General features: G+C 73.9%; 55 protein-coding genes, 1 pseudogene and 3 riboswitches (2 of these 59 cut by a window edge). Of the genes and pseudogenes, 20 read left to right on the forward strand and 36 right to left on the reverse strand.

Annotated features, from left to right (window positions below):
- Together TOK_RS04695 and TOK_RS04700 are read left to right on the forward strand one after the other, a co-directional pair.
- A protein-coding gene (locus TOK_RS04695) for an LLM class flavin-dependent oxidoreductase (protein ID WP_098956546.1) crosses the window boundary here: on the forward strand, positions 1-10 show its 3' end. The gene continues 1124 nt to the left of window position 1, outside the view; 10 of the gene's 1134 nt are visible here — the last part of the coding sequence; the start codon falls outside the window, past its left edge; the stop codon is at positions 8-10.
- Positions 7-1095 carry an LLM class flavin-dependent oxidoreductase gene (locus tag TOK_RS04700; protein ID WP_098956547.1) on the forward strand — a complete coding sequence of 363 codons (1089 nt, stop codon included), beginning with the start codon at positions 7-9 and terminating at the stop codon, positions 1093-1095. The genes TOK_RS04695 and TOK_RS04700 overlap by 4 nt, the downstream gene beginning before the upstream one ends.
- 40 nt (positions 1096-1135) lie before the next feature.
- On the opposite strand, the gene TOK_RS04705 is transcribed toward TOK_RS04700, so the two are convergent.
- The 6 genes from TOK_RS04705 to TOK_RS04730 are packed head-to-tail and all read right to left on the reverse strand — an operon-like array spanning position 1136 to position 8243.
- Positions 1136-1933 (reverse strand): DUF1684 domain-containing protein, encoded by a 798-nt coding sequence (locus TOK_RS04705; RefSeq protein WP_098956548.1) that lies wholly within the window; start codon positions 1931-1933, stop codon positions 1136-1138.
- The gene (locus TOK_RS04710) at positions 1930-3093 is read right to left on the reverse strand and encodes an LLM class flavin-dependent oxidoreductase (RefSeq protein ID WP_098956549.1); all 1164 of its coding nucleotides are present in this window, start codon (positions 3091-3093) and stop codon (positions 1930-1932) included. The genes TOK_RS04705 and TOK_RS04710 overlap by 4 nt, the downstream gene beginning before the upstream one ends.
- On the reverse strand, positions 3090-4751 hold the full coding sequence (locus tag TOK_RS04715; protein ID WP_098956620.1) for an ABC transporter ATP-binding protein: 1662 nt from the start codon (positions 4749-4751) through the stop codon (positions 3090-3092). The genes TOK_RS04710 and TOK_RS04715 overlap by 4 nt, the downstream gene beginning before the upstream one ends.
- The gene (locus TOK_RS04720) at positions 4748-5650 is read right to left on the reverse strand and encodes an ABC transporter permease (RefSeq protein ID WP_098956550.1); all 903 of its coding nucleotides are present in this window, start codon (positions 5648-5650) and stop codon (positions 4748-4750) included. Before TOK_RS04720 ends, TOK_RS04715 begins: the two co-directional genes overlap by 4 nt.
- Positions 5647-6606: an ABC transporter permease gene (locus TOK_RS04725; RefSeq protein ID WP_306305126.1), complete on the reverse strand. Its 960-nt coding sequence runs from the start codon at positions 6604-6606 to the stop codon at positions 5647-5649. The genes TOK_RS04720 and TOK_RS04725 overlap by 4 nt, the downstream gene beginning before the upstream one ends.
- A complete protein-coding gene (locus TOK_RS04730) occupies positions 6603-8243 on the reverse strand; it encodes an ABC transporter substrate-binding protein (RefSeq protein WP_098956551.1) in 1641 nt (546 codons plus the stop codon). Before TOK_RS04730 ends, TOK_RS04725 begins: the two co-directional genes overlap by 4 nt.
- Positions 8244-8423: 180 nt before the next feature.
- Positions 8424-8518, reverse strand: a riboswitch (SAM riboswitch).
- 351 nt (positions 8519-8869) lie between these two features.
- Between TOK_RS04730 and TOK_RS35225 the strand changes: the two are divergent.
- The 3 genes and pseudogenes from TOK_RS35225 to TOK_RS04745 all read left to right on the forward strand — a co-directional run.
- A pseudogene (locus tag TOK_RS35225) lies at positions 8870-9292 on the forward strand (4-hydroxyphenylacetate 3-hydroxylase N-terminal domain-containing protein); the annotation flags it as partial.
- 191 nt (positions 9293-9483) lie between these two features.
- Positions 9484-9696, forward strand: a riboswitch (cobalamin riboswitch).
- A gap of 130 nt (positions 9697-9826) precedes the next feature.
- Positions 9827-12715, forward strand: coding sequence for a ribonucleoside-diphosphate reductase subunit alpha (locus TOK_RS04740; RefSeq protein WP_098956622.1), 2889 nt, complete (start codon positions 9827-9829; stop codon positions 12713-12715).
- A complete protein-coding gene (locus tag TOK_RS04745; protein ID WP_098956552.1) occupies positions 12697-13785 on the forward strand; it encodes a ribonucleotide-diphosphate reductase subunit beta in 1089 nt (362 codons plus the stop codon). Before TOK_RS04740 ends, TOK_RS04745 begins: the two co-directional genes overlap by 19 nt.
- A 50-nt stretch (positions 13786-13835) precedes the next feature.
- On the opposite strand, the gene metE is transcribed toward TOK_RS04745, so the two are convergent.
- The 8 genes from metE to TOK_RS04785 all read right to left on the reverse strand — a co-directional run bounded on the left by metE (position 13836) and on the right by TOK_RS04785 (position 23654).
- Entirely contained in the window at positions 13836-16124 is a 2289-nt protein-coding gene (metE, locus tag TOK_RS04750; RefSeq protein ID WP_216361854.1) for a 5-methyltetrahydropteroyltriglutamate--homocysteine S-methyltransferase, read from the reverse strand.
- Between the two features lie 119 nt (positions 16125-16243).
- A riboswitch (cobalamin riboswitch) is annotated at positions 16244-16460 on the reverse strand.
- A gap of 466 nt (positions 16461-16926) precedes the next feature.
- Positions 16927-18069 (reverse strand): NAD(P)/FAD-dependent oxidoreductase, encoded by a 1143-nt coding sequence (locus tag TOK_RS04755; RefSeq protein ID WP_098956553.1) that lies wholly within the window; start codon positions 18067-18069, stop codon positions 16927-16929.
- 97 nt (positions 18070-18166) lie between these two features.
- Positions 18167-18424 carry a hypothetical protein gene (locus TOK_RS04760; RefSeq protein WP_141566264.1) on the reverse strand — a complete coding sequence of 86 codons (258 nt, stop codon included), beginning with the start codon at positions 18422-18424 and terminating at the stop codon, positions 18167-18169.
- Between the two features lie 82 nt (positions 18425-18506).
- Positions 18507-20114 (reverse strand): NAD(P)/FAD-dependent oxidoreductase, encoded by a 1608-nt coding sequence (locus TOK_RS04765; RefSeq protein ID WP_098956555.1) that lies wholly within the window; start codon positions 20112-20114, stop codon positions 18507-18509.
- Positions 20111-20548, reverse strand: a complete 438-nt coding sequence (locus tag TOK_RS04770) for an SRPBCC family protein (protein ID WP_098956556.1) — start codon at positions 20546-20548, stop codon at positions 20111-20113. The genes TOK_RS04765 and TOK_RS04770 overlap by 4 nt, the downstream gene beginning before the upstream one ends.
- Positions 20549-20918: 370 nt before the next feature.
- Positions 20919-21236 carry an STAS domain-containing protein gene (locus TOK_RS04775; RefSeq protein WP_098956557.1) on the reverse strand — a complete coding sequence of 106 codons (318 nt, stop codon included), beginning with the start codon at positions 21234-21236 and terminating at the stop codon, positions 20919-20921.
- Positions 21233-22837, reverse strand: a complete 1605-nt coding sequence (locus TOK_RS04780) for a SpoIIE family protein phosphatase (protein ID WP_098956558.1) — start codon at positions 22835-22837, stop codon at positions 21233-21235. Before TOK_RS04780 ends, TOK_RS04775 begins: the two co-directional genes overlap by 4 nt.
- Positions 22838-23081: 244 nt before the next feature.
- The gene (locus tag TOK_RS04785; protein WP_098956559.1) at positions 23082-23654 is read right to left on the reverse strand and encodes a hypothetical protein; all 573 of its coding nucleotides are present in this window, start codon (positions 23652-23654) and stop codon (positions 23082-23084) included.
- Positions 23655-23844: 190 nt separating this feature from the next.
- Here TOK_RS04785 and TOK_RS04790 point away from each other — a divergent pair, with 190 nt between their 5' ends.
- On the forward strand, positions 23845-24396 hold the full coding sequence (locus TOK_RS04790; RefSeq protein ID WP_098956560.1) for a Dps family protein: 552 nt from the start codon (positions 23845-23847) through the stop codon (positions 24394-24396).
- Between the two features lie 64 nt (positions 24397-24460).
- Here TOK_RS04790 and TOK_RS04795 read toward each other — a convergent pair whose 3' ends face one another.
- The 13 genes from TOK_RS04795 to TOK_RS04860 form a co-directional block, all read right to left on the reverse strand.
- Positions 24461-25243: a glycosyltransferase family 2 protein gene (locus TOK_RS04795; RefSeq protein ID WP_098956561.1), complete on the reverse strand. Its 783-nt coding sequence runs from the start codon at positions 25241-25243 to the stop codon at positions 24461-24463.
- Entirely contained in the window at positions 25240-26535 is a 1296-nt protein-coding gene (locus tag TOK_RS04800) for a bifunctional PIG-L family deacetylase/class I SAM-dependent methyltransferase (protein ID WP_253258179.1), read from the reverse strand. The genes TOK_RS04795 and TOK_RS04800 overlap by 4 nt, the downstream gene beginning before the upstream one ends.
- On the reverse strand, positions 26532-27563 hold the full coding sequence (locus TOK_RS04805) for an acyl-CoA dehydrogenase family protein (protein ID WP_098956562.1): 1032 nt from the start codon (positions 27561-27563) through the stop codon (positions 26532-26534). The genes TOK_RS04800 and TOK_RS04805 overlap by 4 nt, the downstream gene beginning before the upstream one ends.
- A 155-nt stretch (positions 27564-27718) precedes the next feature.
- A complete protein-coding gene (locus TOK_RS04810) occupies positions 27719-27988 on the reverse strand; it encodes a hypothetical protein (RefSeq protein WP_098956563.1) in 270 nt (89 codons plus the stop codon).
- A 6-nt stretch (positions 27989-27994) separates the two neighbouring features.
- Positions 27995-28405 carry a hypothetical protein gene (locus TOK_RS04815; protein WP_098956564.1) on the reverse strand — a complete coding sequence of 137 codons (411 nt, stop codon included), beginning with the start codon at positions 28403-28405 and terminating at the stop codon, positions 27995-27997.
- 112 nt (positions 28406-28517) lie between these two features.
- Positions 28518-28868 carry a nuclear transport factor 2 family protein gene (locus TOK_RS34855; protein ID WP_098956565.1) on the reverse strand — a complete coding sequence of 117 codons (351 nt, stop codon included), beginning with the start codon at positions 28866-28868 and terminating at the stop codon, positions 28518-28520.
- A 98-nt stretch (positions 28869-28966) separates the two neighbouring features.
- Entirely contained in the window at positions 28967-29665 is a 699-nt protein-coding gene (locus TOK_RS34860; protein ID WP_098956566.1) for a Crp/Fnr family transcriptional regulator, read from the reverse strand.
- A gap of 113 nt (positions 29666-29778) precedes the next feature.
- A complete protein-coding gene (locus TOK_RS04830; protein WP_098956567.1) occupies positions 29779-30933 on the reverse strand; it encodes an LLM class flavin-dependent oxidoreductase in 1155 nt (384 codons plus the stop codon).
- Between the two features lie 11 nt (positions 30934-30944).
- The gene (locus TOK_RS04835; RefSeq protein WP_098956568.1) at positions 30945-31766 is read right to left on the reverse strand and encodes an alpha/beta fold hydrolase; all 822 of its coding nucleotides are present in this window, start codon (positions 31764-31766) and stop codon (positions 30945-30947) included.
- A gap of 49 nt (positions 31767-31815) precedes the next feature.
- Entirely contained in the window at positions 31816-32808 is a 993-nt protein-coding gene (locus TOK_RS04840) for an NAD(P)-dependent oxidoreductase (RefSeq protein ID WP_098956569.1), read from the reverse strand.
- 401 nt (positions 32809-33209) lie between these two features.
- Complete coding sequence (locus TOK_RS04850) at positions 33210-34196, reverse strand: sigma-70 family RNA polymerase sigma factor (protein ID WP_253258180.1); 987 nt, start codon at positions 34194-34196, stop codon at positions 33210-33212.
- 181 nt (positions 34197-34377) lie between these two features.
- Positions 34378-34794 carry an ATP-binding protein gene (locus TOK_RS04855; protein ID WP_098956572.1) on the reverse strand — a complete coding sequence of 139 codons (417 nt, stop codon included), beginning with the start codon at positions 34792-34794 and terminating at the stop codon, positions 34378-34380.
- A 103-nt stretch (positions 34795-34897) separates the two neighbouring features.
- Positions 34898-35398, reverse strand: a complete 501-nt coding sequence (locus TOK_RS04860; RefSeq protein ID WP_098956573.1) for a hemerythrin domain-containing protein — start codon at positions 35396-35398, stop codon at positions 34898-34900.
- A gap of 236 nt (positions 35399-35634) precedes the next feature.
- Here TOK_RS04860 and TOK_RS04865 point away from each other — a divergent pair, with 236 nt between their 5' ends.
- From TOK_RS04865 to TOK_RS04880, 4 genes are read left to right on the forward strand one after another with little or no spacing between them, the layout of a single operon-like run.
- On the forward strand, positions 35635-36747 hold the full coding sequence (locus tag TOK_RS04865; RefSeq protein ID WP_098956574.1) for a hypothetical protein: 1113 nt from the start codon (positions 35635-35637) through the stop codon (positions 36745-36747).
- Positions 36744-37805: a glycosyltransferase gene (locus tag TOK_RS04870; RefSeq protein ID WP_098956575.1), complete on the forward strand. Its 1062-nt coding sequence runs from the start codon at positions 36744-36746 to the stop codon at positions 37803-37805. Before TOK_RS04865 ends, TOK_RS04870 begins: the two co-directional genes overlap by 4 nt.
- The gene (locus TOK_RS04875; protein ID WP_098956576.1) at positions 37802-38845 is read left to right on the forward strand and encodes a glycosyltransferase; all 1044 of its coding nucleotides are present in this window, start codon (positions 37802-37804) and stop codon (positions 38843-38845) included. The genes TOK_RS04870 and TOK_RS04875 overlap by 4 nt, the downstream gene beginning before the upstream one ends.
- Positions 38830-39681, forward strand: coding sequence for a glycosyltransferase family 2 protein (locus tag TOK_RS04880; RefSeq protein WP_098956577.1), 852 nt, complete (start codon positions 38830-38832; stop codon positions 39679-39681). Before TOK_RS04875 ends, TOK_RS04880 begins: the two co-directional genes overlap by 16 nt.
- 50 nt (positions 39682-39731) lie before the next feature.
- Here TOK_RS04880 and TOK_RS04885 read toward each other — a convergent pair whose 3' ends face one another.
- Complete coding sequence (locus tag TOK_RS04885) at positions 39732-40439, reverse strand: GAF and ANTAR domain-containing protein (RefSeq protein WP_098956578.1); 708 nt, start codon at positions 40437-40439, stop codon at positions 39732-39734.
- A gap of 254 nt (positions 40440-40693) precedes the next feature.
- On the opposite strand from TOK_RS04885, the gene TOK_RS04890 reads away from it, so the two are divergent.
- Positions 40694-41395 carry an ANTAR domain-containing protein gene (locus TOK_RS04890; RefSeq protein WP_098956579.1) on the forward strand — a complete coding sequence of 234 codons (702 nt, stop codon included), beginning with the start codon at positions 40694-40696 and terminating at the stop codon, positions 41393-41395.
- Positions 41396-41410: 15 nt separating this feature from the next.
- On the opposite strand, the gene TOK_RS04895 is transcribed toward TOK_RS04890, so the two are convergent.
- Positions 41411-42172: an SDR family NAD(P)-dependent oxidoreductase gene (locus TOK_RS04895; protein ID WP_253258181.1), complete on the reverse strand. Its 762-nt coding sequence runs from the start codon at positions 42170-42172 to the stop codon at positions 41411-41413.
- Positions 42173-42477: 305 nt separating this feature from the next.
- Between TOK_RS04895 and TOK_RS04900 the strand changes: the two genes are divergently transcribed.
- Positions 42478-43263 (forward strand): SDR family NAD(P)-dependent oxidoreductase, encoded by a 786-nt coding sequence (locus TOK_RS04900; protein WP_098956581.1) that lies wholly within the window; start codon positions 42478-42480, stop codon positions 43261-43263.
- A gap of 55 nt (positions 43264-43318) precedes the next feature.
- Here TOK_RS04900 and TOK_RS04905 read toward each other — a convergent pair whose 3' ends face one another.
- From TOK_RS04905 to TOK_RS04915, 4 genes are all read right to left on the reverse strand, one after another.
- Positions 43319-45736, reverse strand: coding sequence for an MMPL family transporter (locus tag TOK_RS04905; protein WP_098956582.1), 2418 nt, complete (start codon positions 45734-45736; stop codon positions 43319-43321).
- A gap of 27 nt (positions 45737-45763) precedes the next feature.
- Positions 45764-46399 (reverse strand): TetR/AcrR family transcriptional regulator, encoded by a 636-nt coding sequence (locus TOK_RS04910; protein ID WP_098956583.1) that lies wholly within the window; start codon positions 46397-46399, stop codon positions 45764-45766.
- 186 nt (positions 46400-46585) lie between these two features.
- Complete coding sequence (locus tag TOK_RS32355; protein WP_172457413.1) at positions 46586-46747, reverse strand: hypothetical protein; 162 nt, start codon at positions 46745-46747, stop codon at positions 46586-46588.
- Positions 46744-48108, reverse strand: coding sequence for a ferric reductase-like transmembrane domain-containing protein (locus tag TOK_RS04915; RefSeq protein WP_098956584.1), 1365 nt, complete (start codon positions 48106-48108; stop codon positions 46744-46746). The genes TOK_RS32355 and TOK_RS04915 overlap by 4 nt, the downstream gene beginning before the upstream one ends.
- Before the next feature lie 237 nt (positions 48109-48345).
- Between TOK_RS04915 and TOK_RS32360 the strand changes: the two genes are divergently transcribed.
- The 6 genes from TOK_RS32360 (at position 48346) to TOK_RS04950 (ending at position 52515) form a co-directional block, all read left to right on the forward strand.
- Positions 48346-48828 carry a CoxG family protein gene (locus TOK_RS32360; RefSeq protein ID WP_172457414.1) on the forward strand — a complete coding sequence of 161 codons (483 nt, stop codon included), beginning with the start codon at positions 48346-48348 and terminating at the stop codon, positions 48826-48828.
- A gap of 190 nt (positions 48829-49018) precedes the next feature.
- Positions 49019-49210 carry a hypothetical protein gene (locus tag TOK_RS04925; protein ID WP_098956585.1) on the forward strand — a complete coding sequence of 64 codons (192 nt, stop codon included), beginning with the start codon at positions 49019-49021 and terminating at the stop codon, positions 49208-49210.
- 196 nt (positions 49211-49406) lie between these two features.
- Positions 49407-50456, forward strand: a complete 1050-nt coding sequence (locus tag TOK_RS04935) for an NAD(P)-dependent oxidoreductase (RefSeq protein ID WP_098956626.1) — start codon at positions 49407-49409, stop codon at positions 50454-50456.
- 73 nt (positions 50457-50529) lie between these two features.
- Positions 50530-51177, forward strand: a complete 648-nt coding sequence (locus TOK_RS04940; RefSeq protein ID WP_098956587.1) for a glycosyltransferase family 2 protein — start codon at positions 50530-50532, stop codon at positions 51175-51177.
- A 37-nt stretch (positions 51178-51214) separates the two neighbouring features.
- Entirely contained in the window at positions 51215-51889 is a 675-nt protein-coding gene (locus tag TOK_RS04945; protein WP_374754854.1) for a DUF2064 domain-containing protein, read from the forward strand.
- Positions 51886-52515 (forward strand): bifunctional 2-polyprenyl-6-hydroxyphenol methylase/3-demethylubiquinol 3-O-methyltransferase UbiG, encoded by a 630-nt coding sequence (locus TOK_RS04950; RefSeq protein WP_253258182.1) that lies wholly within the window; start codon positions 51886-51888, stop codon positions 52513-52515. Before TOK_RS04945 ends, TOK_RS04950 begins: the two co-directional genes overlap by 4 nt.
- Before the next feature lie 5 nt (positions 52516-52520).
- On the opposite strand, the gene TOK_RS04955 is transcribed toward TOK_RS04950, so the two are convergent.
- Both TOK_RS04955 and TOK_RS04960 read right to left on the reverse strand, forming a co-directional pair.
- The gene (locus TOK_RS04955) at positions 52521-53570 is read right to left on the reverse strand and encodes a sensor histidine kinase KdpD (RefSeq protein ID WP_098956589.1); all 1050 of its coding nucleotides are present in this window, start codon (positions 53568-53570) and stop codon (positions 52521-52523) included.
- Between the two features lie 3 nt (positions 53571-53573).
- Positions 53574-54284 (reverse strand): response regulator transcription factor, encoded by a 711-nt coding sequence (locus tag TOK_RS04960; protein ID WP_216361855.1) that lies wholly within the window; start codon positions 54282-54284, stop codon positions 53574-53576.
- A gap of 131 nt (positions 54285-54415) precedes the next feature.
- Between TOK_RS04960 and TOK_RS04965 the strand changes: the two genes are divergently transcribed.
- Complete coding sequence (locus TOK_RS04965; protein WP_098956628.1) at positions 54416-55612, forward strand: molybdopterin-dependent oxidoreductase; 1197 nt, start codon at positions 54416-54418, stop codon at positions 55610-55612.
- Positions 55609-56046 (forward strand): hypothetical protein, encoded by a 438-nt coding sequence (locus TOK_RS04970; protein ID WP_098956591.1) that lies wholly within the window; start codon positions 55609-55611, stop codon positions 56044-56046. Before TOK_RS04965 ends, TOK_RS04970 begins: the two co-directional genes overlap by 4 nt.
- Here the strand turns inward: TOK_RS04970 and TOK_RS04975 are convergent.
- Positions 56018-56258 carry the final stretch of a hypothetical protein gene (locus TOK_RS04975; RefSeq protein ID WP_253258183.1) on the reverse strand. Its footprint extends 1094 nt past the window's final position, so 241 of the gene's 1335 nt are visible here — the last part of the coding sequence; the start codon falls outside the window, past its right edge; its stop codon occupies positions 56018-56020. The genes TOK_RS04970 and TOK_RS04975 overlap by 29 nt on opposite strands.

Raw genomic sequence — 56258 nt, forward strand, 5'->3', positions numbered from 1 at the left:
AGTCCCGTGAGGTTCCAGGTCCTCGACATCGTCCCCCACACCCCGCACCCCGTGACCGGGGAGATCATCTCCGTCCACGAGCGGCTGGCCCGCGTCGTCGACACCGCGGTGCTCGCCGAGAAGGTCGGGTTCGACTCCTACGCGGTCGGGGAGCGGCACGCGGGCGAGTTCGTGTCGTCGGCACCGACGGTGCTGCTCGGTGCGCTGGCCCAGGCCACCGACCGCATCCTGCTGTCGACGGGGGTGACGGTGCTGTCGCTGCTCGACCCCGTCCGCGTCGCCGAGGACTACGCGACGATCGACCAGCTCTCCGGCGGCCGGCTCGAGATCGTGATCGGCAAGGGCAACGAGGACAAGCACTTCCCGCTGTTCGGCCTCGAGCTCGCGAAGCAGTACGAGTACCTCACCGAGAACTACGAGCTGCTGCGCCGGCTGCTGCGTGAGGAGGGGGTGTCCTGGCAGGGCACCCACCACGCCGACCTCGACTCCGTCACGACGTTCCCGCGCCCCTTCGACGGCCCGTTCCGCATCTGGCACGGTTCGGCGACCTCCACCGCCGCGGTCGACCTGGCGGCGGAGTGGGGTGATCCGATCTTCTCGGCGAACGCGTTCCAGCCCCGGGAGAACTACCTGGTCCTGATCGACCGCTACCGCGAGCAGCTGGAGGCCAACGGCCACGACCCGGCGGTCGGCTACGTCGGCTCCGGATCGGGCGGGCTGTTCCTCGCCGACACCGACGAGGAGGCCGTCGCCCAGTACCGGCCGATCTACGAAGGCTTCGTCGCCAAGCTGACGGCGCTGCACGCGGGGGACGACCGGCCCGGCAAGACCACGTCGTTCGCGACGATCGAGGAGGCCGTCGCACATGGTCCCGCGCTGGTCGGGACCCCGCAGCGGGTCGCGGAGAAGATCGTCGAGTACCACAAGTCCTACCGCCACGACGTGCAGTCGGTGTCGGTGAACCCGGTGCTGCCCTACGCCCAGCAGCACGAGGTGCTGACGCGGTTCGCCGAGGAGGTCGTCCCGCTCGTGCGCCGCGAGGTGTCGACGACGCTGTGGACCGAGGCGGACCCGGGCCGCGCACGAGGCCTGTGAGTGGCGATGGTCGCTGCAGCGACCATCGCCACTCCCGAGCTCAGGCCAGGTCGGGGCGCGGCGGGGTCTTCTCGCCCGCCTCGACCGGGGCGGTCACGACGTTCCCGGCGGGTGGGAGCGGGCACGTCGCGTGGGAGGTGAACGCGCACGGCAGGTTCGACGCGCGGTTGAGGTCGACCGTCACCGAGCCGTCCGCGGCGGGATCGGCGTTCAGCACCGCCCGGCCGCCGCCGTAGGTCGAGTCCCCGGACGAACCGTCGCGGAAGTGCACCGACAGCCCGGCGAGCGCGACGAGCCGCTGCTCAGCACCGTCGAGGTCGAACACGACCTCGCCCATGGCCTCGAACCGGTGCATGAGTCCCTCGACGACGGCACCGACCGTGATGGGCCGCGGCGCGGGGTAGGGCTCGAAGCGGCCGGGCCGCACCCAGCGCTGCTCCACCGGGAAGGCGGGGACTCCCGCGAACGCGGTGCGCGTCACGGCCCGCGGGTCGCGCACCCGCAGCGCGTAGGAGTCGGTGCGGCGGATGACCTCCACCCGCCGCTCCCGCACCGCGACGAGCACACCGGGCTTGCCGTCGACGGGATCGACCCGGACCGTGCCGGCCACGGGTGTGCCGTCGACGGACACGGCGGCGTCCGCGTCGACGACGAGCTCGACGCCGCCGTCACCGGTCGCCCGCCACGTCCCCGGCAGGTCCGGGTAGGCGGCCGGCGCCTCGTCGAGCCAGTGCAGGCCGGTCAGCGACAGCCAGCCGTGCGGGGTCGCCAGCAGGTCCTCCCGGTCGCGGTGCCAGGTCTCCCAGTCGGCGACGAGAGCGCTCTCGGTGGTGGTCATGCGGAGGTCCTCCGTAGTGCGCCGGCGCCGCGGTGTGCCCACTCCGCGGCCAGCAGCTCGTGGCTCGCGACGCGGTCGGCGTGGTCGGTGGTGATGGTCGTGACCAGCAGCTCGTCGGCGCCCGTGACCCGCACGAGCGTCTCCAGCCCGGCGGCGACCGTGCCCGGGGAGCCGACGAACTGGGTGTCGACGCGGTCGGTGACCGCGGCCCGTTCGGCGTCGGTCCAGGCCCTGGCCCTGGCCTGCGCGGGCGTCGGGTAGGGCTGGGCGCCGCGGCCCGCGCGGATGTCGAGAACCCATCCGCCGTAGGGGGCGGCGAGGTCGCGGGCACGCTCGTCGGTCTCGGCGACGACCACGTCGGCGGACACCATGACGTGCGGCCGGGCCAGCCGCGCCGACGGGCGGAACGCCGCCCGGTACGCGGCGACCGTCTCCAGGACGGTGTGCGGCACCGTGTGGTAGCTCGCCGCGAAGGGCAGTCCGAGCGCCCCGGCCACGTCCGCGCTGGTACCGGCGCTGGAGCCGAGAACCCAGACGTCGAGGTCGGCGCCCTCGGCGGGCAGCACCGTCAGCGGCCGGCCGTCGGCGTCGGTTGCCGTCCCCTCCACATAGGACAGGACGTCGGCGACCTGGCGGTGGTAGTCCTGCGGCGGGGAGTCCGGGGAGATGCCCAGCAGCCCCGCGAGCGCCACGAACTGCGACAGGTCACCGATGAACCCGGCCTGCCGCGGGATCAGCAGCCCGCCGACGACCCGCGCCGGGGCAGGCTCGCCGCCGGGTCCGGCCGGGCCCGCGCCCCGCGCGGCGATGGCGAGGATCTTCTGGAGGTCGAAGCGGCCGAGCCCGAGGTCGACGCGGCCCGGGTACAGGGCGGCCGTGGTGCCGAACTGCTCGGCTATCTGGATCGGCGCGGTGTGCGGGAGCTGGACCGCCCCGGACCCGACGCGGATCGTGGTCGTCGCGGCGGCGAGGTGGGCCACCAGCACCGACGTCGACGACGACGCGACGCCCGGCACGAGGTGGTGCTCGGCGACCCAGTAGCGCAGGTAGCCGGCGCGCTCGGCGGCGCGCGCGAGGTCGAGGGTGTGGTGCAGGGCGTCGGCGGGCGTGCCACCGGCCGGGACCGGGGACAGATCGAGTACCGACAACGGAACGGTCATGACGCGGCCTCCACCTTCCGGGTCCTGCTGCCGGCGACGGCGGCCAGCAGCTCACGGGTGTAGTCCTCGCGCGGCGCCGCGAACAGCTCCTCGGTGGGCGCGAGCTCCAGCAGCTTCCCGTCGCGCATCACGCCGACGCGGTGGGCGATGCGACGCACGACGGCGAGGTCGTGGGAGATGAACAGGTAGGCCAGCCGCTGCTCGGCCTGCAGCTCGGCGAGCAGGTCGAGGACCTGGGCCTGCACCGACACGTCGAGCGCGGACACGGGTTCGTCGCACACCACGAGATCGGGTTCCAGCGCGAGGGCCCGGGCGATCGCGACGCGCTGGCGCTGGCCGCCGGAGAGCTCCGCCGGCCGGCGGTCGAGTACCGACACCGGCAGCGCCACCCGGTCGACGAGGTCGGCCGCCCGGGACCGTTGCTGGGCCGCCGTGCCGACCGTGAAGGCGCGTAGCGGTTCCGCGATCACCTCGGTGACGGTGAAGCGTGGGTCGAGCGAGGCGTAGGGATTCTGGTAGACGAGCTGGGCCCGGCGCCGCAGCGCCCGCCACGCCTCGCCCCGCAGCCTCGTGACGTCGGTCCCGTCGAACGTGACCGTGCCCGCGGTGGGGTCGGCGAGGCGCAGCACGAGCCGCGCGGTCGTCGACTTCCCGGAGCCGGACTCGCCGACGAGGGCGAGCGTCTCACCGCGCCAGATGTCGAAGGAGACGTCGTCGACGGCGCGCTGGGTCGCGTCGCGCCCGGCCGAGCGCGGCAACGGGAAGTCCTTGACCAGGCCCTGCACCGACACCAACGGAGGGGCCGTCGGGTCGACGTCCTCGGTGGGCGCGCGGCGCGCCGGCACCACGACCCGCGCGGGTGCTCCGGTCAGGCCGGGCGCGGCCGCGAGCAGCTTGCGCGTGTACGGGTCGGTGGGCGCGGCGAGGATCCGGGCCGTCGGTCCCTGCTCGACGAGCAGCCCGCCGGACATGACCGCGATCCGGTCGGCCCGGTCCGCGGCCACGCCCAGGTCGTGGGTGACGAGCAGGACCGCGGTCCCGGTCTCGCGGGTCAGCTCTTCGAGGTGGTCGAGGATGCGCTTCTGGACGGTCGCGTCCAGCGCGCTCGTGGGCTCGTCGGCGATCAGCAGCGCGGGCCCGGCGGCGATCGCGATCGCGATGAGGACACGCTGGCGCATCCCGCCGGACAGCTCGTGCGGGTACTGCCCCGCCCGCACGTGCGGCTCGGGCAGCCCGGCACGTCCGAGCAGGTCGATCGCGGCGAGCCGGGCACCGCGCCGGGAGGCGAGGCCGTGCACGCGCAGCGCCTCGGCGACCTGGCGGCCGACGCGCTGCACCGGGTTGAGCGACACCGTCGGGTCCTGCGGGACCAGCCCGATGCGGCGGCCGCGGATCGGGCGCAGCGCCCGCTCGGAGCGCCCGAGCAGCTCGTCCCTGCCGAGCACGACGCTGCCGGCCCCCACGGAGGCGTTGGGCGCCAACAGCCCGACGACCGCGTGCGCGAGCGTGGACTTGCCGGACCCCGACTCGCCGACGACGGCGACGACCTCGCCGGGTGCGATGTCGAGCGACACCCCGCGCAGCGCGGGCACCTCGGTCCCACCGGTGCGGTAGGTGACCTCCAGGTCCCGGACCTGCAACAACGGCTGGTCCGTCATCGCGCCGCCGCCCACTCGCCGTCGAGCGCCCGGGAGATGCGGTTGACCGACAGCACGGTCGCGGCGATCGTCAGGCCGGGCATGGCGCACAGCCACCACGACGTCGCGAGGTAGTTGCGGCCCTCGGCGATCAGCGAGCCCCACTCGGGCGCGGGTGGTGGAGCCCCGAAGCCGAGGAAGCTCAGCGACGAGATCGCGAGGATCGCCAGCCCGAACTCCAGCACGGCCAGCACGGCGATCGGTCCGGCCGCGTTCGGCAGCACGTGCCGGCGCAGCGTCACGTACCAGCGGGTCCCGACGGCGCGCGCCGCCTCCACGTACACCGACTGCCGGATGCGCAGCGTCTCCGACCGCATGACGCGGGCGAAGTTCGCGACGCTCGCCACGCCGACGGCGATCGCGACGTTGAGCGTGCCGTAGCCGAGTGCGGTGATCAGGGCGAGCGAGAGCAGGATCGCCGGGATCGCCATCAGGACGTCGACGATGCGCATCAGGGCCTCGTCGACCCAGCCGCGGACGAACCCGGCCAGCAGCCCCACCAGCCCGCCCGCGACGAGCGCGACCGCGACGGCGACCACCGTGGCCTGCAACGACAGTGCCGCGCCGTGCACGACCCGGGTCCAGATGTCGCGGCCGAGGTAGTCGGTGCCGAACCAGTGTCCGGGAGCCGGTGGGCGCAGCTTCTGCGCGGGCAGGCCGGCCGACGGGTCCCCCGGCGCGAGCACGTGCGGCGCGAACGCTGCGACCAGCACGGTGAGGACGACCAGCACGGCGACGACGAGCCCGGGCCGGTGCAGCAGGAACCGGCCGAGCCGGCGCCACCGCCCACCCGGGTGCGGCACCGGGACCGGTGGCGCCCCGGTCCCGGTGGCGATCTCCCGCACGAGCAGTTCGGTCACGCGTACACCCCCGTCGCGATCCTCGGGTCGAGCAGCGGGTGGACCAGGTCGACCACCAGGTTGACCACGACGAACACCAGCGCCGCGAACACGACGATCCCCTGCACCAGCGGGATGTCCTGGGCCCCGACCGCGGTCACGGTGAGCCGGCCCAGCCCGGGCCGGGTGAACACCGTCTCGACGACGACCGTGCCCGCCAGCAGGTTGCCGGTGACGTAGCCGAGCACCGTCAGCGCGGGCACCGCCGCGTTGGGCAGCGCGTGGCGCAGGTGCACCGCGACCGGGTCGGCACCCTTCGCGCGTGCGGTCGTCGTGTACGGCTGGTCGAGCGCCTGGCTCAGGCTCTTGGCCAGCACCTGCGCGACGAGCGCCCCAGTGGTCAGCCCCAGCGTGACCGCGGGAAGGATCGCCGACGCCGGGCCCGCGACCCCGCCCGACGGCAGCAGCCGCCAGCCGAACGCCACGATCTGCACGAGCATCAGCCCGACCCAGAACACCGGCAGCGACACCGCGAGCGACGGCAGCGCCAGCAGGGACTGCCGCAGCCAGCGCGCCCGCGTGTACGTCGCCAGCAGCGCGAGCGCGCCGCCGAAGACGATCGCGAACCCGAGGCCGAGCACCGCGATCTCCAGCGTCGGCGGCAACGTCTGTGCCACCGCGACGCCGACGTCCTGCCCGTTCTGGATCGAGGCCCCGAAGTCGCCGGTCAGGGCGGCACCGAGGCGGTGCAGGTACTGCACGGCGAACGGCTCGTCGAGCCCGTAGCGGGCGCGCAGCTCCGCGAGCTGCGCCGGGCTCACCGGCTCGCCGTCGAGCCCGCCGCTCGCCATCGTCGCGACCGGGTCGCCCGGCAGCAGGTAGAGCACGACGAACGACACCGTGAACGCCGCCCACAGCACCCCGGCCGCCAGCACGACTCGCCGGAGGAGGTAGCGGGCCAGCGGCGGAACCGTCACTGCGACTTCCAGGCGTCGTGGAGCTGGATGCGCGACGACGCGTCGAACGTGACACCGTGCGTGGTGGACGCCAGCGCCAGGACCGTCGTCAGCTCGACGACGGGGACGACGTAGTACTGGGCCAGCAGGTTGCGCTGGGCGTCGGCGACCAGCGTGCTGCGCGTCGCCGGGTCGGCCGCCGAGGCCTGCGCGGTCAGCGGCTGGTCGAGCGGGCTCGGCGGGAACCGCAGGATGTTGACCCCGCCGCTCCAGTACTGGCTGCGCAGGATGTCGGGGTCGGCCCGGGTGAGGTTGAACCACAGGCCGGAGAAGTCGCCGCTCTGCTGGATCGCCGCGACGTCGGAGATCTGTTTCTCGTCGAGCTGAAGGTCGATACCCGCCGCTGCGGCCTGCTGCTGCAGCAGCTCCAGGGTCGGCTTCACGCTGCCCAGGTTGTTCGCGTAGACCACCGGGATCGTCAGGCGCTGCCCGTCCTTGGCGCGGATGCCGTCCGGTCCGCGGGCCCAGCCTGCGCTGTCGAGGGTCTGCTGCGCCTTCGCGAGGTCGAACCCGAGCTGCGCCGACTGGTCGGTGTAGTCCGGGGTGCTCGACGCGAGCGCGCTCGTCGCCGGCTTGGTCTGCGAGGTGTAGATCGCCGAGACGACCTCGGGCCGGTTGATCGACAGCGACAACGCGGTCCGCACCGCCGGGTCGGACACGACCGGCTTGGACAGGTTGAACGCGATCTGGAACGGCAGGCCGGGGTTGGCCCGCGCCAGCAGCTGGACGCCCGCGGCCGTCAAGGGCGCCTCGTCCTGCTGGCCGATGCTGGTGATCGCGTCGACCTCGTTCGACTGCAGCGAACCGGTGCGCACCCCGGACTCGGGGACGACGCGGAACTCCAGCTTGTCGAGATAGGCCTCGCCGGGGTGGGCGAACAGCGCCGAGCCCCACGCGTACCCCGCCCGCTTGGCGAGGACGGTCGACTGGTTCTTCGTGTAGCTCTCGACGACGAACGGGCCCGATCCGACGACCGCGGCGCACCGTTCGTCATCGCTCTCCGCGACCGTCGCCGCCGACAGGATGCCCAGGCTGTGGGTCGACGTCGCCTGCAGGAACTGGACGTTCGGGACCGAGAACGAGACGGTGAAGGTGTCCGGCCCGGTCACGGTCGTGCCGGTGTAGCCCGCGAGGTAGCCCTTGGGCAGCGACGCCCGCACACCCAGCTTCGGTACCGCGTCGAAGTTCGCCTTCACGACGTTCGCGTCGAGCGGGGTGCCGTCGCTGAAGGTGACGCCCGGGCGCAGCGTGAACGTGTAGGACGTCGCGTCGGGCGCCACCGTCCATGTCGTCGCCAGCCAGGGCTTGATGTCGCCCGTCGCCGGGTCCTGGTCGGTGAGCGAGTCGACCAGCTGGCGCACCGAGTAGACCGAGTCGTTGCTGGTGACCTGCTGGGGGTCGAGGCATCCCTGGTCGCTGGACACGGCGAAGCGCAGCGTGCCGCCCGCAGTGGGCGGGCCGGCGTCGGCGGCCGGGCCGGTCGCGGCGCCGGAGCCGCACGCGGCCAGCAGCAGTACGGCGGATGTCGTGAGGGCCGCGGCGGCGGCGCGCAGCCTGCCGGGGCCGCGCCGGGAGCCGGCGAGGTGGATCGTGCGCATCGGGGGTGTGCGTCCTTCGGGGTGCCCTGCCCGGTCCGCGCCACGCAGGTGCGGCGCCGACGGGGTCGGGTGGGGTGAGCGGGAGGGGTCGACGACCTGCTCAGGCCGGACAGGCCGCGCTGGTCACTCGCAGGAGATCGACGTGCAGCCGGTATGCACCCCGGTATGTCCCCATGACCGCCTCCATCGTTCCCGGCATGAGCACCCTCGCCCGCGGTCGCGGGGGGTTGCTGCGGCGTCGTCGAGCCAGGTCTCTCGGCCGCTCTGGATGGTCCCGGCGGTCACCCGCCGTGAGCCGACAGTACGGAGCGGGCGGCGGTTCCTGTCAATCCGGACATCTGATCCCGTGATGTGGAACGGCTCCGCAACCGGTCCGGTCCTCTCCGACCCCGAGCGGGTCGTCGCAGGTCGGCGAGGGTGCGGCCGATCATCTCCTGTCCCCCGGACAGGGCGGAACCACGACCGGAGTGGCGACGGCCACGTGCGGACTCGCGCAGCGAGATACACGTGAGCGCCCTCCGTCGGCCCGCGGACCGCGGTGGTGCGCCTCGCGTGTGGCCGGCGGCGCGACGTGCTCGAGGAGGTCGGCTCCGACGCGCTGTTCGCCCTGTTGCGGGCCACCGAGGGTGGAGGGGCTGGCCAACGCCCGCGCCTGCGTCGACCGCTGCCGCCGCGACGACCTCGCGCCCGCCGTCGCCCAGACCGACGTCAAGGGCGACCGGTCGCTCGGCCCGTCGCAGCAGGCGGCTCCCGACCTCTACCTGCGCATCGTCGACAGCGACGCGGACTCCATCACCGTGCGCGAGACCAAGACCCACACCTCGTTCTCGGCCGATGCCGACGAGATCGTCGTGCCGCCCACCCGCGCGACGGGCCCAGGCGACGCCGACTGGGCCGTGTCGTTCGCGGTGCCCGTCGACACCCCGGAACTGAGCCGCCACGTCTCCGCCTACCTCCCGGGCGAGCTCGACGGGTTCGGCTTACCGATCCCGTCGCGGCACAAGCTGCTCGGGTCGCTGACCGTGTTCGACGACGTCCCCATCCCCCGCGACCGCGTCTTCCGCGACCGCCGCCCCGAGCTCGCCGGCTCGTCGCGGACGTCCCCGACGGGCATGTCGAGCGCCGCCGCGATCAGGCCGATCACACCGGATGTCGATCACGCGCGACTGCGGCGGACAGTACGCCGCGTCCAGACAAACACGACACCTGGGGGTGACGACGGATCGACTACCCAACATGTAGTGTCTGGATCACTGGTGGTTCGCCTCGCATCCCGCGGGGCGGAGCAAGAGGGAACCCGGTGCGAGTCCGGGACTGCCCCGCAGCGGTGAGTGGGAACGACCGCCGTCATGACGCACTGGGCGAGAGCCCGGGAAGCGACGGTCAGTAGGTCCGGCAGGTGTCCCTGCCACGCCCGCGAGTCCGAAGACCTGCCATCAGTGCGCGCACCTCCGGTGCGCGCGTCCGGAGCCTCGAGGGAAGGCGCCACGGACGGGCGCCGGTCCCCGGCCCTCTCCGCGCGTGCCCCCACGGCTCCGGCTCCGGTCGAGCTCGCGAGGAGAGAGCCCGTGGCAGCACCGACGATGCCCGATACACCCGTCCGTACCGACACACCCCCCGAACAGCTGCGCGTCGTGCGCCGCGACGCGAGCGTCTCCGACTTCGACGCCTCGAAGATCTCCGTCGCGCTGACGAAGGCGTTCGTCAACACCGAGGGCGCGGCCGGCGGGGCGTCGCGGGTGCGCGAGCTGGTCGAGGACCTCACCGGCCAGGTCATCGCCGCCCTGCGCCGGTTCCCGGTGCCCGCGGTGCACGTCGAGCAGATCCAGGACCAGGTCGAGCTCTCGCTGATGCGCGGCGGGCATCACAAGGTCGCCCGCTCCTACGTGCTCTACCGGGAGGAGCACGCCCGGGCCCGCGAGGCCGCGGCTCCGGCCGCCGCCGAGGCGACGCTGCACGTCACCGACCGCGGCGGCAGCCGCGTCCCGCTCGACTGGGACCGGGTGGAGACGGTCGTCGGGGAGGCCGTGACCGGCGTCGACGACGTGAGCGCAGGGCCCGTGCTCGCCGAGGTCCGTCGCACCCTCTACGACGGCATCGCCGCCACCGAGCTCGCACAGGCCCAGGAGATGGCCGCGCGCACGCTCGTCGAGCGGGAGCCGAACTACTCCCTCGTCGCCGCCCGGCTGCTGCTCGACCGGCTACGCGGGGAGACCCTGACGTACCTGGCCGACACGCCGCGCGCGCTCGGCCACGCCGGGATGCGGGAAGAGTACCCCGCGTACTTCCGCGCCTACCTGCGCCGCGCGGTCGAGCTGGAGCTGGTCGACCCGGAGCTGGAACGGTTCGACCTCGACCGCATGAGCGCCGCGATCCGCGCCGACCGGGATCTCGACTTCGGTTTCCTCGGCCTGCAGACCCTCTACGACCGCTACTTCCTGCACCACCACACCACCCGGTTCGAGCTGCCGCAGGCGTTCTTCATGCGGGTCGCGATGGGGCTGGCGGTGCGCGAGATCGACCGCGAGGCCCGCGCGATCGAGTTCTACGAGCTGCTGTCCTCGTTCGACTTCATGGCGTCCACCCCGACGCTGTTCAACTCCGGGACCACGCGGCCCCAGCTCTCGTCGTGCTTCCTCACCACCGTCGACGACGACCTCGACTCGATCTTCCAGGCCTACAAGAACAACGCGCTGCTCGCCAAGTACTCGGGCGGCCTCGGCAACGACTGGACACCGGTCCGCGGCCTCGGCGCGCACATCAAGGGCACCAACGGCGAGTCCCAGGGCGTCGTCCCGTTCCTCAAGATCGCCTCGGACACCGCGGTCGCGGTCAACCAGGGCGGCAAGCGCAAGGGTGCGGCGGCCGCGTACCTGGAGACGTGGCACGTCGACATCGAGGAGTTCCTCGACCTGCGCAAGAACACCGGTGACGACCGGCGTCGCACCCACGACATGAACACCGCGAACTGGGTGCCAGACGAGTTCCTGCGCCGTGTCGAGGCCGACGCGCACTGGACGCTGTTCTCCCCCGACGAGGTCCCCGACCTGCACGATCTCTACGGCACCGCCTTCGCCCGCCGCTACCGCGAGTACGAGGCCGCCGCGGAGCGCGGCGGGATCCGGGTGTCGAAGCGGGTGCGCGCCGTCGAGCTGTGGCGCCGGATGCTCACGATGCTGTTCGAGACCGGGCACCCGTGGATCACGTTCAAGGACCCGTGCAACGTGCGCTCCCCGCAGCAGCACGTGGGCGTCGTGCACTCGTCCAACCTGTGCACCGAGATCACGCTCAACACCTCGGCAGGCGACGAGGTGGCCGTCTGCAACCTGGGCTCGGTCAACATGCTCCGCCACGTCACCGCCGACGGGCTGGACACCGAGAAGCTGCGCCGCACCGTGACCACGGCCGTGCGGATGCTCGACAACGTGATCGACATCAACTTCTACACGATCCCCGACGCCCGCCGGTCGAACCTGCGCCACCGGCCGATCGGGCTGGGGCTGATGGGCTTCCAGGACGCGCTGTTCGCCCAGGGCATCCCGCTGGCCTCGGACGCGGCCGTCGAGTTCGCCGACCGGAGCATGGAGCACCTGAGCTACCACGCCATCGCGGCGTCCAACGGCCTCGCGGTCGAGCGCGGCCGCTACGCGAGCTTCGACGGCTCGCTGTGGAGCCAGGGCGTGCTGCCGATCGACTCGCTCGCGCTGCTCGACGCCGCGCGTGCGGGCGACGGGCTCGACGTCGACCGGTCGACGACCCTGGACTGGGACGGGCTGCGCTCGCGCGTACGGGAGACCGGCATGCGCAACTCCAACGTCATGGCCATCGCGCCGACGGCGACGATCTCCAACATCTGCGGCGTCGGCCAGTCGATCGAGCCGCAGTTCCGCAACCTGTTCGTGAAGTCCAACATGTCCGGCGACTTCACGGTCGTCAACCCGCACCTGGTCGCCTCGCTCAAGGACCGGGGCCTGTGGGACGAGGTGATGGTCGCCGACCTCAAGTACTTCGACGGCAGCCTCGCCGAGATCGACCGGGTGCCCGCGGACCTCAAGGCGCTCTACGCCACGGCCTTCGAGATCGAGCCGCACTGGCTGGTCGACGCGGCGTCGCGGCGGCAGAAGTGGATCGACCAGGCGCAGTCGCTGAACCTGTACCTGGCCGCCCCCAGCGGCCGCAAGCTCGACGAGCTGTACCGGCTGGCCTGGCACAAGGGCCTCAAGACCACCTACTACCTGCGTGCGCAGTCGGCGACCCACGTCGAGAAGAGCACGCTGCGCGGCACCGACGGCAAGCTGCGCGGCGTGACGGCCGCGCCGGGGACGGCCACCGCGACGACGTCCGCCGATGCCCCGTCGACCGTGACCGCGGTACCCGTCCCGCCCACTCCCCCGTCGGCGCTCGGGGACACCCCGTTCGCCGCGCCCCTCACCTGCCGCATCGAGGACCCCGAATGCGAGGCCTGCCAGTGACCGCGACCGAGCCCCTCTCCCTCACCGGGCTGGAGAGCATCGACCGCGGCGGCGAACGCGTCGCCGCCGACGCCAAGCGGATGATCAACGGCCGCGCCGACGTCAACCAGCTGCTGCCACTGAAGTACCGCTGGGCGTGGGACAAGTACCTGGCCGGATGTGCCAACCACTGGATGCCGACCGAGGTCTCGATGCAGGCCGACATCGCGCTGTGGAAGTCCCCCACGGGGCTCACCGCCGACGAGCGCTTGATGCTGAAGCGGAACCTGGGCTTCTTCGCGACGGCGGAGTCGTTGGTGGCCAACAACATCGTGCTGGCCGTCTACCGCAACCTCACCAACCCGGAGTGCCGGCAGTACCTGCTGCGCCAGGCGTTCGAGGAGGCCGTGCACACCCACACGTTCGAGTACGTGTGCGAGAGCCTGGGGCTCGACGAGGGCGAGCTGTTCAACATGTACCGGGAGGTCCCGTCGATCACCGACAAGGACGCCTGGGCGCTCGAGCACACCCGCGCGCTGTCGGACCCGGACTTCCGCACCGGCACGCCCGAGGCCGACCGCGCGTTCCTGCGTGACCTCGTCGCGTTCTACGTGATCTTCGAGGGCATGTGGTTCTACACGGGCTTCGTGCAGATCCTCTCGCTCGGGCGGCGCACCAAGATGGTGGGCATCGCCGAGCAGTACCAGTACATCCTGCGCGACGAGTCGATCCACCTGAACTTCGGCATCGACGTCATCAACATGATCAAGATCGAGAACCCGCACCTGTGGACGGCGGAGTTCGCCGAGGAGATCCGCGGCATGCTGCGGGAGGCGTGCGCGCTCGAGGTCGCGTACGCCCACGACACGATGCCGCGCGGCATCCTCGGACTCTCGGCCGACCTGTGCGAGCAGTACCTGCACTTCATCACCGACCGCCGGGCCGAGCAGATCGGCCTCGCCCCGCTGTTCGGTCAGACCGAGAACCCGTTCCCGTGGATGAGCGAGGCCATGGACCTCAAGAAGGAGAAGAACTTCTTCGAGACCCGCGTCATCGAGTACCAGACGGGCGGCGGCCTGGACTGGGACTGAGGCCCTGTGAGTGGCGATGGTCGCTGCGGCGACCATCGCCACTCACGAGATCAGCCCGCGGCGCGGACCTGCGCCGCGGCAGCCACCAGGTTGCGCAGGGTCGCGACGACCTCGGTCTCGCGGCGGGTCTTGAGCCCGCAGTCCGGGTTGGCCCACAGCCGCTGCGCACCGATCCGGTCGAGCGCGGCTCGGAGCAGGACCGTCATCGTCGCGGCCGACGGCACCTCCGGCGAGTGGACGTCGTACACACCCGGGCCGAGACCCCGCGGCACACCGCTGCCCAGCGCGTCGAGCACCTCCATGCGCGAGCGGGCGGCCTCGACGGTCGTGACGTCGGCGTCGAGGGCGTCGATCGCCGCCACGACCTCACCGAACTCCGAGTAGCAGAGGTGGGTGTGGATCTGGGTCGAGTCGGCGACCCCGCCGGTGACGAGCCGGAACGCGTCGACCGCCCAGTCGACGTACGCGGGCTGGTCGGCGCGGCGCAGCGGCAGGGTCTCCCGCAGCGCCGGCTCGTCGACCTGCACGATCCGCAGCCCCGCAGCCTCCAGGTCGCGCACCTCGTCGCGGAGCGCGAGGCCGACCTGCCGGGCCGTCTCGCCCAGCGGCTGGTCGTCGCGGACGAACGACCACGCGAGGATCGTGACCGGTCCGGTCAGCATGCCCTTCATCGGACGGTCGGTCAGCGACTGCGCGTACGTGCTCCAGCCGACGGTGATCGGGGCCGCGCGGGAGACGTCGGAGTGCAGGATCGGCGGACGGACGCACCGGGACCCGTAGGACTGCACCCAGCCGTGCTCCGTCGCGGCGAACCCGGCGAGGTGCTCGGCGAAGTACTGCACCATGTCGTTGCGCTCCGGCTCACCGTGCACCAGCACGTCGAGCCCGATCCCCTCCTGCAGGCGCACGACCCGCTCGATCTCGGCGCGCATGCGGCGCACGTACTCGGCGTCGTCGATGCGGCCGGCCTTCAGTGCGGCGCGGTCCTTGCGGATCTCCCCGGTCTGCGGGAACGAGCCGATCGTGGTCGTCGGCACCGTCGGGAGGTCCAGCGCGGAGGCCTGGGCCTTCGCACGCACCTCGCCGTCGGCCCGCCGGTAGTGGTCGGCGCCGAGCGCGTCGAGGCGGGCCCGGACGCGGTCGTCGCGACCTGCCGGACGCGCGGCCCGGGCCCGCGCCGCGTCGAGCTCGGCGGTGACGTCCTCTCCGTCGAGGGCGCGTCCGAGCAGCACGACCTCGGTGACCTTCTCGCGGGCGAACGCGAGCCGTTCGACGAGGTCGGCGGGCAGCGTGGTCTCCCGCGACGCGTCGTAGGGCACGTGCAGCAGCGAGCAGGACGTCGAGATCTCGACGCGGCCCGCCGACCCCAGCAGCCGCGCCGCCCGCGACAGCGCGACGTCGGGGTCGGTGCGCCAGACGTTGCGGCCCTCGACCACCCCGGCGAGCACGGTCTTGTCGCGCAGCCCGGTGAGGGCGCCGGCGGCGTCGACGTCCGCCGTGCCCGCGACCAGGTCGAGCGCGATCGCGTCGACGGGCGAGTCGGCCAGGATCGGCAGCGCCTCCCCCAGCGAACCGAAGTACCCGGCGACGAGCAGTCCCGGCCGCTCGGCGACATCGCCGAGGCGGGCGTAGGCGCGGCGCAGCGCGCCGAGCTCCGCCGGAGTGCGGTCCGCGGCGAATGCGGGCTCGTCGAGCTGCACCCACTCCGCGCCCGCCCACGACAGCTCCGTCAGCAGCTGCGCGTAGACCTCCAGCAGCGGGTCGAGCAGGTCCAGGGGCGCGAAGCCGTCGGGCGCGCCGTCGGCCGCCTTGGACAGCAGCAGGAACGTCACCGGACCCACGAGCACCGGGCGGGTCGGGATGCCCTGCTCACGGCCTTCGACGACGTCGTCGACCGGGGTGCGGCCCGCGAGCCGGAACCGGGTGCCGGGCCCGATCTCGGGGACCAGGTAGTGGTAGTTGGTGTCGAACCACTTGGTCATCTCCAGCGCAGGCACACCCTCGGCGCCGCGGGCCATCGCGAACAGCAGGTCGAGCGGGTCTCCCGCGGCGTGCCCGGCGAACCGGGCCGGGACGGCGCCCACGGTCAGCGCCGCATCGAGCATCTGGTCGTAGAACGAGAACGTGTTGCCCGGCACCGAGCCGAGACCCGCGTCGCGCAGCTCGGCGCGGGTGGCCGCACGCAGCTCGGCGGCGGTGGCGCGCAGCTCGTAGGCGGTGGTCTCACGTCGCCAGTAGCGTTCGACGGCGCGCTTGAGCTCCCGGTCGGGCCCGATGCGGGGATACCCCAGCACGGTCGTACCCAGGCGGGGACGGTTCGTCCCCTGTGTGTCGGTCACGGCTCTCTCCTCGCGAGCGGTGGGGAGATCGGTGACACCGCAGCGAGGGGACGTACCGGGCACACGTGTGCCCGGGGTCCGTCCGGCCCACCCGCGAGGCCACGGATCCGCGCACGCCGGACGGCGCACGCACCGGCGGCAGGTGTTCGGACTCGTGGGCGTGACAGGTCGTCCTGCCGGACCTACTGGCCGTCGCTTCCCGGGCTCGTTCCCAGTGCTGATGACGGCGGTCGTTCCCACTCACCGCTGCGGGGCAGTCCCGGACTCACACCGGGTTCCCTCTTGCCTCGCGACGCTCCCTGGGGAACGGCGCGAACCGTCGGCGTGATCACGATAGCCGAGCGGGCCGGGTTCAACCATGCGCTGCCCGAGCTGTTGCAGGCGCAGCGCCAGCGCGACGTTCGGACCGTCGTCGTCGCCCATCCGCACGACGACGGTGCCGCACGACCGGCTGACGACCATGACCTGGCCCTGGTCGCCCATCCCTACCAGGCCTCGGCAGGACCCACCAGCCGTTGCGGTGGCCGACGTCGCACCGTCCTGGGTGAACGCCGGTTCGCCCGGCATCCCGCTGCGGGCCAGGAACTCCGGCGGCACCCGGCCGTCCAGGACCGCCTGCCCCACCCGGGCGAGGTCGCGGGCGGGCACCACGAGGCCGCTCTCGTGATACGGGAAACCGTTGTCGTCGACGGTCCACAGGGCCGGGTCCTGCGCGCCGGGGGCGGCTCGGAGCCGCTGCAGGGCCGCGCCCGTGAGCAGCTCACCGGTGAGGCGCTCGTGCGGGCCGGTCCCGCTGGACGGGTCAGCGGTGCGAACCGGACGGCGCGCCGGTGCGGACGAGGTCGCCGCCGCGTTCGTAGTCGTCGTCGGCACCGTGCGCGGCAACGCCGACGACAACGCCGTTGCGTCCGTACCAGGCGGTGAACGCGCCGTCGCCGTGGTCGACGACGTCGATCTCGTCGTGGCCGTCGCCCCAGGCCGCGTACTTCAGCGTGTGCCTCCCGACGACGGTCCAGAACCCGGGCGGTCCGTCCCAGACGGCGTCGCCGCCCGCGGCGGTGATGCCCGCGACAGTCCCCATCGACTCGGCGTCACCCCAGTGCTCGACGGCGAGGTGCCGCCCGGCGGAGGCGTTGAGGGCGTATGCGACGTCACCGGCGGCGAGGATGCCCTCGGCGCCGGTCCGCATGTGGTCGTCGACGACGATGCGCCCGTCGTGGGTGTCGAGCCATCCGGCGGGTCCGGTGCGCGGCCGGGCACCACCGGCGACGAGGACGAGATCGGCGTCGAGGGTCCGGCCCGGGATCCGGACGCGGCGGCCGCCGTCGATCGACTCGACCTGCGCACCGGTGACCAGCTCGATGCCGAGCTCGCGCAGCCAGCCGGCGATCCGCCCCGCGACCTCCGCACCGAGCCGGTCCTGCTGGGGCGCCTCCTCGGCGCTGACGACCGTCACCGACACGCCCGTCGACACGAGTGACGCCGCGACCTCGCAGCCGATGAACCCTGAGCCCACGACGACGGCGGTCCCGGCCTTGCCGGCTCGTTCGCGCAGTGTGCGGGCGGTGGCGAGAGTGCGCAGGTACGCGACGTCGGGATGGTCGGCGCCGGGGACGGGCAGCGTCACGGGTTCGGCGCCGGTGGCGAGGACGCAGGAGCCGAACGTCAGCCGCTCGTGACCGTCGAGGGTGACCGATGCGGTGTCGAGACCGGTGACGGTGCGGCCGGTACGCAGGTCGACGCCCGCGGAAAGCTCGAGCGGGAACTCACCCTCGGCGGTCTCGCCGCGCAGGTACTCCTTCGACAGCGGCGGACGCTCGTAGGGCGCGGCGTCGTCGTCGGTGACCATCACGACCGCGCCGGCACCATCGTTCTCGCGGTAGGCGCGGGCCGCGGCGACGGCGGCGGGGCCGGTTCCGATGACGAGCAGATCGGCGTCGGGCACGGGAGTCCTCTCGGGTCGGTCGGTCACGGCCGGGGCCACGGAAGCACGCTGCTGTACCCCCGTGACCGCGGACGGCGTACCCGGTGGCGGGCGCGAATCACCCGTTGCCGGGCAGGAACTCCCGCAGTTTCGTGCGCACCCCCTGCGCCACGAGGTGCCGCGCGTCGGGGTCGCCCTTGAGGACGGCCTGCAGCACCGAGATCGCCTGTTCGGGGGTCGCGTGCGGCGGGATCGGCGGCACGTCGGGCCGGACGTCGCCGCGCACACCCCGACGCCGCCGGAGAACTTGGCGTACCCGACGGCGGCCGACGTCGCGCAGCCGCGCGAGCATCACGTCGCCGACGGTGTCCGTCACGTCCCACCTCGCCATCCGCCTCGATCGGTGCGGCGACCCGGTCGGGCCGCCGACCAGCGTCGGCTACCCGTGTGGCGGGCGTTCACAGACTGCGCGACGGTGCGTACAGGCGGCGGTGGATCGCCCGCGTCGCAGCCCGGTAGAGCGGGCCGGCCGCGCCCGCCGCGGCGAGCGCCGCACGGGCGGCGTTGGCTCCCGGCGCGCCGTGGACGGCACCGCCGGGATGGGCGGAGGCGCCCGCGAGGAAGAGCCTGTCGACCGGGGTGTCGGCGCGGCCCGTGCCGGGGACGGGCCGGAAGACGAGCTGCTGATGGATCGAGGCGGTCCCGGCGTTGATGGCGCCGTCGACGAGGCTCGCGTTGCGGCCCTGCAGGTCGGCGGGCCCGGCGACGCTCCGGGCGCGGATCATGGCGCGGAACCCGGGGGCATTGCGTTCGACGGCGTTCTCGACGAGGTCGGCGTGGCGGCGTACGTCGTCACCCGCCCAGCCGAGGTCGCGCGGCACGTGGGTGTAGGCCCAGGCCGACTCGGTGCCGGCGGGCGAGCGGGTCGGGTCGGCCGTCGTCATCTGGCCGAACAGCACGAACGGCTCGCGCGGCACCCGGCCCGCGGCGAGGTCGGCGGCGTAGCCGCGCATCCCGTCTGTGCCGACGCCGAGGTGCACGGTGCCGGCGCCCCGGGCGCCGGGCGCCGTCCACGGGACAGGGCCGTCGAGAGCCCAGTCGAGCTTGACGGTCGCGAAGTCCCACTCGAACCGGCGCAGGTCGTCGACGAACCGGCCCGGCAGGTGCTCCTCCCCCACCAGGTCGCGGTAGAGGACCGGGGCGGCGACGTCGGCGAGGACCGCGCGCCGGGCGCGCACGGCGACGCCGCCGGCGTCGCGCACCCCGAGCGCGCGCCCGCCCGCGACGAGCACCCGCCGCACGGGGCGCCCGACGTCGAGCCGGCCACCGCGGGAGCCGAGACGGGCGACGAGGGCGTCGGTGAGCCGGCCCGCACCGCCCTGCGGCACCGGGAAGCCGACATCCTGGCCGAGCATCGCGAGCAGCCAGCCGAACACGGCGCTGCCCGCGGCGTCGGGCCCGAGGTCGGTGTGCAGGGCGTTGCCCGCCAGCAGCAGCGCGGCGCCGTCTCCGGTGAAGTGCTCGCGGGTGAACCGGGCGACGGGCTCCACGAGCATCCGCGCGAACCGCAGCGCGTCGGCGGTGCCCAGGGCGCGCAGCAGCCGCGGCGCGGAACGCACCGGGGGGAAGGGCCGCAGCACGGTTTCCAGCAACGGATCCCTGATGCGCTGCCACTGTGCGGCGAGCTCGCGCCACGCGTCACCGTCGCCCGGTGCCCAGGCGTCGAGCCCGGCGGCGGTGACGTCGAGGTCGCGCGACAGCACGGCGCAGCGATCGTCGGGGGTGACGTGCGCCAGCACTGCCGGGGCGTGGCGCCAGCGCAGGCCGTGGGCCGCCAGGTCGAGCTCGCGCAGCACCGGCGACGCCGCGCCCAGCGGGTAGAAGGCGCTGAACAGGTCGCTGGTGAACCCAGGTGCGGTGATCTCGGCGCTGCGCACCGCACCGCCGGGCGCGTCGGCCGCCTCGCACACCAGCACCTCCCACCCGGCGTCGGCGAGCAGGTTCGCGGCGACGAGACCGTTGTGCCCGCCACCGACGACGACCGCGTCGACCTCGGAGTCGCTCACCGCCCGCCCCGCCGGGTCGCGATGGCCGCCAGGCGGGCCAGCGACTCCCGGTTGCGCGGCGCGATCACCATGTCCTGCACCACCCGCGGCACCAGGGTGGCGGGCCCGGAGTCGGCGAACTCGTCCATCTCGACGCGCGTCCCGGCGCTGTCCGCGTGCAGGGCCAGCACGATCCGGGCCGAACCCGTCGGCCACAGCCGGGCCCGCAGCTCCAGCATCTCCCCCGGGCGCACGTCGACGACCTCCGTCGTGTCGTGGGCCTGCAACGGCCACACCCCGACGCTGTGGTGCAGCCGGGTCCCGACGGCGGGCCAGCCGTCGTCGACGTCACGCATGTGCGTCGCACCCACCACCCACAACGGGTAGCTCCAGCCGTCGGCAAGAACGGCGAAGACCTGGCCGGGCGTCGTCGGCACGGTCAGCTCGACCACCATCACGCACCACCTCCGCCGGTCGCCTACCCCGTGGCGTCCCCCGGAACCGCCCTGTGCGGCGGACGGTACGTCGCCTCGCCGCGTGCCGCACGAGCGTGTCCCCCGGGAGCGGCGTCCAGCACGCCTCGCCTCGATCGGGCGGGTGACGGTCGACCACCCGGCTCGGTGTCTTCGGCCACCTGTCCCTCCCGGCCTGGAGGGCGCGGGCGACTTCGGGCTAACCGACCAGATGCTCGCCACCCGCTGGGCCCGCGACGGGGCCCGGCGGGTGCGACGCTGCAGCGCGCGCCCGCCGACATCGCCGCCGAGCACCGGTGCGGGTTCTGGCAGTCGGTCGGGCGGTGAGCGCCGGCGCCGTCGGGAGCAGCCGTCAGCCGATCGTGACGACCTCGGCGAGCCCCGACAGGTCGACCGCCCGGCGCACCACCGACCCCGGCGGTACCCGCAGGTCGAGCCGCACCTGCAGCAGCTCCAGCCGTGAGGCCAGTGCGAACAGCAGCCGCAGGCCGGCGCTGTCGAGGTAGTCCAGACCGGAGAGGTCGACGGTCACGGACTCCGTCGTGTTGGCGACGAGGTCGTTGACCCGGCGTTCCGTCGTGTCGGCGTTCTGCAGGTCGATCTCGCCCGACAGTGTGATCTCGACGTGCCCGCCGCCCGTCTCGCGTGAGGTCACGAGTGCCTCGGTCATCGGTCCCTCTCCCGTTCGCCGCCGATCGTCGTCGTCAGCACGACGCGAGTGCCCGTCGGGTGCCGGTGGACCTGCACCTCGTCGACCAGCTCCCGGATCATCGCCGTCCCCCGGCCGCGGTTGACGCCACGGGCGTCGCGCCACGAGCCGGTGTCGGCGACGGTGATCGTGAGCCGGTTCCCGTCGCGGTCCAGTTCCACCTCCAGCATGCCACCCGCGGGCCCGTAGGCATGCTCGACCACGTTGGCCGCGGCCTCCCCCACCGCCAGGACGATGTCCGCGACGTTCTCCGGACTCGCACCCGCGGCGCCCAGGTAGGTGCGGACGGCGTGGCGCACCACCCGCAGCGACCGCGGCACGGCCGGCTCGACCAGCCGCAACGACCCGTCGGGCGGCCCCGGCGTGCGCATCACGACGAGCAGCGCGACGTCGTCGACGGCCAGCTCGCCGCCGATCATCCGGCCCATCACCGCGGCGCAGACCACCTCGGCCGGCCCCGGGGACACGGCGTCGGCCAACCGGTCGAGGCCGGCATCCAGCGGCTCGTGGCGGCGTTCGACGAGGCCGTCGGTGTAGAGGACCAGCCCGCCGCCGACGGGCAGGTCGACGGTGACCGAGCGCCGGGTGCGCGGGCGCGGCAGCCCGACGGGTGGGTCGGTCGGCACGTCGACGAGCTCGCTGCGCCGCCCCGGGGCCGCGTACACCGGCGGGGGGTGCCCGGCCGAGGAGATGCGCACGGTGTGCTGGGTGGGCTCGACGACCGCACACAGGACCGTCGCCAGGACGTCGCGCTCGAAGTGACGGACCTGCTCGTCGAGCCGCCGCAGGATCTCGGCGGGGTCGTCGCTGACCAGCGCGTACGCGCGGACGGCGCTGCGCAGCCTGCCCATGGCGACCGACGCGGGAAGGCCGCGGCCGACGACGTCACCGACCACCACGCACAGGCGACCGGACGGCAGGTCGAACACGTCGTACCAGTCGCCGCCGACGTCGCCCCCGCCACCGGGCACGTAGCGCGCCGCGAACTCCAGCCCCGGGATGTCGGGGAGCAGCCCCGGCAGCAGGCTGCGTTGCAGCGCGGACGCCGCCGTCTTCTCGGCCACGGTCATCCGTGCTCGCGTGGCCGGCGCGATCCGGTCGGCGGCCAGCTGCAGCAGCTCGGCGTCGTCGTCGGTGAACACCCGCGGCGCGAGCGTCCCGACGTGCAGGACGCCGATGAGGTCCTCCCCCACGCACAGGGGCACGCCGAGCAGGGAACGGATCCCCTTCTCGCGCAGGATCGGGTTGAGGACGTTGCCGTGGTCGACCTCGTCGATCGTCACCGGCGACCGTTCCTGCGCGATGCGCCCGGCGAACCCCCGCCCGACGGGGATACGGACGCCCTGGCGGGTCTCCTCCTCGAGGCCGAGTGTCGCCGTCGCGACCAGGTACGCACCCGACGGGTCGAGCAGCAGGACCGCGCCGGTGTCGACCGACAGCAGGTCGCGGACCCGTTCGAGCACGACGTCGAGCAGTTCGTCGACGCCGAGCCGTGCCAGGTCCGCGTCGGTCAGCGCCTGCAACCGGCGCAGCCGCTTTCCGTACGTGTCGGCCGGGTGCACCGGGTGATCCTGCACCTCGTGCGCGTGCCCGTCACGCTCGGCGGGCGCCGGACCGGCCGTGGATGCGCGGCCCGGGATCGTCGGCGTACCACGTCGCCACGCCGCCGGCGGGTCTGCGGGTGTCCGGCACCGCCGGGCGGCCGGTCGACGACCCGATGGCCTGACGACCGGGCAACGCAGCACCCGGATCTTCCGCGACGCCGATCGCGACTCCGCGGCGCCGCGCTCTGACGGCATGCCCGGCTCAGGTGCCGGGCGTCGCGCGTGGGCCGGGCGCCCGCCTGCTGCCCACCCACGCCAGCGTGCACGCCAGCGCGTCCTCGGCGAGCGCTCCGGGCACGTCGGATCCCAGCCGTCGCGCGAGCACGGCCCGCATCCGCACGCCCCCGAGCGCGGCCGCCGCCGCAGCGGCCCCGGCGACCAGCGCGTACACCGCCGTCCAGGCGTCGGGCCCGGCATCGTCGCGGTGGTCGGCGGCGACGGCGACGGCGGGGGCCAGCAGCAGACGCGGGATCAGCCCCGTCGGCCGGGTACGAGGTGGGGCGATCGGCAGCTTGTCGGCCGTGAGCTCACCGAGCACGGCCGCCGACGCCGCGAGCCTGGCGGGAGTCGTCGCGAGCCGGTGCAGCGGTGAGCGGTCCGTCGGCATCGAGGACAGCACGAGTGCGGCGGCCGCCGTCGTGCTGCGCGCACCGGTGGCGAGGCCCAGCGCCGCCGCCCGGGCCGCCACCGCCAGGGCCGACGTGCGCATCGCGTCGGGGTCGGCGCCGTTCGGTGTGACGACGTCGGCGGCGGGGTCTCCTCGCAGTGGTCCCATTCCCCCCGCCTACCCGGCCCGGCCCCGTCGGAACCCGAGCGTCGTCGGCGCCGGCACGTTTGACCCCCGGTGCAGCGGGCACGCCGCCTCCGTGCCGGACCGCTGAGGCGGCCACGGCGGCGGTACCCCGCTGAACCTTCCATCCGTACCGGTGGCACGACGAGCCGGATCACATCGAGAGAGAGGACCCATGACCCACACCGACCGCGTCCACTACACCGTTCCCGGCCTGGGCCAGGACGCCGCCGGCGAGGTGATCACGCTCCTGCAGGGCAGGCTCGACGCACTGAACGACCTGGCGCTGACCCTCAAGCACGTGCACTGGAACGTGACCGGACCGAACTTCATCGCCGTGCACACCATGCTCGACCCGCAGGTCGACGGTGTCCGGGTGATGGTCGACGATCTCGCCGAACGCATCGCCACCCTCGGCGGCTCGCCCGTCGGAACGCCTGGCGCGCTCGTCGAGCAGCGGACCTGGGACGACTACTCCATCGGCCGCGCCGACGCGATCGCGCACCTGGGTGCACTCGATCTCGTCTACACCGGGGTGGTCGGCGACCACCGGTCCGCCATCGACGCGACCGAGAAGCTCGACCCGGTCACCCAGGACATGCTGATCTCGCAGTCCGGGGACCTCGAGCAGTACCAGTGGTTCGTCCGCGCGCACCTGGAGACCTCCGACGGTCGGCTGAGCACCGCCTCCGCCGGCACCGAGCGGGAAGCGGCCCAGCAGGCCTGACTCCCGAACGACCCGGGCGGGCGGGCACCGACACGGTGCCCGCCCGTTCGCGTGCGCTCCCGGATCAGCCGGCGGTACGAGCGCCGAGATCGCGCAGCAGGTCCGCGAGACCGCCTGCCGCCCGACCGTGTGTGCGGGCGCTGGTGCGGACACGCAGGCCCACCGGCGTCACGATCCGCCGGCCCGCCCCGCGCAGCGCCGCGAGGAGCGCGTGCTCCTCCCCCGCCGCGACCACGGGGAACCCGCCGACGGCCTGGAACGCGTCGGCCCGTACCCCCAGGTTCGCGGCATAGGCGTGCGTGTGCGCGTCGGGCGTGATCCCGGCGTCGACGAGGTCTGTGTAGCGGCACTGCACGTCGTCGGGCAGCAACGTCAGCCCGTCGAGGTCGACCATGCCCACCACCGCGTCCGCGCCTGCGCCGGCGTGCCTCAGGTGGTCCCGGACCCAGGTGGGTGGGACGCGGGTGTCGGCGTCGGTCGAGAGCAGCCACACCCGGCCGGGCGGGACGTCGCCGAGACGGCGCACCGCGTCGTCGAGCCCGAGGGTGCGCAGCTCGCCGACCGTACGGTCACCGGTGGTCACGACCGTCCGCACTACCGCGGGCCGGTGCCACCGCCCGACGGCGTCGCGCACGACCCGCGGGGTCGCGTCGCTGCACCGGTCCAGGACCACACACACCGCGATCCGCAGGTCGGCGACCTCCCGTACCGCTGCGTCCAGCGCCTCGTCCAGTGCCTCGAGACATCCCCCGACCAGCGCCTCCTCGTCGTGGGCCGGGACCACCACGGCCACCGCGTCGATGCCCACGGCGGAGTGGCGACGCGGTGGGACGTGTTCGGCGGTCACCGGCGGCGGCGGACGTGCAGGGCGAACTCGCCGTCGAGGTGCTCGACGAGCGGGACGAACCGGTCGTCGGCGTCGAACCGCGCCCGGACCGCGCGCGTGTCGTGCGGGGCGTCGGCGGGCCAGCCGCGCCAGTGCACGACGACGACGTCCCCGCCGGGGTCGACGGCGTCGGCGAGCCGGTCGATCGTGGCGTCCAGGTCGGGTGCCGAGAGGTAGTAGAGGACCTCCGACAGGACGGCCAGGTCGAGCCCGTCGGGCAGGGCCGCAGCAGTGGGCAGCGCGGCCTGCGACACGGTGACGTGGCCCGACGCCGCGACCGCCGCGCCGGCCGTCGCGACGGCGGCGGGTGCGAAGTCCGAGGCGTGGAGGGTGTCGCAGCGCCCGGCGAGCTCGCGGGTCAGCTCACCCGTCCCGCAGCCCGGCTCGGCGGCCCGCCGGTAGTGCTCGCGGGGCAGGCACGCCATCGTCACGGCGCGCTTGCGACGCTCGTACCAGCTGGTCCGGGTCGACCAGGGGTCACCATCGGCGGTGGCGTAGAGGTCGGCGAACCGCGACGCGGGGGCACCGGTGCGACGTGGTGACCGCAGGAAGAGCTCGACGCCGGTGTCGAAGTGCGCCAGCACCTCCGGCGGGAGGACGGGTGCTCCGCCACCGGGCGGCGCGCCGACCTGCGTGGCGAACCGGGCGACGGCGTCGCGCTTGTCCTGCGTGGCCGTCGCGCCCAGGTCGTGGCGGGCCGCCCGGTCCCACGGCAGCGCGACGTCGTCGGGAGTCCCCCGGACACACGCCCAGATCGGGAACGCCCAGCAGTGCGTGGTGAGCGGCGCCGCTGCGGTCGTGGCCGCCCCGACGGCGGCGTGGTCGGGGTGCGGGTCGTCCGACCACGGGGCCAGGCACGTCGTCGCGCCGTCGAGGAGCGGGCGCAGCGCGTCGACGAGGGTGTCGTGGTGGGCGGCGAGGCCGGAGTCGGGCAGGCCGAGCCAGGTCACGTCGACATCGGCCAGTCCCAGCGTGCGCAGCGCGTCGCGCAGCTCCTCGCGCCGGGCCCGTCCCAGCGCGGCGCGCCCGTCGGGGTCGAGGTCGGGGTAGGCGGCCTCGCCGTCGGTGGCGACGACGAGCCGCACCTCGGCACCGGCCGAGTGGACCGCGGCGACGTACCCGCCGGCGCCGAGGGTCTCGTCGTCGGGGTGAGCGGCGACCACGACGAGGGGTCCCGCTCCGGCGACGTCCATCGGCGGCAGGTCGTGCGTGGCGAGGGCGTCGGCCCACACCTGAGGAGCCGTGAGGGTCATCGGTCACCGTCCGTGGCGAGTACCGCGGCCCCGAGGGCGGCGAGGTCGCGCTCCCCGTGGTGCTGACGGACGTAGACACCGAGGTCGGCGAGCCGCCCGGCGAGTGGGCCGCCGCGGGTGAGGGCGGCGACCCCGGCGAGTCGCGGCGCGACGTCGAGCACCCGGCGGCAGGCGAGCTCGACGGCGGCACGGACGGTCCAGGCGGCGTCGCGGTGCGGGGCGGCGGGTGTGTCGTCGATCTCCGACGCCGTGGCCGACAGCAGCGCGTCGCACGCCGCGAGGTGCGCGTGCAGCTCCGCGAACAGGGCGAGCCGGTGCTCGTCGGGGTCGGTCTCCAGGAGGGCGGTACGCAGGTCGTCGAGCACACCCGCGGCACCTCCCAGCCAGACCGCCGCGACGCCGGCGCCGCCGTGCCAGAAACCGGGGCGCGCGGTATACCAGCGCGGGCCGCCGACCAGGGCGTCGTCGCCGACGGGCACGTCGTCGAGCTCGACGTCGACGCTGTCGCTGCGGGCCATCCCGACCGTCTCCCACGTACCGGGGACCCGGTGGACGCCGGCGCGGTCGAGCGCCACGTCGGCGACGCGGGCGCCGTCGGCCGTGAGCGCGACGACCAGCGCCCGGTCGAGTCCGTGCGCGCCGGAGCAGAACCGCACGCGACCCTGCAGCCGCCACGAACCGGGTCCGCCGGTGAGGACCGCACCGGTGCCGCCGGAGCGGGCTGCCCACACCCCGTACGTCGCTCCCGGCACGGGCTCACGACCGGCCTCGGCGAGGATCGCGACGGCATCGGCGTGTCCTTCGCCCAGTCGCGCCAGCGAGAGATCGGTCCGGCCCCACCGGGCGAGGGCGGCCCAGCGCGCCGGCGTCGCACCGCTGCCCGGCGCCGGCAGATCGGCCGTCCCCTCGGCCAGGAGGGCACGCAGCTGCGGCACGGCCGACGGCGGGTCACCGGCCGGGCCCGACGCGGCGGGCGGCGGGGTGCGGTCGAGCAGGCGTGGGCAGACCGCGGGCGGCGACACCGACATGGAGCAGGACCTCCTCAGCACCGCCTCGGGGGCGGCGCGACGACCGGGCCGAGCTTCGTGGCTGAACCCGACGGATCAAGCACAGCACTACCCCGTCCGCACCGGATCAATCGTCACCCGCGGCCGGCCGAGCGGTCATGCCCGCGGCCTGCGAGTCACCGGCGCGGATCGGCCGCGGTCACGGGCGGCGCGGTCACGGGCGGCGGGGTCACGACGAGCACGCGCTCACCGCCGACGGCGACGACCGGCTCGTCGGCGCGGCTCACCACGACCCGCTCGACACGACCCGCTCGACGCCCTCGTGGCGCAGCCCGCATCGCGGGCGGCCCCGCCAGCACGGCAAGCCCTGACGAGTCGATCCTGTCGTCGTTCGCCACGAGTGCGCGTGTCACGAACCGGACGTACCCGGCGTCGTCGCCGCTCACGCCCGGTCAGGCGGGGCGGTGTGGCACTCCGCGCAGCGTGCACCAGAAGGCCGCGACCTCCGCGGTGCTCAGCTCCGTCCGGACCCGCGCGGACATGTCCGTGCCGAACCTGTCGTGCAACGACCGCCGGACGATCTTGCGGACACGCCTGTCGAGCCGGCGCGGCGGTCCGCCGTCACCGAAGGTCAGGATCGCGACGAACCCGTGCGGCCGTGACGAGCCGCGCTGCGACGGGGTCAGCACGTCGCGCGCGAACGCGATCTCCGCTGTCATCCGGTGCTTGCGATGCCCGCTGACGGCACGGCTCAGCTCTGCGGCGATCAAGTGTGGGTCGACGTCGACGGGTGCCCTGACGTGCAGGACCGCCATCACCTCGGACGGAACCGCGGTACCAGCCCCGGTGTGCTCGACGGTCATCCGTGCTCCCTTCGCCGACGGCGAGGCAGCGTGCTGCACCCCGGTTCGATCGTAGACGGCGCCGACGACCTGGGCCGACGCCGGCCAGGCGGACCGCGGCGCCCGGTCCGGCTCACCCTCCGATGATCGCGCGCGGATCGAACGTCACCCGGATCCGTGCGATGCGCCCGTCCTCGACGTGCATCCAGTTCGCCGTCGGCGCGGGTGGGGCGTCCTCGGTGTGCAGGTCGAACCAGGTCACGACATCGGGCCCGTTCGTGAACACCTTCAGGACACGGACCTCGGTCATGATCTCCGACATGCCCCGCAGCCCGGCCACGCACTCGTCGCCGCTGTCGGCGGTGCCGAGCGGGCCGCGGAAGGTGGCGTCGTCGGTGAGGATCGACCGCAAGGTGTCGAAGTCCCGCTCCTGCCACGCGGCGAAGTAGGTCTCGGCGACGACCTTCGGATCCGTTCTCGGCATCGGCTGCTCCTCCGGTTGCGCATCGGCGACGACGGACGTCGATCGTCGACGGGCCACGCGTGCCCTGCAACCGGTGGCACCGCTGCGGCGCATCCGGATCAGCGGGCGGGCGCCTGACCCGACGCCTGCAGGTGCAGCCCGCTCGGGTCGACGATGCGGATCCCGGCCGGGTGCCGCTCCACGAGGCCCGCCTCCCGCAGCTTGCGCAGCGCGCGGGCCACGACCTCCCGGACGGACCCGATCGCGTCGGCCAGCTCCTGCTGCTCGACCTCGACGACGAGCCCGTCAGGCGAGTTCGACGCGAGATCGAGCAGGTGCCTGCTGACCCGTTGCTGGACCGAGCCGAACAGGTTGTCCCCCAGGAAGTCCATCGTCTCGTACAGGATCTGGCAGGCCTGCTGGGCGAGCAGCCAGGCCACCGTCGCGTCGGCCACCGCGAACCGGCGCAGCGTCGAGACGTTGAGCATCGACGCCTCGCAGACGGTGACGGCGTCGGCGCCGACGGGTGCGCCCTGGGCGATCGCCGCGGGCAGGCCGATGACCTGGCCCGCCCCGGCGTACCGGACGGCGACGGCCCGGCCCTCCTTCGACACCATCTTCACCCGGGCCTGCCCCCGGTGCAGCAGGGCGAGCTTGGGGACGCCGAAGGCCTCGTAGATCGGTTGCCCCGCAGGGATGGTGACGACGAAGGCGTCGCACAGCATCGCGTCGCGGAAGTCGGCCGACAGTGCGGCGAAGTAGCTGCTCTCCCAGGCCGTGACCGTCGCAGCGGGCGGACCTCCGCGGACCGTGGGCATGCCGCCTCCCTCCGGGCGCCGGGCATCGAGCCTAACCGTGGCCGAACCCGGTCACCTGCCGCACCTGCGTCCGGATCCGTCGACGTGGACGACGCCGTCGCGACGCCTGCCGCTCAGACGCCGGCGCCATGCGGGCTGAACATGGCGTCGATCGCGGGCTTGACCTCATCTGCGAACGTCCGGATGCCACGGACGGTCTCGTCGTGCTCGAGGAACCCGGCCTGTCCCATCAGCAGCAGGTGGCCGAAGCCGCCGACCCGCTCGTGGAACTTCTCGATCTGGCCGCGCACCGTCGCCGGGCTGCCGGCGAAGACGATGCCCTCGTCGATGAGGTTCTCCAGGGTCAGCGAGGAGAAGTCGTACGCCGACTTCTGACCGGCGAGGCCGGCGGCGCGCACGAAGTAGGGCGTGTAGCCGGGCGGCTGGACGAACTCGAAGGGCACCTTGTTGGCCTTGACATACCACATGAGCTTGCGGGCGCCCTCCAGTCCTTCCTCGTCGGTGCGCCCGGTGTAGGTGAGCGCGGCGTAGGCGAAGCGGTCGTCGCCGGGAGCGGGCCGGCCCGTGTCGGCGAGGCGGTCCCGGTAGGCCTGGAACACCTTGCGGGTGCCTTCGTAGCCGGTCAGGAAGGAGGCGACGACGAAGCCGTTGTCGGCGATGCGCGCGGCGCTGCCGGGCGTCATCGCGGTGACCCACACCGGCGGGGCGGGCTGCTGGTGGGGCCGCGGCCAGATGTTGACGTGGCGCTGCTGGAAGAACCGGCCCTCCCAGTTGAAAGGTCCGTCGTGGGTCGTCCATGCCTTCTGGATGAGCTCGATGGCCTCCCACATCCGCTCGCTCATCTGGACCGGCCGGCTGTTGACGGCGGAGACCTCGTACGGGACCCCCCGCACGAACCCGACCTCGAGGCGGCCGTGGCTGAGCAGGTCGACGAGGGCCATCTCCTCCGCGACCCGGACCGGGTCCTTGCGGTTGGCCACCGGGTTGCCGAGCACGAGGATCCGGGCGTCGGTCGTGATGCGGCCGAGGATCCCGGCGATCACCGGCGCCGCGGGGTCCATGCAGGTGGCCGTCGCGTGGTGCTCGTTGATCATGACATTGATGCCGCACTCGTCGGCGATCTGCCATTCGTCGAGGTAGCGGTCCCAGAGAGCCGCCGCCTTCGCCGGGTCGACCACGCCGTTGGGCAGGGTGACCCGGACGGAGTCGTAGGTCCCCTCCGGCGGGAGGTACGGGTAGGCGGTCTCGCTGAAGTGCCAGTACTGCATCGGCTGTCCCCTCAGTGTGCGCCGGCGCGGACGGCGGCGTGCTCCGCGACCAGCCTGGCGATGGTGTCGGGCCGCTCGACCTGGGCGCGGTGGCCGGCGCCGTCGACGACCTCGAACCTCGCCCCGGGGATCGCGGCGGCGTACGCGCGGCCGTAGCCGACGTCGACGATCCCGTCCTGCGCGCCCCAGGCGACGAGGGTCGGCACGTGGACCCGCGGCAACCACCGGCGCAACCGCGGGTTGTGCAGGTAGGGCTCCCAGCCGTAGAGCGCGAGCGCCTCCTCGTTGCGGGCGATGTGCAGGACCTGCTCGCGCGGGGCACGGGTGAGGTCGCCGGGCCCGTGGCGTGCGGGGTCGGCGTGGTTGCGGGCGTCGACCTCGGTGCGGGGCATCGCGAACACGTCGGCGATGTCGCGGTCCGCGCAGCCCCCGACCTTGATCCCGACGGGATCGACCAGGACGAGCCGACCCAGCCGCGACCGGTCGCGCACCGCCATCTCCGCCGCGATCCAGCCACCGAACTGCAACCCGACGAGGACCACGTCGCGCAGGTCCTGGCGCTCCAGCCACTCGAGGTAGAGCAGGGCGAGGTCCTCGACGGAGTCGCACCAGTCGGGCCGTGGCGACAGGCCGAACCCCGGGTGGCTGGGCGCGAGGACGGTGAACCGCTCGGCCAGTGCGTCGACGAACGCGGCGTCGGCCTCGCGGCCCTCGACACCGTGCAGGAGCAGCAGGGTCGGTCCGGTCCCGGACGTGTGGACGTCGAGAACGACGTCGGCGTCGTCCACCCGCCCCACCACGGTTCCGTCGCCGGAGTCGACGAGTGTCAGCATGCGTGGGTTCCCTTCGTGGGGTCGTCGGGCCGGTGGACGAGCGCCGGGGTCAGGCGCCGTTCCACGGGGCCGACCGGGCGGGCAGGAGCTCCAGCCGGTCGAGCGTCATGAGGTAGTGCTCGACCGCCGCGGGCAGGGTGAACTGCGGTGTCCAGCCGAGGTCGGCGTGGGCTCGGGCGCTGTTCAGCGCGCCGTAGTAGCTCGCGTCCATCCGCATCGGGTCCAGGCCGGGACCGATCCGGATCGTCGCGCCCGGCACGGCGTCGCGGACGGCCTCGGCGAGGTCCTCCAGCGCGACGACGCGTCCGGTGCCGACGTTGTAGGCGTCGTGCGGGAGTCGGCCCGGCGTCAGCACCGCCGCCACGACCGCGTCGGCGACGTCGGCCACGTAGACGACGTCGTCGCGTTCGTCGCCACCCTGCTCCAGGTGGACCGGCTCACCCGCGGCGGGCAGCTCGATCATCGAGCTGTAGACGCCGAACCCGCCGTGCCGCTGCAGCTTGCCGGGGCCGAAGATCGTCGAGAAGCGCAGCGACACGAACTCGAGGCCGCGGCTGCGTGCGTACCAGCCGCCGATCTCCTCGCACGCCAGCTTGGTGACGTCGTAGAGGCCGACGGGGCGACGGGGATGGTCCTCGGTGATCGGCGTGTAACCGGGGTGGCCGTGAGGTCCGGTCAGTGCGCCGTAGACGGCCCGGGAGCTCATGTATACGACGCGGCCGACGCCTGCCCGTGCGGCGGCCTCGCACACCGCGACCGTCCCGGACACGTTGACGCGCACCGCGGCGACGGGGTCGGCACCCGCGGCGATCACCGCGGCCGCGTGGACGATGCGCTCCGGGCGGAACCGGTCGACCTCGGCCCGGACCGCGTCGGCGTCGGCCACGTCGGCGACGGCGACCCGGATGTCGTCGGCCACGTCGGGCAGCAGGGTCCGGTCGTCGTGGGCGTCGAGCACGAGCACCTCGTGTCCGAGCTGGACGAGCCGGCGGGTGATCCAGGAGCCGTTGACCCCGAACCCGCCCGTCACCAGTGCCCGCATGTCCGATCGCCTCCCGCAGGTCCGCGGCTCCGTCCCCGGACGGCCGTCCGCGGTCACGTCGACCGTACGACGGGCATCGCCCATCCCGAGTGACCTGAGTCACGCGACGCTGTGACCGCCGTGCGGTCGGCCGCCGCCCCGGAGGTCGGTCACCCGGCCGCGACGTGGTCGGCCGTCCTGCGCAGCCGCCCCAGCGCCGGAGCAGCAGTGTCGGCCCCAGCCGCACGCGTCGCCGGTCCAGCCGCCGGTCAGCGACCGACCACGGTGCCGACCGTGCTCACCCGCACGCCACGGCAGGAGCCGGAGCAGGTCGACGCCGTTCCGCGTTCCTCCGACGTCGACCGGCCCGAGGCGGTCGGCCCCGAGGACTGAAACGGCCGGACTCGTTCAGCGGCCCTCGTTCAGCGGCCCCGGGCCACCGCGGCCTCACGGCCGGGTGGCGGGGTGTCGGCGGTGAGCCCCTCACGCAGCGTCGCCAACGTCCGCGCGAGCAGCCGCGACACGTGCATCTGGGAGACCCCCACCTGCTCGGCGATCCGGGACTGCGACTGGTCCTCGAAGAACCGCAGCCGCAGGATGCGCCGCTCCCGCTCGGGCAGCTCGTCGATCAGCGGCCGCAGCGCGAGCTCGTACTCCACCCGCTCGTAGGCCCTCTCGACGGAGCCGATCCGCTCCTCGCCGGAACCGTCGTCGTCGACCGGGTACAGCGGCGCCGAGTGCCGGTCGGCGGTCGCGGCCAGCGCGTCGATGATCTCCTCGCGGTCGACGTCGAGGTGCGCGGCAAGCTCGCTGGGCCGGGGTGCGCGGCCGAGCTTCTGGGTCAGCGGTCCGGTCGCCTTGGCGATCGAGACGCCGAGGTCCTTGAGCCGGCGCGGGACCCGCATCGACCAGGTCCGGTCGCGGAAGTAGCGCAGGATCTCCCCGCGCACGCACGGGATGAGGTAGCCGAGGAACTCGCCCTTGGCCCGCTCCGGGTCCCAGCGGTCGATCGCGGTGATCAGGCCGACGGTGCCGGTCTGGACGAGGTCGTCGTAGCTCGCGACCCGGTACCCGTTTCCGTGCCGGCGGGCGAGGTGCTCGACGACCGGCAGGAATGCCAGCACCAGCTCCGAGCGGATTCCGTCGCGCTCGGGATGGTCGTCGGGCAGCCCGGCGTAGCGGCGCAGCAACGGCATCCGGTCCGCGTACTCGCTCGGGCCCAGGTTCGACGACCCCTGGTCGACCGGCGCGGGTTCGGCAGGGATCGGCTCGGCGCGGGTCGGGTCCGATGGTGTCGGGTCCGATGGTGTCGGGTCCGATGGTGTCGGGTCCGATGGTGTCGGGTCCAGCGTGACGGGCTCGGCCCGGGGTGTCGGGATGTCGACCTTCGGCCTGGCAGCATTCAGCACAGGGCCCTCCTCGCGGATCGCCAACGGGAGGCAGCTGTCTGTACCTCGATGGGGCCGGCGCGCGGGGCGGCCGGTCGGTCTCGCACGGCGGCCCCTCGACTCCGGGCCGCGATACCGGCGAGTACCCGCCGCGCCGGGTGCCAACCCCATACCGCGAAACTCGCACTCCCACCTGCGAGAACTATGCGGGCGGCAACAGCTCCTCGTCGTCGGTCCACACGGTCACCCGGGTCCCCGCCGCGTCCGTCGCCACCGACATCCCCAGCGCGATCGAGCGGATCAGCGCGAGCCCGTTTCCGCGACCTCCGGGTCGGGCGCCCTGGTCCCGCCAGCGCCCGGCGTCGGCGACGACAGCCGTTGCCCGCCGTCGCCCGGGTGCGGTCGACTCCACCGCGACATCGATCGTCACCCGGCCCTCGTCGAACCCGCTGTAGGCGTGCTCGACGCTGTTGCCGAACGCCTCCACGACCGCGAACACCAGTGCGTCCGCCGCCGAGACGGGCCACTCCTGTGCCGCGAGCCACGTCTGGACCGCGCGCCGGACGAGGCCGAGCTCGGCCGGCTGTGCATCGACCCGCAACTGCAGCTGCGTGACCATCGGTCACCTCCGTCTGGTGAGGGGTTCCCGTACCGGACGCGATGAAGCATCCGCGGGTGTCCGGGTGTGTCGGGCGGCGACGATCAGCCGCGGGACGGCCCGGTCAGGACAGGACCGCGTCGACGGTCTTCTTGAGCGCGCTGGGCTGCTCCGGCCGGCGCGGGGCCTTCTCCCGGGCCGCGGTCATGCGTTCCCCGATCTCCTGCAGCTCCTTGCGGCCCAGCGCCTCCCGCACCTGCGGGAACCACTCCTTCTCCTCCTCCTCGATGTGGTGTGAGACGTTCTCGATCAGGACGGCGGTCTTGGCGTCGAAGCGCTCGTCGCCGGGGCGCATGGCCGACAGCTCCGCGCACAGCACATCCGCGACGTGGTGCTCCTCGTACGACTCGAGCACGTCGTCCTCGAGCGCGGGCACGCGCTCGCGGACCTCGGGGTACATGACCTCGTTCTCGATGTAGGTGTGCACGGTGAGCGCCTCGAGGATCGACTCGACGATCCGGCCCTTGGTCTTCTCGGCGTTCTCGCCGGCGTTCTCGAAGTCGCGGAACAGTGTGCGGATGTTCTTGTGGTCGTCCTTGAGCAGCACGATCGCATCGGTGGACATGGTGGTGGGCTCCAGCCTGGGTGGTGGTGACAACATGTGGGCCGGTCCGGGACGGACGGACCCATCGGGGTGCGTAGCCCGTTGCGGCCGGGTCCAACCCCCGACGCCCGCCCCGATGTGCGCCGCGTCGACGGAACCGGACCCGGCGGTTTCCGCCGGGCCGGCCTGGGTATCGCCTGCGCCGTGACACCGACCCCCACCACTGCCCGGCGGCGCAGCGACACGGCCGGGACGCCATGAGCAACCCCGTCGTCGCCCAGACGGCGCGCCACGATGTCGTCACCGTCGCGTCCGTGCCGGAGGGTCACGTCTACGTCCGGCACCTGTCCGACCCGGTGGATCGCGACCGGGTGCGCCGGCTCCCCGATCCGCGTCCCTGTCCCGCGCCGAGCGACCAGTCCGTCTGGTGGCCCCCGGTGATGCTCGATCCCGAATGGGTCGCCGCGAACCACCGCTGCTTCGACGTGTACCACCTCCACTTCGGATTCGACGCGCAACCGGTCGAGGAACTCGACGCGCTGGTCCGCACCTTGCAGGCGACCGGGACACCTCTGGTGCAGACCGTCCACGATCTCCGCAACCCGCACCACGCCCGTCGCGACGAGCACGACCGCCATCTCGACGTCCTGATCCCTGCCGCCGACGAGATCGTCACGCTGACCCACGGTGCGGCCGACGAGATCGCCCGCCGCTGGGGTCGCGACGCGCTCGTACTGCCGCACCCGCACGTGGTGGACCTCCCGTCGATCGACACACCTCGGGCCCCACACGACGGCGTCGTCGTCGGGATCACCCTCAAGAGCCTGCGCGCCAACATGGATCCGCTCCCCGTGGTGGAGACGGCAGCGGTAGCGGTCGCGGGGCTGGACGACGTGGTCCTGCGCGTCGACGTCCACACCGACGTCATGGACCCCGCGGGTGAGCACCACGACCCCGCGCTCGCGAACCGGCTGCGGGAGGCCGAGCGGCGCGGACTCCTGACGCTCTCGGTGCACGGCTTCCTCTCCGACGCCGAGCTGTGGACCCACCTGCGCGACGAGATCGACGTATCGGTGCTGCCGTACCGCTTCGGAACCCATTCCGGCTGGTTGGAGGCCTGCCACGACCTGGGGACGGCCGTCGTCGCGCCGGACTGCGGCTTCTACCGCGAGCAGCGCCCGTGCCTGACCTACCGCAACAACGAGCAGGACGGCCTCGACCCGGGCTCGCTGGCCGACGCGATCGGGGCGGCAGCCCGCACCGCGCCGCCGGCCCGTCCTGGGCGGGCCCGGCGCACCACCGAGCGGACCGCGCTCGCGCGCGCCCACGACCGCGTCTACGCCCGCGCGCTCGAACGGGCACGCGGATGACCCCGTTACGGATCGCGCTCATCGCCTCGTCGAACCATCCGCTCGCCGAGCCCTTCGCCGGTGGTCTGGAGGCGCACACCGCGCTGCTGGCCCGGGGGCTGACGAGCCGCGGGCACCACGTCACGGTGTTCGCCGCGCCCGGCTCGGACCCGGTGCCCGGCGCCCGCGTCGAGGAGATGCGGGCGCTCTCGTTCAGTGCTGCCGCCCGCACCGACGTCTCGATGCCCGCGGCCCGGTTCATGGCCGAGCACCACGCCTACCTGGACCTCATGCTGCGCCTGGCCCACGGGCACGAGTTCGACGTCGTGCACAACAACAGCCTCCACCACCTCCCGGTGGTGATGGCGCGGACGCTCGCCGTCCCACTGGTCACGACCCTGCACACCCCACCGACACCATGGCTCGAGTCCGCGATCATCGCCGCGGCCGGCCGGCACGGGACGCTGACGGCCGTCAGTGGCCACACCGCCGGGGCGTGGCGCCACGTCGCAGACGGGATCACCGTGATCCACAACGGCGTCGACGTCACGACGCGCACGCCCGGCCCGGGTGGCGGACCGCTCGTGTGGGCGGGCCGGATGGTCCCCGAGAAGGGCCCCCACCTGGCGATCCTCGCCGCCCGCACGGCGGGCCGGGCGCTGTTGCTCGCGGGTCCGGTCAGCGACCGCACGTACTTCGACACGACGGTCGCCCCGCTGATCGGCGGGGACGTCCGCCACGTGGGTCACCTGTCCCACTCCGAGCTCACCCGGCTGGTGGCAGAGGCCTCGGCGATGCTCGTGACGCCGTCGTGGGAGGAGCCGTACGGGCTGGTCGTCGCGGAGGCGCTGGCGTGCGGCACGCCCGTCGCCGGGTTCGCCGTGGGCGCGCTGCCGGAGATCGTCGACGACTCGTGCGCACGGCTCGTGCCCGCGGGCGACGTCGCTGCCCTGGCCGCGGTCGTGCCGACCGTGGAGGCGCTGCCGCGCACCGCCGCCCGGCGACGGGCCGAGCGGTGCTGGAGCCACCGTCGCATGGTCGACGACTACGTGGCGCTCTACTCCCGGGTCGCGGCGTGATCGGCTACTACGTGCACCACCAGGGCCGGGGCCACCTCACCCGGGCGCTCGGGATCCTCGGGACCCACGGCGGCCCCGCCACCGTGCTGACCAGCCTGCCCCGGCCTGCCGACGCGCCGGCGACCCGGCTCGGCTGGGTGGCGCTCCCCCGCGACGACGAGGGTCTGCCGCCGCAGGACCCGACCGCGGGCGGGGCGTTGCACTGGGTGCCCCGCCACGACCCGGGGCTGCGCGGGCGGATGGCCACGATCGCGGCGTGGGTCGAACGAGCCGCGCCGCGCCTGGTCGTCGTCGACGTGTCGGTCGAGGTGGCGCTGCTGTGCCGGCTCATGGGTGTGCCGGTGCTGGTCGTCGCGATGCCCGGTGACCGCACCGACCGGGCCCACCGGCTCGGCTACGACGTCGCCGACGCGCTGCTCGCGTGCTGGCCGCGCGAGGTTCTCGACCCGCCGTGGCCCTCGGCGTGGACGGCGAAGGCACGGTTCGTCGGCGCCCTGTCCCGCTACGACGACCGGATCGGCAGCGGGGACCCGGCCGTCGGCGCGGACCAGGCCGGGGCGGGTCGACCCCGGCGACGCAGCGTCGTCGTGCTGCTCGGGGCCGGCGGACGCGACGTCGCCGACGCCGAACTGGCCGCGGCCGCGCGCGCCACACCGGGCTGGGACTGGACGGTCCTCGGCGGCAGCGACGTGTGGGTCGCCGACCCGTGGACGCTGCTGCGTGCCGCCGACGTCGTCGTCACCCACGCCGGCCAGAACGCGCTCGCCGAGGTCGCCGCGGCCCGCAGGCCCGCGATCGTCGTCCCCCAGCGCCGACCTCACGACGAACAGTTCGCTGCGGCTGCGGCGCTCGCGCGGGCCGGGCTCGCCACGGTCTGTCCACACTGGCCGGACCCGGCCGCCTGGCCGTCGCTGCTCGACGACGCCACCGCCGACGACGGCAGCCGCTGGCAGCTCTGGTGCCCCGGTGGTGCGACCGCCGCTGCGGCGGACCTGATCCACGAGCTGACCGGGGACGAGTCGCCGTGCACGTCACGCTGATCACCGTGGTCCACGGGCGCCACGAGCACCTGCGTCGTCACCAGGAGGGCCTCGCCGATGTCGACGAACCACCCGCCACCCGCATCGTCGTCGCCGTCGACGATCCGGCCGTCGCGCCGATCGTCGGCGACGGGCCCGACGTCTGCACCGTGCCGGTGGCCTCCTCCGTCGCGGCCGGGGGCAGCGGCGACGGGCTGCCGATCGCGCACGCCCGCAACGTCGGCGCGGACACCGCGATCGTCCGTGGCGCCGATCTGCTCGTCTTCCTCGATGTCGACTGCATCCCCGGCCCCGGGCTGTTCCGGCGCTACCGCGAGGCCGCGTCCGGTGCGCGGGACCGCCTGCTCTGCGGCCCCGTCGCCTACCTGCCGCCGCGACCCTCCGGCGGCTACCGGGCCGATGCGCTCACGACGAGCGCGCAACCGCATCCCGCCCGGCCTGCCCCCGCCGACGGCACCCACCTCGACTCGGACGGCCACGACCTGTTCTGGTCGTTGTCGTTCGCGCTGACCACACCCCTGTGGTCGGTGCTCGGCGGGTTCCACGAGGGCTACCGGGGCTACGGCGCCGAGGACACCGACTTCGGGCAGCAGGCTCGCGCGGCCGGCGTCGGGCTGCGCTGGGTCGGCGGCGCCACGGCCTATCACCAACACCACCCGGTGAGCGACCCACCGGTCGAGCACCTCGACGACATCCTGCGCAACGGCGCGTTGTTCCGCCGGCGGTGGGGCCGGTGGCCGATGACGGGCTGGCTGGAGGCGTTCGCGGCGGCCGGGCTGGTCAGCCACGACCCGGTGACGGACCGGTGGGCGCGGACCGGCGTCGCGAGCGGATGATCGCGTGCGGTCCCGGCCGTCGCCGGGCAGGTGGCGCCCGCCCGCGCCGATCACGTCGGGGGCAGGCTGCCGGTGTCGAGCAGGTCCTTCGCGACGTCGGCGACCTTGCGCCTGCGGTTGCGCGACGCGCGGCGCAACAGGTCGAACGCCGTCACCGCGTCGACCCGCCTGGCCGCCATCAGGTACCCGACGGCGCGTTCGATGAGGACGCGGTAGTCCAACGCGTACTGGAGCTGGCGGGCGAGCTCGTCGGAGTGCCGCGCCACCAGCAGCGACCGCAGCGTCGTCTCCAGCACGTCGGAGTAGCGGGTGAGGGCGGACCGTTCGGAGTCGTCCCAGCGATGCGGGCGGTCGAGGTAGACGTCGAGGGAGCCGACCGTGACGCCGCCGAGCCGGACCGGCACGCCCAGCACCGCGTGCACCCCGTGGTCGACGAGCACACCGCGGCTCTCGGGCCACCGGTCCTCGCAGGTGAGGTCGTCGGTGCCGACCGGTTCACCGTTGACGAACGTGTCGATGCACGGGCCCTGCCCCGTCTCGGTCTGGACCTTCTCCAGGACGCGGCCCGGGCCGTCGGTCGCCGCGGCGTAGCGAAGAGAGTCCTGTTCGTCGGCGACCATCAGGCCGGCGCCGGTGACGGCGAACAGGTCGACGCAGGCGGTGACGACGGCGTCGAGCGCGCCCGAGAGGTCCGCGTCGTCGGCCGGCTGGAGGCCACGCAGGCTCGCAGCGAGCTGGTCGACGTCGATGTTCGGCATCGGTACGAGGTCTCCTGACGGTGTCGCGACGGCGGTCGCCGGGGCTCACCCCGGCACCTCTGACGGACCGGAGTGCCCCGTAGGTCGGCCGGGCATGCACGCGTCGCTGTCCGTGCGCGCTCCCCCGCACGTGCCTACAATTTTCGGCTACGGGCCCCTGCGCCCCCGCCACCGTCGCCCTGTGTCCGCGACAACCGGCTGCCGATCGTCTCGCTCGGCCGGCCGGTCGACGTGTACCCGAACGGCGACCATCGATGACCTCGACCACCGCGGCCGACCTCGCCGCACACCTCCTCGACCTCGCTATCCTGCTCGCGGCACCCGACCCGCTCGACCGGGCCCGGTCCGAGACCGCGGTGCTGGGCCTGCTCCGCGACCACGTCCCCGGCGTGGCCTCGGTGAGCGTGACGCGGGGCCCGGCCCACCGCCCCGTCACCGTGGCGAGCAGCGATGCCCTCGCCGCGCGCGCCGACCGCATCCAGTACGAGAGCGGCGCGGGCCCGTGCCTGCACGCGCTCGCCCACGACGAGATGGTCGTCGTCGACCTGACCGGCGGTTCCGACGACGAGCGCTGGCCCGCGTTCCGCCGCCGGATGACGGCCGAGGCCGGGATCGGCGGGGTGCGGAGCCACCCGCTGCGCGACGGTTCCCCGGGCAGTCTCAACATCTACCTGGGAGTTCCCGGCCCGGACCCGGACCTGGTGGCCACTGCCGCCGCAGCGGCCCGTCTCGCGCTGTTCGCCGTCGCGACCCGGGCCCGTGCCGACCAGCTGTCCGACGCGCTCGCCACGAGCCGCACGATCGGTGCCGCGATCGGGATGCTGATGGCCCGGCACGGGTGGTCCCGGGACGCTGCCTTCACCGCGTTGCGGGAGGCCAGCCAGCACACGAACCGCAAGCTGCGCGACGTCGCCGCGGACGTCGTCGCCGACAGGGTGGACGCCGGTCCCGGCTGACCGCGGGCGGTGCCGTCAGCCGGCGCTGCCCTTGGTGTTCCAGCCGCCGTCGACGGGGAGGATCTCACCGGTGCAGAAGCTCGCGTCGTCCGACAGCAGGAACGCGGCGGCCGCGGCGATGTCCTGCGCGGTGCCCAGGCGCGGGATCAGGTGGGCGGAGACGAAGTTCTCCCGCATGCTCTCGGTGATCCCGGCAAGTATCGGGGTGTCGATCGTGCCCGGGCAGATGCAGTTGACCCGGATGCCGCGCGGGCTGTACTCCATCGCGACCTGCTGGGTCAGGCTGACGACGCCGCCCTTCGCCGCGGAGTAGGCCGCCAGGTTCTCCAGTCCCTTCAGCGCGGCCATCGACCCGATGTTGACGATCGCCCCGCCGCCGTTGTCCAGCATCCGCGGGATCACTGCCTGCATGCCCAGCCAGACGCCCTTGAGGTCGGTGTCGATGACCAGGTTCCAGCCGGTCTCGTCCAGGTCGACGACGTTGTCCGGGCCGACGGAGTTGACGACGCCCGCGATGTTGCCCAGCACGTCGATCGTGCCGAATCCGCCCACGGCCTCGTCGACGAGCCGCTTCCAGTCGCCCGGCTTGCGGACGTCCATCACGACGTGGGTGGCGCGGCCACCGTCGGCGACGATCTGCGCGGCGGTGGAGTCGTCCTCCTGGAGGTCGCCCACCACGACGGCGGCGCCCTCGGAGGCGAGCCGCAGTGCGACGCCACGCCCGATCCCCTGCACCCCGCCGGTGACGACCGCGACCTTGCCCTCGAACCTGTTCACGTCCACTCCTGTCCCACGACGATGTGACGACCGGCGGCGAGCCACCCACCTCGTTGGCAAACGACGGGTTGCTTATCGCCACCGTCAGCGTGGCTGCGATCGTGGAGAGTGTCAACGGTGGCGTGGTCCGACCTGGTATCGGTGAAAACCCGTTCAGCGGTAGGCAACCACGTGTTCGCCTACATCCATCCGTGCCTGCCGGCCGGTCCGGAGTGATTGACCCCGGCCCGGCCCCCTGCGAGCATCGGCTCAACCGACCGGTCGGTCGACAGCGACCGGTCCTCACCAACGGCCAGGAGGACGACGTGACACTCGACGGTGAGATCGCGGTGGTGACCGGCGGCGCGAGCGGTATCGGCCTCGCGTGTGCCCAGCTGCTCGCCGAACGCGGGGCCCGCGTCGTGCTCACCGACATCAACGAGTCGGCGCTGCAGGAGGCCGTCGGCACCCTCAAGGGCGCCGACCACGTCACCCTCACCCTCGACGTCACCGACGACGATGCCGTGCGCGCGACCGCGGACCGCGTCGAGCAGGAGGTCGGGGCCGTCTCGATCGTCGTCACCGCAGCCGGCATCACCCACCTGCCCGTCCCCGCCGAGGAGCTCGCCACCGAGACCTGGGACGAGGTCATGCGCGTCGACGTGCGCGGCACCTGGTCGGCCGCGGTCGGGTTCGGCCGGGCCATGGTGGCGCGGCGCAGGGGCACCGTCGTCACCATCTCGTCCATCACCGGGCTGCGCTCGACGCCGCTGCACTCCTACGGCATCGGTAAGGCCGCGGTCATCCGCATGACCGAGAACCTCGCCGGCGAGTGGGGCCGCGCCGGGGTGCGGGTCAACGGTGTCGCACCCGGTTACACGCTGACCCCGCTCGTCCGTCGGCTCCTCGAGTCCGGAGAACGCGACGCCTCGGCGATCACCGAGGCCAGCGCCATGGGCCGCATGATCGAACCCGAGGAGATCGCCAGCGCCGTCGCCTTCCTCGCCGGCCCCGAGTCGTCGGCGATCACCGGCGTGACGATCCCCGTCGACGCGGGCTGGCTCATCTCCCCCACCTGGCAGACCTACGGTGGCGTCCGCCCCCACGACTGACCTCGGTCCCACGATCCGGCGCGCGGAACGACGGAGTCGTCGCCCACGCACCGGCTCAGTGCGCCCTGGCCGGAGTCGCCGCGTCCGGCACCGACGGCGTCGGGTGGTCGCGTTCCAGCGAGGCCCCCTCGACGTCGACGTTCGGCAGGAGCCGGTCGAGCCACCTCGGCAGCCACCAGGCGGCGTCGCCTGCCAGGTGCATCAGCGCGGGGATGACGAGCATCCGGACGACGAAGGCGTCGAACAGCACGCCGAAGGCCAGCCCGAAGCCCATCGGCCGGATCATCGCGAGGTGGGAGAACACGAACCCGCCGAAGACCGAGAACATGATGATCGCGGCGGCGGTGACGACGGCACGGCCTGCGTGCAGGCCCTCGGTGACGGCACGCCGCGCCGGTGAGCCGTGCACGAACGCCTCGCGCATGCCCGAGACCAGGAACAGCTGGTAGTCCATCGCCAGCCCGAACAGGACACCGACCAGCAGCGTCGGCAGGAAGTTCAGCACCGGCCCCGGGTCGTGGACGCCGAACACCGGACCGAGCCAGCCCCACTGGTAGATCGCGACGACGGCACCCATCGCCGCGAAGTAGGACAGGACGAAACCGGCGGTGGCGGTGACCGGCACCAGGATCGACCGGAACACGACGATCATGACCAGCAACGACAGCCCGACGACGACCGCCAGGTAGATCGGCAGGGCCGCGGCCAGTTTGGCGGAGATGTCGATGTTGCCCGACGCCGATCCCGCAACGCCCAGCGGCGTGTTCGGCGCGGACGGGGTGGTCATCGACCGCAGCTCGTCGACGAGCTGCTCGGTCGCCTCGCTGGTCGGCCCGTCGGTGGACAGCACCTGGAACAACGCGAACGACCCGTTCGGCGCGACGGCGACCGGGGCGACGGCCGTGACGTGACCGGCGCCGCCGATCTCCTCGGCGATGCGTGCCTGTGCCGCGGTGCGCGCCTGCTCGTCGAGGTCCGGGGGCAGGTCGGCGACGACGACGAGCGGGCCGTTGGCGCCCGGCCCGAACTTCTCCGCGACCGTCGCGTAGGCCTGGTACTGCGTGGACTCCCGCGGTTCCGAGGAGCCGTCCGGCAGGCCGAGGCGCATCGACAGCGCGGGGACGGCGATCACCACGAGCAGCGCGATCCCACCGACGGCGCGCAGTACGGCCGTCGCCGTCGACATCGGGGAGCGTTGTGCGGTCGTCGGGGTGGCAGGCTGCGCCCGGGCCCTGCGCGACAACAGCCGCGGCCCGATCAGCGAGAGCAGCGCCGGGGTGAGCGTCACCGCGACCAGCACGGCGACGGCGACGCAGACCGCGCCGACGATGCCCATCAGCCCGAGGAACGGGATGCCGGTGATGGTGAGCGCCACGAGCGCGATCACGACGGTGAACCCTGCGAACACGACGGCGTTGCCGGACGTGCCGGTGGCCAGCGCGATCGACTCGCGCAGGGGGACTCCCGCGCGCAGCTGCCTGCGGTGGCGGTTCACGACGAACAGGGCGTAGTCGATACCGACGGCCAACCCCAGCATGAGCCCCAGGATCGGGGTCACCGATGTCATCTCGACGATCCCGGAGAACGCCATCGCCCCGGCGACGCCGACCCCGACGCCGACGAGCGCGGTGAGGATGGGCAGCCCGGCCGCGACGAGCGTGCCGAGCATGACCAGCAGCACGATCGCGGCGATCGCCACGCCGACGACCTCCGCCGGGCCGGCGATGCCGTCGATGCTCTGGGTGATCTCGGAGGAGAAGTCGACGTCGACGCCCGGGATCGCGGCGTCGCGGACGGCGGCGACGACGGCGTCCTTGGTCTCCGTCGGGATCGCGGTCTGCGACGCCCCGAACGCGACGGTGGCGACGGCCGCGGAGCCGTCCTGGGAGACCGTGCGGATGCCGGCCGCCAGGGCCGCGAGGGACTGCCCCGCGGTGAGCTGCGCGGCGCCGGCCTGCAGGCCCGCGCGGGCCTGGTCGAGCTGTTGCTGCTGCGCGGCGAGTGCCGCGGCGGGGGCTCCGGCGGCACGGGCGGCGTCGAGCTGGGCCTGTCCCTGGTCGAGCTGGGCCGTCGCCCGGTCGAGCTGCGCGCGGCCGCCGGCGAGCTGCTGTTCCTGGGCTGACCTGGTGGCGGCGACCGCGAACGGGTCGACGACCTGGGTGACGCCCTCGATCCCGCCGACGCGCTGCAGCGCCGCCGACACCGCGGCGCGTTGCTCCGCGGTGAAGGGCGTTCCGTCCGCGGTGCGCAGGACGACCAGGCCCGTGCCGCCGCCCGCGCCGGGCAGCTCGGCCTGGAGCCGGTCGGACACCTGTTCGGTCGGGGTGCCGGGGATCGAGGTCGCTCCCGTCAGCGAGACCCCGGTGACGAGGACGGCGACGACCGCCGCGACCAGCGCGACGGCCCAGGCGGTCACGACCCGCCACGGGCGGCGGGCCGCGAAGTGGCCGAGGCGGTACAGCAGTTCTGCCATGACGAGGGAGCTCTCCCGGTACGAGGGTCAGGTGGCGAAGCCGGTGCGAAGGGCGGTGGTCAGTCGGTGCAGGAGGCGGTCCCACTCCCGCCGGGACGCGTCGTCGTCGACGGCGCCGGTGCGGTCCCACCAGTGCCCGTGCAGGACGTGCACGCCGGAGAGCAGGCAGCCGAGGACGAGCTCCGCGTCGAGCGGGTCGACGTCGGGGTAACGGTCGGCGACGGCACCGAGCAGGTGCCGGCGGCACCGTCCGAACGCGGCCTCGACGATCACCTCGACGCGGGCGTCCTGCCCGGCGCGGGCGCCGACGACGTGGGTCAGACAGGCCATCGGCCCGACGAGGTCGGTGGCGTGCACGGCGCGGACGACGTCATCGACGACCGCGGCGAGGCCCGGTTGCCCGGGCGGGGCGGCGGCCGCGGCCTCGACGAACCCGTCGACGAGGACGTCGAGCATCTCGGTGCAGGCGGCGAGCACGATCTCGTCGAGCGTCGCGAAGTGGTTGAAGACGGTGCGGCGTGAGACCCCGGCCCGCTCGGCGACCGCATCGACGGTCAGCCCGTGGCGGCCTCGCTCACCGGTCAGCGACAGCGCCGCGTCGATCAGTGCCCGGCGGGTGCGCGCCTTCTGCACGTCACGCACGGTGGGCGTCTCGGTCGTCACCCGATCGAGAGTAGGAATCTCGCTGCACTGAGTGCAATGAGTCGCGTGCCACTCCGGCGCCGCGCCGTCAGCGGTTGCCGAACGCCCCGCCCACTCCGGACGATCATGGTGTGGGACCAGGGCTCGTCGGCCTCCGCGACCCTGCCGACGTCACCGCCCCGACCACACAGAGCGATCGCGGCGGCGTCAGCAGTGCAGGTACTGCGCGTTCGGCGGGGGCGGCTGGACCTGGCAGGCGTCGGGCCGCACGTCCTGCACCAGGATCGCCCACCCGATGCAGGCGAGCAGCACCACGAGACCGAAGACGACGACCGCGCGGCTGGTGCGGAGCTCACGGTGGCTGCTCATACCATCGAGAACCTCTCACTGTGGACGGCGCGCGGCGCGATGCCTGCCGCCTGGGCTGCGGCGCAGGCGGCGTCGGTCATGCCGGGCGGGCCGCACACGAAGGCGTGCACCTCGCCGAGGTCGGCGGGGAGGTATCGACGCAGGTGGTCGGGATCGACACGGCCGCGCTCACCCGTCCATGTCGCCGCCGGGCGGCTGAGGATCGGCACGACGGTCACGCCCGGGTCGGCGGCGAGCTCGGCGAGCAGGTCCTGCGCGACGAGCGACTCCTCGTCGCGGGCCGCCTGGAACAGCCACACGGGCCGGTGGTCGCCGCGGTCGCGGCGCGTCAGCAGGATCGAGAGCATCGGGGTGATCCCGACGCCGCCGGCGATCAGCACCCACGCCGACGCGTCGACGCGATCGGGGCTGAAGTGCCCCCACGGACCGTCGACGTAGACGTCCGCCCCGGCGCGGACGTCGCCGATGCCGGCGGTGAACGGCCCGATGCCCCGGATGACGAACCGCACGCGCTCGGGGTGCTCGGCGCTGGAGGCGTAGGAGAACGGGTGGTAGGTCAGCGCGAACGGTGAGCGGCCGACCATGATCCAGGCGAACTGGCCGGGCGCGAACGCGCGGGCCGCCGCCGGCGTCACGGGTTCGAGCTCGAGGCCGTGGCTGCCGCCGCCCTCGGCGGTCACCGCGACGACCCGGAACCGGCGCCGGTACCGTCCGATCGGCTTCACGACGCGCACGTACACCCCGACCCAGACGAACGCGGCGGTGTAGGCGATCCAGAGCACCTGCTCCCAGCGCTGGTCGACGTAGTAGCCGATCATGATCACGTGTGCGAGCGCGGCGCCCGCGACCACGAGCGCGAGGCCGGCGTGCAGCGTCTGCCAGGCCGGGTAGCTCAGGCGCAGAGTGGTCCGCCAGATCGACGTCGCAACCAGCACGAGCAGGGCGACCACCGACAGCACCGCCAGCTTCGCACGCATCGGGGCGGAGACGACGTCGAGCAGGCCGAGGAAGCGGCTGTCCCACACGAACAGCACGGTCGGGTGCCCGAGCGCCAGCACCACGATCAGCACCGTGACCTGCCGATGGAACTGCAACAGCACATCGGCGCCGAACGGTGTCGTCGCCCGCGGCCAGCGGGCGGCCAGCAGGAACTGCAGCCCGAGCAACGACAGGGCCACGAACCCTGCCGCGACCGACAGGTTGACCCAGAACCCGCGGCCGGGGTCGAGGTCGATCAGGCAGAGCGCGAGCGGGGCGAGGGCGAGGGTGAGGTAGCCGAGCCGCCACGCCACGACCCGCGCCTGCCTGCCCTCCCACTGGGCCCGTGCGGGCGCCGCGGCCGGGACCACCCGTCGGGTCACGGTACGAACCGGTCACACGGGCGACGACGACGTTCCACGCGGTGCAGTCCATCAGCCTGCGGTCCGCGGCGACACCGGTGCGCCGTCACACGTCCGGGTGACGCGAGGCTCGCTCCCGCCCGGCACGCGCTGGGCCTGCGCGTCGACGCGACCGCCGGCCCGTCCCGCCAGGAACCCGGCCCGGCGCAGCGCCGCCGCAGCCGGCGTGGACGGCCGTGGATCGGGGAACCCGCCCGGATGCACACCTTCTCGACCACCCGGGCGTCGGAGATCGTCGTCGCCGCCGACCGCGACGCCATCTGGGACACCCTCACCGACCCCGGCCTGCTCGCCCGCCTGACACCCCTGCTGCGGCGCATCGACGCCGACGGCGACGTGTGGCGCTGGCACATGTCCGGCGTGTCGGTGCTGGGCGTCGGGATCAGCCCGTCGTTCACCGAGAAGATGGCCTTCGACCCTCGACGCCGGATCGGCTACGCCCACAGCCCGCCGCCCGGCACGGTCGAACGCACCGGCGCCGACGGCTGGTACTCCCTCGACGACGCACCGGGTGGTACCCGGCTCGGGATCAGCCTGACGTTGCGCGTCGAGCTGCCGCTCGCCCGCGTCACCGCCCCTGCCGTCGTCGCCGGCATGAACGCCACGCTGCAGCGGACCGGTGACCGGTTCACCGCGAACCTGCTCCGTCACCTCGGGGCCCCGTCGCCGGACCGGACGTGACACCGACGCCCGCCGGCCCGGAACACCCAGGTCGACCCCGGCGGTATCGGCCGCCACACCAACCTGCGCGAGCAGGGACGGGCCCGCGGGCAGGGCGCGGAGTTCGCATCGATCTCCCCCTGCACTCCGACGTCGACGACGCACTCGGCGCCACCGGCTGCCCGCCCGGCCGGGCATCGACGTCGCGATCATGCTGGTACTCGTCCACGAGCAGGTCGCCGCGGGCATGCACGACGCCGACTTCCTGCAGCCGTGCACCGTCGGCCGGGACCGGTTCGACGCCCACCTGCTCGGCCGCACCGACGGCGTGCCCAAGACCCCCGGGTGGGCGGCGCGGATCAGCGGGCTGCCCGTACGGGACACGGCAACGCGAACGTCCTGACCCGCCACGTCGGCACGTCGGGGCTCGCGCAGGGCCCGAGCACCCACACCTGCCTGGTCCCGATCGAGCCCTACGACGGGGTCCCGCCGCGGGTCACCGCCTTCGACCCGCTCCGCACCGCACCCGACGGCTGAGCTCCCGCCGACCTGTCCGGGCGCGCCCGGTGCCGGCCCGCCGCGGGGGCTACGGTGCCGCGATGCGGGTTCTGGTCACGGGTGGGGCGGGATTCATCGGGTCGCACGTCGCGGATCTGCTTGCGGCGCAAGGCCACCAGCTGGTCGTGCTCGACGCGCTGCTGCCCCAGGCGCACGGCGCGGACGTCCCGGGGTGGACCGCGGAGCACGAGTTCGTCCGTGGCGACGTCCGCGACCCGCAGGTCCTGCAGCGCCTGCTGCCCGGTGTCGACGCCGTGTGTCACCAGGCGGCGATGGTCGGGCACGGCGTCGACCCCTTCGACGCCCCGGACTTCACGACGCACAACGACCTCGGTACCGCCGTGCTGCTCGCCGAGATGCACCGGGCCGGGATCGGCCGCCTGGTCCTGGCGGGGTCGATGGTCGTCTACGGAGAGGGCCGCTACGACTGCGCCGAGCACGGCGTCGTCCGACCCGGACCGCGCACGCAGCGCGACGTCGACGCCGGGGTGTTCGAGCCGCGCTGCCCGCGGTGCGGGCGGGAGCTCACCTCCGGGCTGGTTCCCGAGGACGCACCGCTCGACCCGCGCAGCACCTACGCTGCGACGAAGCTCGCCCAGGAGCACCTGGCGAGCGCCTGGGCCCGGCAGACGGGCGGGTCGGTGTGGTCGCTGCGCTACCACAACGTCTACGGCGCCCGGATGCCGTTCGGGACCCCGTACGCGGGGGTGGCGTCGATCTTCCGGTCGTCGCTGGAGCGGGGCGAGGCACCACGGGTGATGGAGGACGGCCGGCAGCGACGCGACTTCGTGCACGTCAGCGACGTCGCCGCCGCGAACCTCGCCGCGCTGACCACCCCCGTCGACGGGTTCGCGGCGGCCAACGTCTGTTCCGGCGAGCCGCACACGGTCGGTGACCTGGCCTCGGAGCTGGCGCGGGCGATGGGCGGGCCGGCGCCGGAGGTGGTCGGCGGGGCGCGGCCCGGGGACGTGCGCCACGTCGTCGCCGACCCGGCCTTCGCCCGCGAGCGCCTCGGGTTCGCGGCGCGGACGTCGTTCGCCGACGGGGTGGCGGCGTTCGCCACCGACCCGCTGCGCTCCCCGATCGGGTGACCGGCGGGGACGTCATCGATCGGTAAGCACACGACATCGATCCGCTCGGCCCTCCGGGATCGAAGATCGGTGTGTGTACCGTCCTGAGATCGTCCTGCCCTGTCTCGACGAGGCGGAGGCGCTGCCGGGAGTCCTGGCAGCGCTGCCACCGGGCTGGCCCGTGCTCGTGGTCGACAACGGATCGGTCGACGACACCGCGGACGTCGCGCGGGCACACGGCGCGCGGGTGGTCGTCGAGCCGCGCCGCGGGTACGGCGCCGCCGTCCACACCGGCCTGGACAACGCCGAGGCCGAACTGGTCGCGTTCCTCGACGGGGACGGCTCGCTCGACGCGGGCGCCCTGCCCGACATGGCCGAGACGGTCGGGTCGGGCCGGGCCGACCTGGCCGTCGGGCGACGGGTCCCCGAGCGCGGCAGCTGGCCGTGGCATGCCCGCGCGGGCAACGCGCTGATCGCGGCCGAGCTGCGGCGGCGCGGCGTGCCCGTGCACGACATCGCCCCGATCCGGGTCGCCCGCCGCGAGGCGCTGCTGGAGCTGGGCATCACCGACCGCGCGTTCGGATATCCGCTCGAGCTGCTGCTGCGGGCGGGGTCGGCGGGCTGGCGGATCGACGAGCGCCCGGTCCGGTACTCGCGGCGCGCGGGCGGGCGGTCGAAGGTCTCCGGCTCGGTGACCGGGACCGCGCGGGCGGTGCGGGACATGGCAGGGCTGCTGCGGTGAGGGCGGCGTCGGCGGAAGGACAGCAGCGGTGAGGGCGATGCTGATCGTGCTGGCGAAGTCGCCCGTGCCGGGACGGGTGAAGACGCGGCTGTGCCCGCCGGCGACGCCCGCCGAGGCCGCCGAGGTCGCCGCCGCCGCGCTGCTCGACACCCTCGACGCGACGGCGGCGGTGCCCGGAACGCGGACGGTGGTGGCGTTCACCGGCGACGTGGACGCGGCGGTGCACGGGCCCGAGGTCGGCGCGGCGCTCGCCCGGGTCGATGTGGTCGCCCAGCGCGGGCCGGACCTGGGCTCGCGGATCGCAGCCGCGCACGCCGACGCCGCGGCCCTCCGCCCCGGTGTCGCGTCGCTGCAGATCGGGATGGACACCCCGCAGGTCGACCCCACCCTGCTCACGCGCTGCCTGGACGCGCTCGACCGCCCCGGGACCGACGCCGTCCTCGGGCTCGCCTCCGACGGCGGCTGGTGGGCGCTCGGGCTGCACGACCCCGCGTCCGCGGCAGCGATCGCCGAGGTGCCGACGTCACGGTCCGACACCGGGGTGCGGACGCTGGAGGCGCTGCGCCGCAGTGGGTTGCGTGTCGCTCTCCTGCCGAAGCTGACCGACGTGGACACTGCCGCCGACGCGCGCGCCGTCGCCGCGACGGTGCCGGGTTCGCGGTTCGCGGCGGCCGTCGAGTCGATCGCCGCGTTCGCCGGGGTCGCGTCGTGACCGCGGCCGTCGACGAACCCTTCGACGCGCTACTGGCCGGCCGCGCCGGGCACCTGCACCGCGACGACGGCGTCGTCGTCCCGATGGACGCGGGCCGCTGGCGCGCCACGGCCGGACCGGCGGACACCTGGGTGCTGGACCGGTGCTCGGGACCGGTCGTCGACCTCGGCTGCGGACCAGGACGGCTGGTCGCGGCACTCGCCGACCGCGGGGTCACCGCGCTGGGCGTGGACACCTCCCCCGTGGCCCGCACACTGTGCCGGCGCCGCGGGGCCCCGATGGTCCGGCGCAATGTCTTCGACCCCCTCCCGGGCGAGGGGACGTGGGCGCACGTGCTGCTCGTCGACGGCAACATCGGCATCGGTGGTGACCCGGTGCGGTTGCTGGGCCGGGCGGTGGCGCTGCTCGCGCCGGGTGGGACGGTGCTCGTCGAGACGGGACCGCAGCCGGGTGAGTGGTGGTGCGGGACCGTGCGGACCTGCGCCGACGGGACGCTGGGCGAGCCGGTGCCGTGGGCGTGCGTCGGCGCCGCGGCGCTGCACGCGCACGCACCGGGCGCGGGGCTGCGGGTGAGCGAGGTCGCCCGCGCGGGCGGCCGGTGTTTCACCGAGCTGGTCGCGGTGTGAGCGGGTCAGGCCCGCAGCGCGGCACGCGGTGCCATCGCGTGCGGAAGTGCCAGCTCGAACACGCAGCCCGGGCCCCGGTTGCGGACCCCGATGGTGCCGCCGTGCGCCTCGGCGAACGCGCGTGCGATCGCCAGCCCGAGACCCGCCCCGGGCCCCTCGCCGGGGGTGCGGGCGCCACCGCCGCCGCGGAACCCGACGGTGAACAGCCGCGGCAGGTCCTCCTCGGCGATGCCGCCGCAGCCGTCCTGGACCCGCAGCCAGGCGTGGTCGTCGCGCAACCCGGCGGTGAGCTCGATGCGTCCGCCGGCCGGGGTGTGGCGCACGGCGTTGGCCAGCAGGTTGCGCACGGTCCGGGTCAGCTCGGAGTCGCTGCCGCGCACCACCGGCCACACCTGTGGCGAGTCCGCGACGATCTCGATTCCCGCCGCCGTTGCCGCCGGACCTTCGGCGGCCACTGCGTCGGACACGACCTCGCCCAGTGCCAGGGGCACCAGCGACAGGTTCAGCGCCGCCGACGTCGCCCGCGACAGCTGGAACAGGTCCTCGACCATGGCGGCCATGCGGTCGGACTCGCGGCGGATGCGCGCCAGGTAGTCGGCGACGTCGGCGGGCTCGGCGACGATGCCGTCGGCGAGCGCATCGGTCATACCGCGGATGCCGGCCAGCGGCGAGCGCAGGTCGTGGCTCATCCACGCGACGAGCTCACGGCGGGCCGCCTCGGCGTCACGGACCGCCTCGAGCTCCGCGACGTCTGCCTCTCGCTGCCACGTCGCCTCACGGGCGAAGCGGCGCCCCAGCCACCACGCGACCGGCACCGTGACGACGCCGACGACGCCGCACACCGCGATCGTCCCGACCAGCTGCGGGGTGTACATCAGCCCGCTGACCCCGACGACGCCGCCGAGTGCTGCGGCCAGCGGCACGAGCCCGAGAGTGACCATCGCGGCGGTGATCGACCTGCGCCGCATGACGTGCAGCAGCACCCCGCCGACCACGGCGACGGGCAGCGCGAACAGCAGTGCGAGCGGGACGGCGTGCGCGAGGTCGGTCAGCACGGCTCAGTCCCCCGTTCCCGCCGGCGTTCCCGTCGGCTCGGCGTCGTAGCGGTAGCCGGTGCCCCAGATCGTGGCGATCCGGCGCGGGGCCGTCGGGTCCTGCTCGATCTTCTCCCGCAGCCGACGCACGTGGACGGTGACGGTCGAGCGGTCACCGAACTCCCAGCCCCACACCCGCGACAGCAGCTCCTCGCGGGTGAACGCCTGGCCGGGGTGCGCGAGCAGGAACGCGAGGAGGTCGAACTCGCGGGTCGTCAGTGCGAGCACCCGGTCGCGCAGCGTGGCGACGCGGGCGGCCGGGTCGAGGCGCAGCCCACCGTCGGTCAGCACCGGCGACCCCGGCTGCGCGGCGGTGCGGCGCAGGATCGACGCGACCCGCAGCACCAGCTCGCGCGGGCTGAACGGCTTGGTGACGTAGTCGTCGGCGCCCAGCTCCAGGCCGAGGAGGCGGTCGTCCTCCTCGCCGAGCGCGGTGAGCATGACGATCGGTGGGAGCTCGCCGTCGGCGCGCAGCGCCCGGCACACCTCGAGGCCGCCGAGGCCGGGCAGCATGAGGTCGAGTACGACGACGTCGGGCCGGGTCGCGCGGGCCGCCCGCAACGCGGCGTGCCCGTCGGCGACCAGGGCGACGTCGTGACCCGCGGCGCCGAGGTAGCGGCCGACGACGTCACGGACGGTCTCGTCGTCGTCGACCACCAGGACGTGTGCGCACACGCGGCCCACGCTAGCGCCGGTCGGGGCCGCCGCCGGGTTCCGTCACGGATCGGTAAGGCCGTCTCACGGGATGCTTACCGATCGCCCGGATCCCGGATGCCGACGCGGTGGCGGTCCTAGTGTCGCCGACCATGCGGATCCGTTGGCGCAGCCCGATCCGGGGCCCCTGGTTGACCTCGGTGTTCGGCCTCGTCCTGCTCTGTGCCCTGCCGGTGGTCATCGTGACGGGGCTGCTCGACCGGGTCGCGTACGGGTCCGCCCCGATCCCGGCCGACGTCGGTGGCCTGCACCTGCCGCGCTTCGACTGGCCGACCCGGCCGGCGTGGCTGTTCCGGCTGACGCAGGGCCTGCACGTCGGGCTGGGGATCGTGCTGGTCCCGGTGGTGCTCGCGAAGCTGTGGTCGGTGATCCCGAAGCTGTTCACCCGGCCCGACCGGAACCTGCTGAAGCTGGCCGAGCGGGCCACGCTGGTGCTGCTCGTGGGCGGGATCCTGTTCGAGATCGTCACCGGGCTGCTCAACATCCAGTACGACTACGTGTTCGGGTTCAGCTTCTACGCCGCGCACTACGTCGGGGCGTGGGTGTTCATCGCCGGGTTCGTGCTGCACGTCGCGTTCAAGCTGCCGACGATGGTGCGCAGCCTGCGGTCGCGGTCGCTGCGGACCGAGCTGCGCACCCCGCTCGCCGGGACGGTGCCGGAACCGCCCGACGAGGGCGGCCTCGTCGCGCCCGAGCCGGATCCGCCGACGATGAGCCGCCGCGGCGCGCTCGCCCTCGTCGGCGGCGGAACGCTGCTGCTCGCCGGGCTGACGGTCGGCCAGACCCTCGACGGTCCGCTGCGCTCCACCGCGCTGCTGCTCCCCCGCGGCCGCACCGCGCCGGGCGACTTCCCGGTCAACCGCACCTTCGTCGCCTCCGGCATCTCCCCCGGCGCGGTGGGCGAGAGCTGGCACCTCGACCTCGGCACCGTGCAGCTGACCCGCGACGAGCTGGCCGCACTCCCCCAGCACACCGCCGACCTGCCGATCGCCTGTGTGGAGGGGTGGTCGACGCAGCAGACGTGGAGCGGGGTCCGGTTGCGCGACCTCGCAGCGCTCGCCGGTGTCCCGGAGCCGTCGGGGGCGTCGGTGCGGTCGGTCGAGGAGGGCCCGTTCGCCCAGGCCCCGCTCACCGCCGGCCAGGTGCTGCACCCCGACTCGCTGCTCGCCCTGCGCGTCAACGGGTCCGACCTCACCCGCGACCACGGCTACCCGGCTCGGGTGATCGTCCCGGCGCTGCCCGGGGTGCACTGCACGAAGTGGGTCGCCGCGATCGGGTTCGCCCGATGAGGACCGTCGCCCGCGCCGCGGGGCTCCTCGGCTGCGTCGCCCTCGCCGGGTACGCGGCGACGATCATCCTGCGCGACCCGACGTTGCACCCGTCGATCCCCGGGATGCTGATCTGGTTCGTGGGCGCGCTGCTGCTGCACGACCTCGTGCTCTTCCCGCTCTACGCCGCCGCCGACCGGGCCCTCACGCTGCTGCCCGCGACGCGGGTGCCGCTGGTCAACCACGTCCGGCTGCCGCTGCTCGGCGCGGGGCTGACGTTCCTGGTCTACCTGCCGGGCATCGTCCGGCAGGGCGAGCCGGTCGTCCTCGGGGCGTCGGGGCTCGGCCAGGCGCCGTTCCTCGCCCGCTGGCTGTGGCTCGTGCTGGCGATGACGGCGGTGTCGGCGCTGGTCTGGGTCGTGCGCGTCACCAGACGGTCAGCAGCAGGTGGTTGACGGCGAGCGCCAGCACGGCCTGGGCGACCAGCCACCGCCGGGGATGCGGCAGGGCCCCGCACGCCACGACGGCCCACACGGCGAACGGCAGCCAGATCCGCTCGACCTCGGCCTTCGACATCCCCGACAGGTCGGCCAGCACGATCGCCGTGACCGCGGCAGCGACCAGCCACGCCGCCGCCCGGGGCAGGGACGGTGTGCGGCGCAGGCCC

Source organism: Pseudonocardia sp. N23, from assembly GCF_002583555.1.
Lineage (GTDB): Bacteria > Actinomycetota > Actinomycetes > Mycobacteriales > Pseudonocardiaceae > Pseudonocardia.

What these genes read in the sequence shown, in the direction of transcription:
- TOK_RS04840 (WP_098956569.1), bottom strand. Translation starts at nt 32,808, where the DNA reads ATGCGGGCACTGGTGACGGGCGGGTTCGGGGTCAACGGCTCCTGGATC.
- TOK_RS34860 (WP_098956566.1), bottom strand. Translation starts at nt 29,665, where the DNA reads ATGCCCACGGTCCGCGGAGGTCCGCCCGCTGCGACGGTCACGGCCTGG.
- TOK_RS04890 (WP_098956579.1), top strand. Translation starts at nt 40,694, where the DNA reads ATGACCTCGACCACCGCGGCCGACCTCGCCGCACACCTCCTCGACCTC.
- TOK_RS04740 (WP_098956622.1), top strand. Translation starts at nt 9,827, where the DNA reads ATGCCCGATACACCCGTCCGTACCGACACACCCCCCGAACAGCTGCGC.
- TOK_RS32360 (WP_172457414.1), top strand. Translation starts at nt 48,346, where the DNA reads ATGCACACCTTCTCGACCACCCGGGCGTCGGAGATCGTCGTCGCCGCC.
- TOK_RS04830 (WP_098956567.1), bottom strand. Translation starts at nt 30,933, where the DNA reads ATGCAGTACTGGCACTTCAGCGAGACCGCCTACCCGTACCTCCCGCCG.
- TOK_RS04715 (WP_098956620.1), bottom strand. Translation starts at nt 4,751, where the DNA reads ATGACGGACCAGCCGTTGTTGCAGGTCCGGGACCTGGAGGTCACCTAC.
- TOK_RS04965 (WP_098956628.1), top strand. Translation starts at nt 54,416, where the DNA reads ATGCGGATCCGTTGGCGCAGCCCGATCCGGGGCCCCTGGTTGACCTCG.
- TOK_RS04860 (WP_098956573.1), bottom strand. Translation starts at nt 35,398, where the DNA reads ATGTCCACCGATGCGATCGTGCTGCTCAAGGACGACCACAAGAACATC.
- TOK_RS04945 (WP_374754854.1), top strand. Translation starts at nt 51,215, where the DNA reads ATGCTGATCGTGCTGGCGAAGTCGCCCGTGCCGGGACGGGTGAAGACG.
- TOK_RS04705 (WP_098956548.1), bottom strand. Translation starts at nt 1,933, where the DNA reads ATGACCACCACCGAGAGCGCTCTCGTCGCCGACTGGGAGACCTGGCAC.
- TOK_RS04925 (WP_098956585.1), top strand. Translation starts at nt 49,019, where the DNA reads ATGCTGGTACTCGTCCACGAGCAGGTCGCCGCGGGCATGCACGACGCC.
- TOK_RS04710 (WP_098956549.1), bottom strand. Translation starts at nt 3,093, where the DNA reads ATGACCGTTCCGTTGTCGGTACTCGATCTGTCCCCGGTCCCGGCCGGT.
- TOK_RS04935 (WP_098956626.1), top strand. Translation starts at nt 49,407, where the DNA reads ATGCGGGTTCTGGTCACGGGTGGGGCGGGATTCATCGGGTCGCACGTC.
- TOK_RS04865 (WP_098956574.1), top strand. Translation starts at nt 35,635, where the DNA reads ATGAGCAACCCCGTCGTCGCCCAGACGGCGCGCCACGATGTCGTCACC.
- TOK_RS04775 (WP_098956557.1), bottom strand. Translation starts at nt 21,236, where the DNA reads ATGACCGAGGCACTCGTGACCTCACGCGAGACGGGCGGCGGGCACGTC.
- TOK_RS32355 (WP_172457413.1), bottom strand. Translation starts at nt 46,747, where the DNA reads ATGAGCAGCCACCGTGAGCTCCGCACCAGCCGCGCGGTCGTCGTCTTC.
- TOK_RS04970 (WP_098956591.1), top strand. Translation starts at nt 55,609, where the DNA reads ATGAGGACCGTCGCCCGCGCCGCGGGGCTCCTCGGCTGCGTCGCCCTC.
- TOK_RS04905 (WP_098956582.1), bottom strand. Translation starts at nt 45,736, where the DNA reads ATGGCAGAACTGCTGTACCGCCTCGGCCACTTCGCGGCCCGCCGCCCG.
- TOK_RS04770 (WP_098956556.1), bottom strand. Translation starts at nt 20,548, where the DNA reads ATGGTGGTCGAGCTGACCGTGCCGACGACGCCCGGCCAGGTCTTCGCC.
- TOK_RS04870 (WP_098956575.1), top strand. Translation starts at nt 36,744, where the DNA reads ATGACCCCGTTACGGATCGCGCTCATCGCCTCGTCGAACCATCCGCTC.
- TOK_RS04790 (WP_098956560.1), top strand. Translation starts at nt 23,845, where the DNA reads ATGACCCACACCGACCGCGTCCACTACACCGTTCCCGGCCTGGGCCAG.
- TOK_RS04815 (WP_098956564.1), bottom strand. Translation starts at nt 28,405, where the DNA reads ATGACCGTCGAGCACACCGGGGCTGGTACCGCGGTTCCGTCCGAGGTG.
- TOK_RS04730 (WP_098956551.1), bottom strand. Translation starts at nt 8,243, where the DNA reads ATGCGCACGATCCACCTCGCCGGCTCCCGGCGCGGCCCCGGCAGGCTG.
- TOK_RS04745 (WP_098956552.1), top strand. Translation starts at nt 12,697, where the DNA reads ATGCGAGGCCTGCCAGTGACCGCGACCGAGCCCCTCTCCCTCACCGGG.
- TOK_RS04800 (WP_253258179.1), bottom strand. Translation starts at nt 26,535, where the DNA reads ATGACCCTCACGGCTCCTCAGGTGTGGGCCGACGCCCTCGCCACGCAC.
- TOK_RS34855 (WP_098956565.1), bottom strand. Translation starts at nt 28,868, where the DNA reads ATGCCGAGAACGGATCCGAAGGTCGTCGCCGAGACCTACTTCGCCGCG.
- TOK_RS04785 (WP_098956559.1), bottom strand. Translation starts at nt 23,654, where the DNA reads ATGGGACCACTGCGAGGAGACCCCGCCGCCGACGTCGTCACACCGAAC.
- TOK_RS04855 (WP_098956572.1), bottom strand. Translation starts at nt 34,794, where the DNA reads ATGGTCACGCAGCTGCAGTTGCGGGTCGATGCACAGCCGGCCGAGCTC.
- TOK_RS04885 (WP_098956578.1), bottom strand. Translation starts at nt 40,439, where the DNA reads ATGCCGAACATCGACGTCGACCAGCTCGCTGCGAGCCTGCGTGGCCTC.
- TOK_RS04805 (WP_098956562.1), bottom strand. Translation starts at nt 27,563, where the DNA reads ATGTCGGTGTCGCCGCCCGCGGTCTGCCCACGCCTGCTCGACCGCACC.
- TOK_RS04835 (WP_098956568.1), bottom strand. Translation starts at nt 31,766, where the DNA reads ATGCTGACACTCGTCGACTCCGGCGACGGAACCGTGGTGGGGCGGGTG.